Annotated in this window: 53 protein-coding genes and 1 tRNA gene (2 of these 54 running past the window's edge); 26 read left to right on the top strand and 28 right to left on the bottom strand. The window is 67.9% G+C overall.

What is annotated here, in order from left to right; all coding sequences use genetic code 11:
- From EL337_RS02165 to EL337_RS02135, 7 genes are all read right to left on the bottom strand, one after another.
- A protein-coding gene (locus EL337_RS02165) for a maleylpyruvate isomerase family mycothiol-dependent enzyme (RefSeq protein WP_048632436.1) crosses the window boundary here: on the bottom strand, positions 1–457 show its 5' portion. Its footprint begins 287 nt before the window's first position; 457 of the gene's 744 nt are visible here — the first part of the coding sequence; its start codon is at positions 455–457; the stop codon falls past the left edge of the window.
- Positions 458–459: 2 nt separating this feature from the next.
- Entirely contained in the window at positions 460–1,794 is a 1,335-nt protein-coding gene (locus EL337_RS02160; protein WP_048632437.1) for a cytochrome P450, read from the bottom strand.
- Between the two features lie 2 nt (positions 1,795–1,796).
- The gene (locus EL337_RS02155; protein ID WP_048632438.1) at positions 1,797–2,117 is read right to left on the bottom strand and encodes a DUF1330 domain-containing protein; all 321 of its coding nucleotides are present in this window, start codon (positions 2,115–2,117) and stop codon (positions 1,797–1,799) included.
- Positions 2,118–2,126: 9 nt separating this feature from the next.
- The gene (locus EL337_RS02150) at positions 2,127–3,467 is read right to left on the bottom strand and encodes a UDP-glucose dehydrogenase family protein (RefSeq protein ID WP_048632439.1); all 1,341 of its coding nucleotides are present in this window, start codon (positions 3,465–3,467) and stop codon (positions 2,127–2,129) included.
- A gap of 76 nt (positions 3,468–3,543) precedes the next feature.
- Positions 3,544–5,208: a DUF7159 family protein gene (locus tag EL337_RS02145; RefSeq protein ID WP_048632440.1), complete on the bottom strand. Its 1,665-nt coding sequence runs from the start codon at positions 5,206–5,208 to the stop codon at positions 3,544–3,546.
- Positions 5,209–5,435: 227 nt separating this feature from the next.
- The gene (dcd, locus tag EL337_RS02140) at positions 5,436–6,008 is read right to left on the bottom strand and encodes a dCTP deaminase (protein ID WP_048632606.1); all 573 of its coding nucleotides are present in this window, start codon (positions 6,006–6,008) and stop codon (positions 5,436–5,438) included.
- A gap of 71 nt (positions 6,009–6,079) precedes the next feature.
- Entirely contained in the window at positions 6,080–7,096 is a 1,017-nt protein-coding gene (locus EL337_RS02135; RefSeq protein ID WP_048632441.1) for a prolipoprotein diacylglyceryl transferase, read from the bottom strand.
- 277 nt (positions 7,097–7,373) lie between these two features.
- Here EL337_RS02135 and EL337_RS02130 point away from each other — a divergent pair.
- Together EL337_RS02130 and EL337_RS02125 are read left to right on the top strand one after the other, a co-directional pair.
- Positions 7,374–7,447: transfer RNA gene (locus EL337_RS02130), tRNA-Gly, on the top strand.
- A 108-nt stretch (positions 7,448–7,555) separates the two neighbouring features.
- The gene (locus EL337_RS02125) at positions 7,556–7,975 is read left to right on the top strand and encodes a hypothetical protein (RefSeq protein WP_048632607.1); all 420 of its coding nucleotides are present in this window, start codon (positions 7,556–7,558) and stop codon (positions 7,973–7,975) included.
- Between the two features lie 22 nt (positions 7,976–7,997).
- On the opposite strand, the gene EL337_RS02120 is transcribed toward EL337_RS02125, so the two are convergent.
- From EL337_RS02120 to EL337_RS02110, 3 genes are all read right to left on the bottom strand, one after another.
- Positions 7,998–9,359: a wax ester/triacylglycerol synthase domain-containing protein gene (locus EL337_RS02120; protein ID WP_048632442.1), complete on the bottom strand. Its 1,362-nt coding sequence runs from the start codon at positions 9,357–9,359 to the stop codon at positions 7,998–8,000.
- Between the two features lie 25 nt (positions 9,360–9,384).
- Complete coding sequence (locus EL337_RS02115) at positions 9,385–11,238, bottom strand: AMP-dependent synthetase/ligase (RefSeq protein WP_048632608.1); 1,854 nt, start codon at positions 11,236–11,238, stop codon at positions 9,385–9,387.
- A gap of 196 nt (positions 11,239–11,434) precedes the next feature.
- Positions 11,435–12,289, bottom strand: a complete 855-nt coding sequence (locus EL337_RS02110) for a glycoside hydrolase family 16 protein (protein ID WP_048632443.1) — start codon at positions 12,287–12,289, stop codon at positions 11,435–11,437.
- 507 nt (positions 12,290–12,796) lie between these two features.
- Here EL337_RS02110 and EL337_RS02100 point away from each other — a divergent pair.
- Entirely contained in the window at positions 12,797–15,589 is a 2,793-nt protein-coding gene (locus EL337_RS02100; protein WP_048632444.1) for an AAA family ATPase, read from the top strand.
- Here the strand turns inward: EL337_RS02100 and EL337_RS02095 are convergent.
- Positions 15,561–16,568, bottom strand: a complete 1,008-nt coding sequence (locus tag EL337_RS02095; protein WP_048632445.1) for a 1-aminocyclopropane-1-carboxylate deaminase — start codon at positions 16,566–16,568, stop codon at positions 15,561–15,563. The two genes, EL337_RS02100 and EL337_RS02095, sit on opposite strands and share 29 nt — an antisense overlap.
- A 95-nt stretch (positions 16,569–16,663) precedes the next feature.
- Here EL337_RS02095 and EL337_RS02090 point away from each other — a divergent pair, with 95 nt between their 5' ends.
- The 3 genes from EL337_RS02090 to EL337_RS02080 all read left to right on the top strand — a co-directional run bounded on the left by EL337_RS02090 (position 16,664) and on the right by EL337_RS02080 (position 19,217).
- A complete protein-coding gene (locus tag EL337_RS02090; protein ID WP_048632446.1) occupies positions 16,664–17,320 on the top strand; it encodes a GntR family transcriptional regulator in 657 nt (218 codons plus the stop codon).
- A 331-nt stretch (positions 17,321–17,651) separates the two neighbouring features.
- Positions 17,652–18,353 (top strand): alpha/beta fold hydrolase, encoded by a 702-nt coding sequence (locus EL337_RS02085; RefSeq protein ID WP_048632447.1) that lies wholly within the window; start codon positions 17,652–17,654, stop codon positions 18,351–18,353.
- A 36-nt stretch (positions 18,354–18,389) separates the two neighbouring features.
- Positions 18,390–19,217 (top strand): alpha/beta fold hydrolase, encoded by an 828-nt coding sequence (locus EL337_RS02080; protein ID WP_083443070.1) that lies wholly within the window; start codon positions 18,390–18,392, stop codon positions 19,215–19,217.
- Positions 19,218–19,369: 152 nt separating this feature from the next.
- Here EL337_RS02080 and EL337_RS29220 read toward each other — a convergent pair whose 3' ends face one another.
- Positions 19,370–19,465, bottom strand: coding sequence for a MerR family DNA-binding transcriptional regulator (locus EL337_RS29220; RefSeq protein ID WP_327405944.1), 96 nt, complete (start codon positions 19,463–19,465; stop codon positions 19,370–19,372).
- A 110-nt stretch (positions 19,466–19,575) separates the two neighbouring features.
- Between EL337_RS29220 and EL337_RS02070 the strand changes: the two genes are divergently transcribed.
- Both EL337_RS02070 and EL337_RS02065 read left to right on the top strand, forming a co-directional pair.
- Positions 19,576–20,442: a dioxygenase family protein gene (locus tag EL337_RS02070; protein WP_048632448.1), complete on the top strand. Its 867-nt coding sequence runs from the start codon at positions 19,576–19,578 to the stop codon at positions 20,440–20,442.
- A gap of 26 nt (positions 20,443–20,468) precedes the next feature.
- Complete coding sequence (locus EL337_RS02065; RefSeq protein WP_197724170.1) at positions 20,469–21,986, top strand: GMC family oxidoreductase; 1,518 nt, start codon at positions 20,469–20,471, stop codon at positions 21,984–21,986.
- Between the two features lie 21 nt (positions 21,987–22,007).
- On the opposite strand, the gene EL337_RS02060 is transcribed toward EL337_RS02065, so the two are convergent.
- Complete coding sequence (locus EL337_RS02060) at positions 22,008–23,480, bottom strand: MFS transporter (protein ID WP_048632449.1); 1,473 nt, start codon at positions 23,478–23,480, stop codon at positions 22,008–22,010.
- A gap of 115 nt (positions 23,481–23,595) precedes the next feature.
- On the opposite strand from EL337_RS02060, the gene EL337_RS02055 reads away from it, so the two are divergent.
- Both EL337_RS02055 and EL337_RS02050 read left to right on the top strand, forming a co-directional pair.
- Positions 23,596–25,554: a lipocalin family protein gene (locus EL337_RS02055; protein WP_048632450.1), complete on the top strand. Its 1,959-nt coding sequence runs from the start codon at positions 23,596–23,598 to the stop codon at positions 25,552–25,554.
- Between the two features lie 79 nt (positions 25,555–25,633).
- Complete coding sequence (locus tag EL337_RS02050; protein WP_048632451.1) at positions 25,634–26,866, top strand: esterase/lipase family protein; 1,233 nt, start codon at positions 25,634–25,636, stop codon at positions 26,864–26,866.
- Positions 26,867–26,878: 12 nt separating this feature from the next.
- Here the strand turns inward: EL337_RS02050 and EL337_RS02045 are convergent, their stop codons facing one another.
- The 8 genes from EL337_RS02045 to EL337_RS02010 form a co-directional block, all read right to left on the bottom strand.
- Complete coding sequence (locus EL337_RS02045) at positions 26,879–28,189, bottom strand: HNH endonuclease signature motif containing protein (RefSeq protein ID WP_126316476.1); 1,311 nt, start codon at positions 28,187–28,189, stop codon at positions 26,879–26,881.
- 40 nt (positions 28,190–28,229) lie between these two features.
- Positions 28,230–29,030 (bottom strand): ABC transporter permease, encoded by an 801-nt coding sequence (locus tag EL337_RS02040; RefSeq protein ID WP_048632452.1) that lies wholly within the window; start codon positions 29,028–29,030, stop codon positions 28,230–28,232.
- Positions 29,030–29,878, bottom strand: a complete 849-nt coding sequence (locus EL337_RS02035; RefSeq protein ID WP_048632453.1) for an ABC transporter permease — start codon at positions 29,876–29,878, stop codon at positions 29,030–29,032. Before EL337_RS02035 ends, EL337_RS02040 begins: the two co-directional genes overlap by 1 nt.
- The gene (locus EL337_RS02030) at positions 29,878–31,065 is read right to left on the bottom strand and encodes an ABC transporter substrate-binding protein (RefSeq protein WP_048632454.1); all 1,188 of its coding nucleotides are present in this window, start codon (positions 31,063–31,065) and stop codon (positions 29,878–29,880) included. The genes EL337_RS02035 and EL337_RS02030 overlap by 1 nt, the downstream gene beginning before the upstream one ends.
- A complete protein-coding gene (locus EL337_RS02025) occupies positions 31,062–32,177 on the bottom strand; it encodes an ABC transporter ATP-binding protein (RefSeq protein WP_048632455.1) in 1,116 nt (371 codons plus the stop codon). The genes EL337_RS02030 and EL337_RS02025 overlap by 4 nt, the downstream gene beginning before the upstream one ends.
- A gap of 92 nt (positions 32,178–32,269) precedes the next feature.
- Complete coding sequence (locus tag EL337_RS02020; protein WP_126316474.1) at positions 32,270–34,177, bottom strand: prolipoprotein diacylglyceryl transferase; 1,908 nt, start codon at positions 34,175–34,177, stop codon at positions 32,270–32,272.
- Between the two features lie 113 nt (positions 34,178–34,290).
- On the bottom strand, positions 34,291–34,818 hold the full coding sequence (locus EL337_RS02015; protein WP_232786794.1) for a hypothetical protein: 528 nt from the start codon (positions 34,816–34,818) through the stop codon (positions 34,291–34,293).
- A 32-nt stretch (positions 34,819–34,850) separates the two neighbouring features.
- Positions 34,851–35,093, bottom strand: coding sequence for a hypothetical protein (locus EL337_RS02010; protein WP_048632613.1), 243 nt, complete (start codon positions 35,091–35,093; stop codon positions 34,851–34,853).
- 116 nt (positions 35,094–35,209) lie between these two features.
- On the opposite strand from EL337_RS02010, the gene EL337_RS02005 reads away from it, so the two are divergent.
- The gene (locus EL337_RS02005; RefSeq protein WP_197724169.1) at positions 35,210–36,439 is read left to right on the top strand and encodes an FAD-dependent oxidoreductase; all 1,230 of its coding nucleotides are present in this window, start codon (positions 35,210–35,212) and stop codon (positions 36,437–36,439) included.
- Positions 36,440–36,458: 19 nt separating this feature from the next.
- Positions 36,459–37,229 carry an SDR family NAD(P)-dependent oxidoreductase gene (locus EL337_RS02000; RefSeq protein WP_370737157.1) on the top strand — a complete coding sequence of 257 codons (771 nt, stop codon included), beginning with the start codon at positions 36,459–36,461 and terminating at the stop codon, positions 37,227–37,229.
- Here EL337_RS02000 and EL337_RS01995 read toward each other — a convergent pair.
- A complete protein-coding gene (locus tag EL337_RS01995; protein ID WP_048632459.1) occupies positions 37,226–37,429 on the bottom strand; it encodes an excalibur calcium-binding domain-containing protein in 204 nt (67 codons plus the stop codon). The two genes, EL337_RS02000 and EL337_RS01995, sit on opposite strands and share 4 nt — an antisense overlap.
- Before the next feature lie 164 nt (positions 37,430–37,593).
- On the opposite strand from EL337_RS01995, the gene EL337_RS01990 reads away from it, so the two are divergent.
- Positions 37,594–38,319 carry a hypothetical protein gene (locus EL337_RS01990; RefSeq protein WP_048632614.1) on the top strand — a complete coding sequence of 242 codons (726 nt, stop codon included), beginning with the start codon at positions 37,594–37,596 and terminating at the stop codon, positions 38,317–38,319.
- Here EL337_RS01990 and EL337_RS01985 read toward each other — a convergent pair.
- The gene (locus tag EL337_RS01985) at positions 38,308–39,261 is read right to left on the bottom strand and encodes an L-lactate dehydrogenase (RefSeq protein WP_048632615.1); all 954 of its coding nucleotides are present in this window, start codon (positions 39,259–39,261) and stop codon (positions 38,308–38,310) included. The two genes, EL337_RS01990 and EL337_RS01985, sit on opposite strands and share 12 nt — an antisense overlap.
- 211 nt (positions 39,262–39,472) lie before the next feature.
- Between EL337_RS01985 and EL337_RS01980 the strand changes: the two genes are divergently transcribed.
- Genes EL337_RS01980 through EL337_RS01960 form a run of 5 tightly spaced genes read left to right on the top strand, consistent with a single transcriptional unit; the run spans position 39,473 to position 45,135 of the window.
- Positions 39,473–41,134, top strand: a complete 1,662-nt coding sequence (locus EL337_RS01980) for an ABC transporter substrate-binding protein (RefSeq protein ID WP_370737154.1) — start codon at positions 39,473–39,475, stop codon at positions 41,132–41,134.
- Between the two features lie 5 nt (positions 41,135–41,139).
- On the top strand, positions 41,140–42,171 hold the full coding sequence (locus EL337_RS01975) for an ABC transporter permease (RefSeq protein WP_048632460.1): 1,032 nt from the start codon (positions 41,140–41,142) through the stop codon (positions 42,169–42,171).
- On the top strand, positions 42,171–43,133 hold the full coding sequence (locus tag EL337_RS01970) for an ABC transporter permease (RefSeq protein WP_048632461.1): 963 nt from the start codon (positions 42,171–42,173) through the stop codon (positions 43,131–43,133). The genes EL337_RS01975 and EL337_RS01970 overlap by 1 nt, the downstream gene beginning before the upstream one ends.
- Entirely contained in the window at positions 43,130–44,125 is a 996-nt protein-coding gene (locus tag EL337_RS01965) for an ABC transporter ATP-binding protein (protein ID WP_048632462.1), read from the top strand. The genes EL337_RS01970 and EL337_RS01965 overlap by 4 nt, the downstream gene beginning before the upstream one ends.
- Positions 44,122–45,135 (top strand): ABC transporter ATP-binding protein, encoded by a 1,014-nt coding sequence (locus EL337_RS01960; RefSeq protein WP_048632463.1) that lies wholly within the window; start codon positions 44,122–44,124, stop codon positions 45,133–45,135. Before EL337_RS01965 ends, EL337_RS01960 begins: the two co-directional genes overlap by 4 nt.
- 141 nt (positions 45,136–45,276) lie before the next feature.
- On the opposite strand, the gene EL337_RS01955 is transcribed toward EL337_RS01960, so the two are convergent.
- On the bottom strand, positions 45,277–47,076 hold the full coding sequence (locus EL337_RS01955; protein WP_048632464.1) for an Hsp70 family protein: 1,800 nt from the start codon (positions 47,074–47,076) through the stop codon (positions 45,277–45,279).
- 159 nt (positions 47,077–47,235) lie between these two features.
- Here EL337_RS01955 and EL337_RS01950 point away from each other — a divergent pair, with 159 nt between their 5' ends.
- Entirely contained in the window at positions 47,236–47,694 is a 459-nt protein-coding gene (locus tag EL337_RS01950) for a nuclear transport factor 2 family protein (protein ID WP_048632465.1), read from the top strand.
- Between the two features lie 18 nt (positions 47,695–47,712).
- Here EL337_RS01950 and EL337_RS01945 read toward each other — a convergent pair whose 3' ends face one another.
- The 3 genes from EL337_RS01945 to EL337_RS01935 are packed head-to-tail and all read right to left on the bottom strand — an operon-like array spanning position 47,713 to position 49,827.
- Positions 47,713–48,372, bottom strand: a complete 660-nt coding sequence (locus tag EL337_RS01945; RefSeq protein WP_048632617.1) for a L,D-transpeptidase family protein — start codon at positions 48,370–48,372, stop codon at positions 47,713–47,715.
- A 49-nt stretch (positions 48,373–48,421) separates the two neighbouring features.
- Positions 48,422–49,237 carry an SRPBCC family protein gene (locus EL337_RS01940; RefSeq protein WP_197724168.1) on the bottom strand — a complete coding sequence of 272 codons (816 nt, stop codon included), beginning with the start codon at positions 49,235–49,237 and terminating at the stop codon, positions 48,422–48,424.
- Positions 49,237–49,827, bottom strand: coding sequence for a winged helix-turn-helix domain-containing protein (locus EL337_RS01935; RefSeq protein ID WP_048632619.1), 591 nt, complete (start codon positions 49,825–49,827; stop codon positions 49,237–49,239). The genes EL337_RS01940 and EL337_RS01935 overlap by 1 nt, the downstream gene beginning before the upstream one ends.
- Positions 49,828–49,888: 61 nt before the next feature.
- On the opposite strand from EL337_RS01935, the gene EL337_RS01930 reads away from it, so the two are divergent.
- Complete coding sequence (locus EL337_RS01930) at positions 49,889–51,382, top strand: bifunctional phosphatase PAP2/diacylglycerol kinase family protein (protein ID WP_048632466.1); 1,494 nt, start codon at positions 49,889–49,891, stop codon at positions 51,380–51,382.
- Here EL337_RS01930 and EL337_RS01925 read toward each other — a convergent pair.
- Complete coding sequence (locus tag EL337_RS01925) at positions 51,336–51,944, bottom strand: phosphatase PAP2 family protein (RefSeq protein WP_370737158.1); 609 nt, start codon at positions 51,942–51,944, stop codon at positions 51,336–51,338. The genes EL337_RS01930 and EL337_RS01925 overlap by 47 nt on opposite strands.
- 123 nt (positions 51,945–52,067) lie before the next feature.
- Here EL337_RS01925 and EL337_RS01920 point away from each other — a divergent pair, with 123 nt between their 5' ends.
- The 6 genes from EL337_RS01920 to cysC all read left to right on the top strand — a co-directional run.
- On the top strand, positions 52,068–52,550 hold the full coding sequence (locus EL337_RS01920; RefSeq protein ID WP_048632467.1) for a hypothetical protein: 483 nt from the start codon (positions 52,068–52,070) through the stop codon (positions 52,548–52,550).
- A 14-nt stretch (positions 52,551–52,564) separates the two neighbouring features.
- Complete coding sequence (locus tag EL337_RS01915; RefSeq protein WP_048632468.1) at positions 52,565–53,047, top strand: hypothetical protein; 483 nt, start codon at positions 52,565–52,567, stop codon at positions 53,045–53,047.
- A gap of 47 nt (positions 53,048–53,094) precedes the next feature.
- Positions 53,095–54,465 (top strand): sulfatase family protein, encoded by a 1,371-nt coding sequence (locus EL337_RS01910; protein ID WP_048632469.1) that lies wholly within the window; start codon positions 53,095–53,097, stop codon positions 54,463–54,465.
- A gap of 66 nt (positions 54,466–54,531) precedes the next feature.
- Positions 54,532–55,335 (top strand): trehalose 2-sulfotransferase, encoded by an 804-nt coding sequence (stf0, locus tag EL337_RS01905; RefSeq protein ID WP_048632470.1) that lies wholly within the window; start codon positions 54,532–54,534, stop codon positions 55,333–55,335.
- The gene (gene cysD, locus EL337_RS01900) at positions 55,332–56,252 is read left to right on the top strand and encodes a sulfate adenylyltransferase subunit CysD (RefSeq protein WP_048632471.1); all 921 of its coding nucleotides are present in this window, start codon (positions 55,332–55,334) and stop codon (positions 56,250–56,252) included. The genes stf0 and cysD overlap by 4 nt, the downstream gene beginning before the upstream one ends.
- A gap of 63 nt (positions 56,253–56,315) precedes the next feature.
- On the top strand, positions 56,316–57,671 hold the 5' portion of the coding sequence (gene cysC / locus EL337_RS01895; protein ID WP_048632472.1) for a sulfate adenylyltransferase subunit CysN. 510 nt of this gene lie beyond the right edge of the window; only the first 1,356 of its 1,866 coding nucleotides appear in the window; the start codon lies at positions 56,316–56,318; the stop codon falls past the right edge of the window.

Below are 57,671 nucleotides of genomic sequence, written 5' to 3'. Positions count from 1 at the left end.
TCTCGATCCACTCGCTGAGGCTGTCCCCGGCGAGTTCGACGGGCAGTTCCAGATCCTGACCGAGCGCCAGCGCCGCGTCGACGCGGTGCACGGCGGTTTCGTGCACACGTCGGCGCAGCCACCACCCGGCCGGCCTGGGCCCGACGAAGGTCCACACGCGTTCCGAACCGACCCGGTCGACCCCGTTGATGACCAGCTGGGCACCCCCGATCAGCCAGTCGATCGCGGCGTCGGGATCCTCGGGGGGCCGGCCGTCGCGGACGTCGCGCGGATCCAGCGGCTGGCTCCGATGCTCGCTGATGATCTGTGCCGCCCAACGGTTTCCGCGCCCGACGTGGCGGAACAACTGTTTGAGCGTCCAGTCTCCGCACGTGGGTACCGGCGTCGCCGGGTCTGCCGACCGGATCAGGTCACCGAAGGCTCGAGTCTGCTCGAGCAAAGTTGCTCGGAAGTCCACCCCTACGAACCTAGCGCGGCGCGCGCCTTTCCAAGGGTGATCGGCAAGGTTGACCATCCCCGCAACACCCTGGTGTCGCGGCGGCTGCCACCACCTGCCAGCCGAGCCGCCGGGAAGCGCTCGAAGAACGTCCGCAGCCCCACCTCGCCCTCGGCGCGAGCCAGCGCGGCGCCCAGGCAGAAGTGCCTGCCGCCCGAGAAGGACAGGTGCCTGCCTGCGTTGTCCCGCTCGATGTCGAAGCGGTGCGGATCGGTGAACACCTTGGGGTCACGGTTGGCGCCCGCCAGGTGGATGATCACCAGCTCGCCCCGCTGGACCGGGGTTCCGGCGATCTCGACGTCGTTGCGTGCGAAGCGGGCACTCATCTGCACCGGTGAATCCAGCCGCAGGATCTCCTCGACCGTGGTGGGCCACAACTCGGGCCGGGCGGCCAACGTGTCCAGGTGTTCGGGGGTGTCCAGCAGCATCCGGATGCCGTTGCCCAGCAGGTTCACCGTGGTCTCGAAGCCCGCCGCCAGTACCAGCCCGGCCGTGGCCTGCAGCTCGCGGTCCGTCAGCCGGGCGTCTTCGTCGGAGGCCTGGCTGGCGAGGATGAGCTGGCTCATCAGGTCGTCACCCGGGTTGCGCCGCAGTTCGTCGAGGTGCCCGCCCAGCCAGCGGTTGAAGCCGACGAGGCCCTGGTGCACCTGCAGGTACTGCTTCCAGGACAGGCCGATGTCCAGGCTGGGTGCGCCGAGTTCGCCGAAGTGCAGGATGTGCTGGCGGTCGCGCTCGGGCACCCCGAGGATGTCGCTGATGACGGCGACCGGCAGCTGGGAGCAGTACCGCTCGACGACGTCGACGACGCCGGACTCCCCTTCGAGATCGTCGAGGAGCTGGTCAGCGGTCTGCTGCACGCGATCGCGCAGCGCGGCGACGGCGCGCGCGGTGAACACCGAGGACACCAGCTTGCGGCAGCGGGTGTGGTCGGGCGGCTCGATCGACAGCAGCGACGGCGGTTCGATCGGATGCAACAGGCCGGGATGGGTTTTGCGGTTGATCCACTGCAACGGTGCGGGCAGCCCGCCCCCCAGCGAGGTCACCCGGAAATCGTCGGAGCGCAGGATCTCGCCGGCCGCCTGGTGGTCGACGGTCAGCAGCACCGCGCGGCACCGGATCACGGGGTCGCCACCACGCATCTCGTCGGCGAAGCGCGCGGGGTCGTCGCGCACGCTGGGATCGGCGATCAGGCGGGCCTGAGGGTCTTTCCCCCGTCTTGCACCGATCGTGGACAGCGCGCGAATCACTCCGTGCAGCGCGAGCCACCGGATCCGTTGTCGCAGAATCTCAGCCGCCATACCTACACCTTAAGCAGCGGCCGGAGGTCGTCCAGCCGATCGAAGAGGTGCCAGATGTAGGACGACGAGCCGTTCTCCCGATGGGCGTGCAGTTCGGCCAGCTCAGGGTCGTTGCGGTAGCTGTTGAAGGCGTCCTCGGACTCCCACTCGACCACGATCAGCACCGAGCGCGGTGTGACGTCACCGGTGACCGCTTCGCGGAACTGGCCGAGCGCGACGACGCGGCCGCCGTGCTTGGCCACCTCCGCCGGTGAGCGCTTCGAGTAGGCCAGGTACTCCTCGCGGTCGGCGATGTCGAACAGGTTCAGCGCGTAGACACCCATGCTGCGACGTTACGCGGCCGGCGGCGCTCCACTGGCGCGGCCCAGCGCGAAGACCCGCCAGCCGGCCCGCTGCCAGCGGCTGCTGTCGAGGCAATTGCGGCCGTCGACAACTACTTTCGCGCGCACAGTGGCGGCCAGCACCGTGGGATCCAGCTCGACGAACTCACTCCATTCCGTGAGCACCAGCACCGCGTCGGCCCGGTCACACGCCTCCGCGACCGACGTCGAGTAGTTCAGGGTGGGAAACAGGCGCCGCGAGTTCTCCATGGCCTTCGGGTCGTACACGTTGACCGTCGCTCCGTTGAGTTGCAGCAGGCCCGCGACGTTGAGCGCAGGCGAGTCCCGCACGTCATCGGACTCGGGCTTGAACGCCGCCCCCAGGACGGCCACGTTGGCGCCCAGCAGCGATCCACCGCACGCCCTGGTGGCCAGTTCCACCATCCGGGTGCGGCGGCGCATGTTGATGCTGTCGACCTCGCGCAGGAACGTCAGCGCATGGTTGGCGCCGAGCTCGCCGGCGCGCGCCATGAACGCGCGGATGTCCTTGGGGAGGCAGCCGCCGCCGAAACCGAGACCGGCGTTGAGGAATCGCCGGCCGATCCGGGCGTCGTGACCCAGCGCGTCGGCCAGCATGGTGACGTCGGCGTCGGCGGCTTCACACACTTCCGAGATCGCGTTGATGAACGAGATCTTGGTCGCCAGGAACGCGTTCGCCGAGACTTTCACCAGCTCGGCGGTCTGCAGATCGGTCAGCAGGAACTGCACCCCGGCGGCCAGCAGCGGTGCGTACAGCGCGCGGACAGCCTCCTCGGCCAGGGTCGAATCCCGTTGCACGCCAAGGACGATGCGGTCCGGATGCAGGGTGTCCTGGATGGCCAATCCTTCGCGCAGAAACTCCGGGTTCCAGGCGATCTCGACGGTGACGCCGTCGGGGGCCAGGGCGGCGGCGCGGGTGCCGAGTTCGGCGGCGGTGCCCACCGGCACCGTGGACTTGCCGACGATCACCGCGGGACGGCGCAGCTTCGGCACCAGCGTGTCGATCACGGCGTAGACGTGGCGCAGGTCGGCGCCGTATTCACCCTTCTTCTGCGGTGTCCCGACGCCGAGGAAGTGCACATCGGCGAACTCGGCGGCCTCGGCGTAGTCGGTGGTGAAGCGCAGTCGGCCCGCATCGATGTTGCGCTGCAGCATCTCTCGGAGTCCCGGCTCGTAGAACGGGACCTCGCCGCCGGACAGTTTCGCGATCTTGCCTGCGTCGATGTCGACGCCGACGACGTCGTGGCCGAGCTCGGCCATGCCCGCGGCGTGTGTCGCGCCGAGGTAGCCCGTCCCGAATACTGTGCATCGCATACCGCCTCTATAGGCAGCCGCGATGAGCTAACCGCTACGCGACACCAAGCGCCAGACCAACAGCAGGTGACGAGCGTTATCCGCGGCCTGCGCCGGGGGCGCAGAAGACCAGGAAACAACCGTCGCCGTTGATGTCGCCAGGCACTCGGCTGCCCGAGCCACCCCGCGAGGATCCGCTGTCACCCCGGCTGCTGCCCGACCCCGAACCCGAGCCCGATCCTGATCCGGAGCTGCCCGACCCGATGCTGGGCCACTGCGGCTGCTGCGGCACCTGCGGAACCTGAGGCACTTGCGGAACCTGGGGCACCTGCGGCCGGGTGGGTTGCACGGTCTGCGTCGGCAGGGTCGGCGTCGACGAGTCGTCGTCGTCCCAGGGCGGCTGCCACGGGTTCTGCGGCGTGCTGGGCTCGTCGGGCTCGTCCGGCTCAGGCCGCTGGTTGGGCCACGTCCAGGCGGGCCGAGGCGGCGTCCACTGCGGCCGCGGCAACACGATCACCGGCGGCGGCACGACGACCGGCGCGACCACCGGTGGTGGCGCCACCGGGGCCGGGGCGGGCGCCGGAGCGGCGGGAGGCGGGGCCGGAGCGGGTGCCGCGGGTGCCGGCGCGGGCTGCTCGACGAAGACCGTGCGCGGCGCCTGCTGCGGCGCCTGCTGGACGACGGGCACGGGCGGCTTGATGGTGTCGGCCGTCGGCGGGTCCGACGGTATGACGGCGGCTTCCTGGCGTGCCGGAGCCGGGTCGGGCGCCGGCACCTGGACGCTGGGCACGATCGCGCTCTGCGCCGGACTCGGCCGCTGATCGGCGGTGGGCCGGATGCTGATCGCGAGCGAGATGACGAGCGCAACTACTCCGACGACGAACAACGACGTCAACGCACTGCCCACGAGCAGGAACGGCTTGCGCTCCTCGTCGACCGGACGCATCTCGGTCGGCGCGAACTCGTCGACGACGTCGTCGGCGGAGGCCGGCGCCAGCTGCGTGTCCACGCCGGCCAGGCCTGCGTAGACCGAGCCGGCCGTGGTGCCGTCGGGGTCCTGCGAGTAGGCCAGCCCGACGGTGGTGGCCTCGAAGGTGGGGGCGGCGGCGGACGCCAACGCGGCACCCCTGGCCAGTGCCAGGGCGGCGTCGTCAGGTGCGTTGACCGGAAGCGACACCAGATGTTCGAGGTGGTCCTTCACCGAGCTGATGTCGACCCCGGCGCCGACGACGAAGATGCCCTGCGGCGGCGCATCCTGCGCCGCGACCGCCTCGGCCATCTCGGTGAGCACCGCCATCGCGTCGCTGCTGTGCAGCGTGCGGCTGAGCACCTTGACCACCGAACCGTCGTCGGTACGCACGACCGAGAGCGTCGCGGTGTCCCGGTCGACGAACAGCAGGGCGGTGGTGTCGTAGCCGACTGCACGCCCCACGGCCTGGGCCAGCGACGCCGCGGCGTGTCCTTCCGAGACGAGCATGACGTCATCGATTCCGTGGGCGGCCAGCGCGTCCCGCAGCGCGGTGGCCTCCGCGTGATCACTCCACGTGACACCGATCGACTTGAGGTGGTGCCCTCCGGTCTCGGCGCTCTCCTTGGTGCCCTGCACCGCGGCGACAACGTGGTCTGCGACGTTTGCTGAACCCTCGGCGGCGGTGACGTCGAAAACGTCGTGGTCGACGGTTACCCCGTCGGCCTTCACGCCTTCGACCAGCACCATGCGCACCGTCGTAGGTGTCATAGACACACCTAGTACGATGTCCACTGACCCCTCCAATAACGTTTGCTGCAGCTTTGCGGTCGGCACTGGTCAAATGCGCTCGGCGAGCCGACAACTAGTACTTCATCGGCACTGACAGCTCTGGCGTTACATCCGAGGCTGTTAGCTACGGCGACTGAAGACCTGGCCGGAACGCGCGGCACGAAGACCGGTGGCGCCGGTCGTTATGACATTACTCGGGCATGCTGGGTCGCGGCTGTGACGTTTCTCGGTCAGATGGACTTGAGGAAGTTCTGGTAGGACTTCGACGGCGTCGGACCGCGCTGGCCCTGATACTTCGAGCCGACCTCGGAGCTGCCGTAGGGATGCTCGGCGGGGCTGGTCAGACGCAGCAGGCATAGCTGCCCGATCTTCATCCCCGGCCACAGAGTGATGGGCAGGTTCGCGACGTTGGACAGCTCCAGCGTGATGTGCCCGGTGAAGCCGGGGTCGATGAAGCCGGCCGTGGAATGGGTGAGCAGGCCGAGCCTGCCCAGCGATGACTTGCCCTCGAGCCGGCCGGCCAGGTCGTCGGGCAGGGTGCACCGCTCCAGCGTCGCCCCGAGCACGAATTCACCCGGGTGCAGCACGAACGGTTCGCCCTCCTTGGGCTCCACGAGGGAGGTCAGGTCGTCCTGCCGTTCCGACGGGTCGATGTGCGTGTAGCGGGTGTTGTTGAACACCCGGAACAGGTTGTCGAGGCGGACGTCGACGCTCGACGGCTGGATCAGACTGTCGTCGAACGGGTCGACGCCGAGCCTGCCCGAGTTGATCTCGGCCCTGATGTCGCGATCGGAGAGCAGCACGGCACGAGAGTATCCGCCGACACCGTGCACGGGGCAGGTGGCGGGTGCCAGGCCCCGCCGGTCCCCGACCGCTACTCGCCGGAGTCGCTGCCGTCGGACTTGTCGGCCTTCGCTGATGCGTCCGACTTATCCGCCTTCTCCGACTTCTCCGCCGCCTCCTGCTTGTCAGCCTTCTCTTGCTTGTCGGCTTTCGTGGCGCTCGCGCCACGGACCTTCGTCCCGCTCTCGGCCTTCTCCGCCTCAGCAGACGTGTCGGCGTCCTTCGGAGCCTCGGCCTCAGCGGTGCCGTCGGCTGTGTCGGTCACCTCGTCGGACACCGGCGTCACCTCGGCGGTGGCCTCCTCGGCCGTGGATTCGGCGCTCTCGTCGCCGGCGTCGACGACGTCGGGCACGTCCGCCACCTCGTCAGCCGCCAGCGTTGCCGCGGTGTCGGTCTCACTCTGCAGCGCGGTCTCGCCGGCTTCGGGCTCCGTCTCCTCGGTAACACTGCGGTCCAACGGGTACTGCCCCCACGGGGTGAGCAGGCCGGGAGCGGCGATGCGCTCCCCGCCGGCCTCGCCGGTCAGCAGCGTGCTGATGTCGCCGTAGCCGCCGTTGAGGAATCCGTCGATGACGGTGAACGGTGAGCGCAGGATGGCCAGCCACTGCCCCGGCGAGTCGCCCGCCATGCCCGCGTTGTAGATCTCCTGGTGCACTGCTCCGGTCGCACCGATCGCGCTGATGATCGGGCCGATCAGCCGCGCGAACGCGTATTCGACTGCCTGCGGCAGGTTTTCCCGGATCTCGTCGCCGCGCGACGGGAACGTCTGAGCGAGGACCTCGGCGACGGCATCCGTGAACGGACCGACCACAAGGGGTGCGATCGGTGTGAACACCGCGGCGGCGATCAGGGAGTGGTTCAGCGGCAGCAGATCGGGATCGGCCCACTGGGCGCCGACCTGGCGGAACAGTGCCGGCATCTGGTTACTGAACGCACCGAAGCTCTCCCCGAGGGCGGCCGTCGCCCCTGCCACCAGGATCTCCAGGGAGTTGACCAGCGCGACGTACTCCACCTCGGTGGTCATGACCCGCGGAGCGATAGGTTCCACGTAGGTAACCGCCGCGCGGGGGGTGGCGTGGTCGCTGGGAAGAACCGGGAGGGTCGAGAAAGCGATGGCGCCGGCGCCGGCGAAGGCAATCCCTGCCGTGACGGATCGACGAAACACTGTGTGCGCCATGACTACTCGACTCCTGTGAAGTTGCTGGGAAGCGGACCTCAGCGCAGCGTAGTTGACCACAAAGTTAAAATGGGGCCTACGTCCGGGCGTGGGTAGTTGCCCCGATCGGGCGCTGGTCACAGGTGCTGCTAGTCTCACTAGCCACACCGCCGATGTAGTTCAATGGCAGAACATCAGCTTCCCAAGCTGAATACGCGGGTTCGATTCCCGTCATCGGCTCCACGTTGACCACCCGCTGATGTCGATTCGGCGACATGATGGCCACAACCTGGCGTCGCGCCGTCTGACCTGCCTGTTTCGTGACAATCGGGCATTAGGTTGCTGATCACCATGTCTAGCATTCTGCGCACCCTGGCCATCGCCGTCGCCGCGCCCGCGATCGCGGGCGTCGCGCTCGCCGGCATCGCGCACGCGGACCCACCGCTTCTCAACGGCTCCTACATCGAGGCCGACGGCGACCCCCTCAACGTCTGGACGATCTCGACCAGTTGCGCCCCGGCCGGGTGTACCGGCACGGTCTCCAGCAACACGGGGTGGACCAGTCCCACCACGTTCACCGGCGGTCGCTGGGTCTTCACGGTCTCGAAGCCGGGCGGCCTCACCTGCGACAACGGGACCTATGCTCCCGCGGTCACGTCGATGTCGGTCGACCCGGTGACCCTCGCAGGCGTGCTGTCCTCGGACTCCAACTTCGGCTGCGATGGCGGAACTGTCACCACTGCCCCGTTCCAGCTGCGCCAGGTCGGCTGACTCGCCCCACCGGGCGCCCCGGCTACCGGGATGCGAGAGCCAGCACCTCGTCGAAACCCGCTACCAGACAGTCGAAGAACACCTCGTAGTCGGGGATGGCACCGGTGTCCACGTCGATCCCCAACGTGCACACGTCCACATAGGTGAACAACGTGACGTTGACCGCCGCACCGACCGTCGGGCCGAAGGCATACTGCGTCTTCACCCGGGCACCGCCCAGACACACCGGGACGGGAAGGCCCGGCACGTCGCTGCACAGGAAATCGACGTGGCGCAGGATCGAGCCGATGTACCACCGCGGCATCATGTTCAGGGCGCCGGCGATCCACTGCGTGTAGGGCAGTGATTTCTCGCCCCGCACGCTGTGGGTCCTGTCGTGGATCTCGCCGATCCGCTGCCCGGGGTCGGCAATCCCCACCGGAATGTCGAACCGCATCAGCGTGATTCGGTTTCCCCCCAGCTCGTCGTGGTCGGTTCGCAAACTGATCGGCATCGTCAGGTGTAAATCTCCCACCGCTGCGCCGTGGTATTCGTGGTAGCGCCGCAGGCCCCCCGCCACACCCGCCACGAACGCGTCGTTCAACGCCCCGCCGCCTTTGTGCGCGGCGGCCCGAAGCGCCGCGAACGGAACCTCGTGAACGCCGAGACGACGGATCAGGCTGCGCTTGGCCATCAGCGTCGAGCCGGCGCGGTTGACCGGACGCACGGTCCGGTAGACCGACGCGGCCGTCTCCGCGGCCGACGACAGGGTGTCCACCGGCCGCAGAATCGCGTTGGAGACCACCTTGGGTACGAACTTCACCGCGCCCGAGACCGCGCCGCCGATCACGCCCGCGTCGTATTTCGCGGTGTCCCGGTAGCCACTCATCCACCGGGGCAGTGAAATCCCCTGTACCGCAGCGTTATCCAGATCGGGAGGTTCTGACAGTTCGAAGAGGATCATCCCGATTTGCACGCCCCCGACACCGTCGGTCAGCGCGTGATGGAACTTGAGCACCATCGCGGCGCCGCCGTCGTCGAGACCCTCGATCAACGTCGCCGTCCACAGAGGCCGGGCCCGGTCGAAATCCTCCATCGCCGCGACACGCGCCATCTCGAGCACCGTGTCGACGGTGCCCGGCTGCGGCGCGGTGACCCTGCGCATGTGAAAGTCGAGATCGAAATCCGGGGCCTCCTCCCACCGCGGCGGGGCGGGTGGCGGGGACGAGACCACCCTCTGCCGAATCATGGGCACGGCGCGCGAGAGGACATCGAACCGCTCCCGCACCTGAGCCCAGTCCGGTGCCCGGTCCAGCAGGATCACCGTCACCACCGTGGAGCGCAGGCGCGGGTCGCTTTCCATGCTCCAGGTGAAAGCGTCACTGTTGCTGAGGAACTTGGTCATCGCCCTCTACCTTCTCAGCGCCACGTCATGTGTAGAGGTGCTCGATGACATCGGCGGACTTCGCCATGATCACGTTGCGCTTTGCCTTGAGGCTGGGCGTGAGATCACCTGTTGCGATGGATAATTCGCGATCGATGATAGCGAACTTCCTGATCCGCTCCCAGCGATTCAACTGCTCGTTGAGCGTGTCGACGTATCCGTCGATCAGTTTGCGGGTGGAGTCGTGCCGGGCCACCTCGACGAAAGATCGCCCCGCAAGGCCATTCTCGGCTGCCCAGTGCATGATGGCGTCGCCATCCAGGCCCACCAGTGCCACGCAGTAGGGGCGCGCCGCACCCACCACGATCATCTCACTGGCGTATGGACAGATCGCCTTGAAGGACGCCGAGATCGCCGTCGGCGCCACGTACTTTCCCTGCGAGGTCTTGAACAAGTCCTTCTTGCGGTCGGTGATGCGCAGGAATCCGTCATCGTCGATCGAACCGATGTCACCGGTCCGGAGCCAGCCGTCCTTGTCGAGCGCCTCGGCGGTCGCTTCGGGCAGATCGTGATAGCCGGTCATCACTCCCGGGCTCCGCACCAAGATCTCGCCGTCGTCGGCGATCATGACCTCGGTACCGAGGAAGGGCAGCCCGACCGTCCCGAAGCGGTACGCGTCGGGGCGGTTGATGAACGACGCCGCCGCCGTCTCGGTGAGGCCGTAACCCTCGAGCATGGGAATGCCGATGGCGTCGAACCACCGCGCGATGTCGCGATCCAGCGGTGCGGCGGCCGAGACGAAGAACCGCAGCCGACCGCCGAAGCGATTCCGGATCGACTGGAACACCAGCCGGTCGGCGATCGCGTGCTGGACCGACAGCAGCGGCGACAGACGTCTGCCGGCTTCCCTGGCCTCCGACGCCCTGATCCCCACGCCGATCGCCCAGTCGAAAACGGTCTTCTTCAGCCCACCTTCTTCCGCCACGGTGGCCTGGATGCGGGCGTGCGCCTTCTCGAAGATGCGCGGCGCGGCCGCCATGAACGTCGGGTGCACCACCGCCAGGTTGGCGACGATCCGGTCGACGTGACCGTCGATCGCCGTCGGATAGCCGACGATCAGCGGCAGTGCCAGCATGACCTTGCCGAAGGCATGCGCCAACGGCAGCCACAGGTAGTTCAGATCGTCGGGCCCGAGGATGTGGAGTGCGTCGATGGCCGACGCGGTGTACGTCCACGCTCGGTGGGTAAGCCGGACACCCTTCGGACGGCCGGTGGTCCCGGAGGTGTAGATGATGCTCGCGAGGCTGTCCGGCCGGATCGCGGCGACGCGCTTGTCGATGACGTCGGGAGTCTCGCTCAGCAGCTGCTGACCCCGGATCTCCAGCTGTGCCAACGTGATCACGAAGTCGCCGTCGCCCACCCCGTCGATGATCACGACGTGTTCCACTTCGGGCAGATCGGCCCGGTGCGCGAGCACCTTGTCCACCTGTGCCTGGTCCTCGGCGAAGACCACCCGGCTCCCGGAGTTGGCGATGATGAACGCGATGTCCGTGGCATTCGTCGTCGGGTACAGCGTGGTGGTGGCGGCCCCGGCGCACAATATCGCGAAGTCGACCAGGACCCACTCGTAGCGGGTCGACGACGCCAGCGCGACCCGCTCCTCGGGTTCGATGCCCAGCGCGACCAGCCCGGCCGATAGGCGGACGGCGCGGTCGCCGGTCTGCTGCCACGTGACGCTCTGCCAGCCGCCGTCGCCGGGGAATCGGAACGCCTCGGCGCGCGGCGTGGCGGCGACCCTGTCGAGGAACAAGCGTGCGACCGAGGGCACCCGCTCGGCGACCCAGGCCACATCGTCGAAAGGTCTACCGCGGGTGTCGGGCGCGGTCCCCCGGCCGCCCATCACGGTTCCCGTGGTTGCGCCGGTGTTGTGCCCCATGGCGGCCTCCTCCGTGGGCTGCCGCCATCACGGTCGATCCACGGCGACGACCCGACTCCCATCGTGCGGGGTTTCACCGTCGACGGGAACGGCCACTGGGCCCTTCCACCAGGGCCGAACGGCCCTGTCCACCGCGCGGTGTCGCCCGCGCAGGGGAGTGCTAGCTGGCGAAGACGCGGATCCAGTCGACGCGCATCTCGGCGGGATACGTGCCTGCGGCCGGTTCACGGCCGCCGGACCCGCCGACGGCGATGTTGAACACCGGGACCATCGTGAATCCCGGATCGTTGAACGGCCAGTCCTGCAGCGAGTTGGCGGGCACGGTGAAGAACGGCTCCATCCCCGGCTGGTAGTCCTTCCAGAAGTACAAGCCGGTGGGCAGCCAGGTCATGCGCCAGGTGTGCCACGCGCTGTCGACGGGGTGGCGGTCGGTCGCGAAGGACGTGCCGTCCAACCGCGCGTGCACCGTCGTTCCCGACGGCCAGTCGTTGTTGCCGTACCACTCCACCAGGTCGACTTCGCCGCCACGGACCGGATTGTCGTTGACCAGCCAGAACGCCGGCCATGCCCCGTCGGTCAGGCAGTCCAGCTTGACTCGGGCCTCCCACGTCGTGCCCATCCCGCCACGCCACAGGCCCATGATCTTCGCGCCGGCGTACTTCTCCTGGATGTTGGCGCCCTCGCCCCGGGTGGCGCGGATGACCAGGTTGCCGCTGCCGTCCTGGAACACGTGCTCCTGGTCGGTGACGTAGCGGCCCATGTTGAAGGGCTTGTCCCACTCGTTGGGGTTCCGAATCGTCTCGCGGGCAGGCACGATGAACCATCGGCCGGGGTCGGGCGGCGAACCCGCCGGACCGTTGAACTCGTCCTGGAACAGCATCAGCGGGCCGGTCTCCGCGGCCACCGGCGGCGGTTCGACGGGCGCCGGGGGCGGCTGGGCATGAGCGGTGCCGAGCGGGGTCGCGACCGCGGCCACCCCCAGCCCCATCATGAACATGGCACTACGGCGATCCATCTCAGGCACAGCAGCACCATAATCGACGGCGCGACGCCTCACCGGTAAATCACCGTCCCACCCCGGCGCCGTGTCCTGCGCGCCAAAGATCGACGGGTGGACCATCTTCAGTGCCGAAGATTGCGAATTACTTTGCACTGCAATCACATTGACTCACATGCGGAGATCTGCCGGCTCACCCCGGGCTACGCAGTCCGTCCGTTGCTTGACCCTCCCCCTGGGGGAAACCTCACTGTGGCGGTATGACAACGCACAACACCGACAGCACCACCACGTCGACGTGCTCCAGCGCCTGGCCGGGAACTTCCCCGTCGCAGTGGCCGACCTGCATTACAGGTTTACCCTGGACAGCGACCTGATCAGGCGACTCGTGATCGAGCCCTGACCAATGACGACGACAAAGAAGACGACGAAGAACCGGTTCATCGCCGGTGGCACAGCCGGACTGTTGACAAATCCGCCGTACCGATATGCAATATATCGCAAGCTGTGAGGGGTGCGGGAGGCATGGCGGAACTGTTCGGTCGGCGCATCGAGCTCGAGCGGATCGCGCGCTTCCTCGCCAGGGCGCAACTCACCGGGGACACCCGGCTGGTCCGCGGCGAACCCGGCGTCGGCAAATCCGCCCTGCTCGCCGCGGCGGCAGACCAGGCCCAGGCGGCCGGCATGCAGGTGCTGCGTGCGTCGGGATCGGAGTTCGAGGCCGACGTCACCTACTCCGGGCTCAACCAGCTGCTGCTCCCGCTGCGCGACGAGCTGAGCCGTCTTCCACCCGGCATGCAGGGCGCCCTGTCGGTTGCGCTCGGATTCGGCCCCGGCCCGCCGCCCGGTGAACTGCTCGTCTGCAATGCCGCCCTGTCCCTCGTCGTCGCGGCCGCCGAGCAGAACCCTCTGTTGATACTGATCGACGATCTCCAGTGGCTCGACCGCGCCAGCACGGTCGTGTTCGGATTCATCGCCCGACGGGTGGCGGGTCATCGGATCGGGCTTGTCATGTCGTGCCGGACCGGCGCCGACTGCTTCATCGACCGGCGGGGCTTGACCGAGCAGCTCGTCGGGCCGATCGACCAGGGGGCGGCAGAGCAACTGGTCGACGAGCACTACCCTCACCTGTCGCCGGGGACGCGCCAACGGGTGCTCGACCTGGCCCGGGGAAACCCGCTGGCGCTGGTGGAGCTTCCTGACACGTTGACCGGACCGGCGACGCTGACCGTCGACCAGCCCGACGTCGTACCGCTCAGCGATCGGCTGCACGAGATGTTCGCCGCCCGCATCGCGGCCCTACCCGAGCCCACCCGTCAACTGCTGCTGGTCACCGCGTTCGACAGCGGCGGCGACGTTCGCGTCCTGCGTAACGTGGCCGGTGAGCAGCCCGGCCTGAGCGACCTCGCTCCGGCCGAGCGGGCGCAACTGGTGCACGTCGACGACGGCGCCTCCCGAATCACGTTCCGGCACCCGCTGATTCGATCGACCATCGTCGCCATGTCCACTCATGAGGAACGGCGCCACGCCCACCTGGTGCTGGCCGATTCACTGCACGGCGACCCGGAACGGCAAGCGTGGCATCTTGCTTCTGCCGCGGTCGGACCGGACGAGGCGGCGGCCGTGCTGCTCGACCGAGTGGCGCGCCGGACCATGCTCCGCGGCGACGGTCTCGGCGCTGTGTCGGCGCTCGTCCGCGCAGCCGAACTGAGCACGACCACCGCGGGCCGGGGACGCAGGCTCGCCGAGGCCGCCTACATCGGGGCCGAATCCGGCGGCAACCTCAGCGAGATCGTCGACCCGGAAAGCCTTCTGGCACAGGCCAGACGAGCAGGCACGGACTCCAGCGGATCGCTACATGCGGCGAATGCCGCGACGTTCCTGATGCTCAACGCCAACGGGGACGTCGATACCGCACACCGACTCCTCGTGGGCGCCATCGAAACCACCGACCACGGCTACCGAGCCGACGACACCGCGTTGATCGAAGCGATGCATACGCTGCTGCTCCTGTCCTGGTACGCCTGCACCCCTGCCCACTGGGAACCGTTCTACCGCGCGTTGCGGAAGCTGACCCCCGAGCCGCCAGACATCCTGGCGCTGGCCAGCAAGACCTTCGTCGACCCGGTGCGCACCGGTGCCGCAGCAGCACCCGAGCTGGAGCGCATCCTCGCCACACTTGCGGGTGAGGACGACCCGTCGAGAATCATCCGCGTCGGCGCGGCGTCGGTGTACCTGGACCGTCTGGCAGACACGCGCGAAGCACACTGGCGGGTGGTGCATCGAAGCCGAGACGGCGGTGCCGCCCGCAGGCATATCGGCGCGCTGATGCACCTGTGCCTGGACGGCTACCTCAGCGGACGATGGGATGAGTCCGAAGAACTCGCCCACGAAGGACAGCAACTCGGTGGGACAACCGGTTTCACCTTCTTCTCGTGGTACTTCCTGTACAACCGGGCGTTGATCGCGGCCGGCCGCGGACGCGCCGACGAGGCGTTCTCGCTGGCCGACGAGATGACCTACTGGGCCAAACCCCGCGGTGTCGCCAGTGTTGTCCTCTACGCCCACCATCCCCGCGCGCTCGCCGCGTCGGCCACGGGTGACTTCGACGCCGCATTCCGCCACGCCTCTGCGTTGAGCCCGGCCGGCGTCCTGACTCCCTATGTCCCGCTGTGCACCTGGGTGATGTTCGACCTCGTGGAGGCAGCGCTGCGCACCGGACGCGACGAGGATGCCCGAGCGCATCTGCACGCCATGCGGGAGGCCGATGTCGCCGCGCTGTCGCCGCGGATGGAGTTGATCCAGCGCGCGGTGGAGGCACTGGTCCTCGGCGAGGGGGAAGCGGATGCCCGGCTGGAAAGCCTGCTCGCCTCCCCCACCTCCGACCGATGGTTGTTCGAGGCGTGCCGCATCCGCCTTGCCTTCGCCGAAGCGCTTCGGCGCCGCAAGACCCCGCTTTCGGCGCAGCGGCACCTCATCGACGCCCGTGAGGGCTTCGCCGCGATCGGCGCCCAACCGTGGCTGGCGCGTACGGATCAGGAGTTGCGAGCCAAGGGATTCCGGCCGGCGAGCGAGCCGCCGGGCGCCACCCCACCGTTGACGGCACAGGAGCTGCAGATCGCGCACCTGGCCGCCAGCGGGATGACCAACCGGCAGATCGGCGAGCGGCTGTACCTGTCACACCGCACCGTGGGCGCGCACCTGTACCGCGTCTTCCCCAAGCTGGGTGTGACGTCGCGCGCCGGGCTCCGGGACGCGCTGTCGGCGCACCCGGGCCTGGACGTCCCGGTCAGCCGAACGCCCCCGCATACGCGTTGAGTGCCGGCTGCCCGCCCAGGTGGGCGTAGAGCACCGTCGACTGCGGTCCGATCTCACCACTGCGGACCAGGTCGATGAGCCCGGCCATCGACTTCCCCTCGTACACAGGGTCGATGATCATCCCCTCCAGGCCGGCGGTCAGCCGGATCGCATCGATGGTGGACTGCACCGGAATGCCGTACAGGTCGCCGGCCCAGCCCTCCAGAACGGTGATCTCGTCATCGCCTAGTGCCCGTCCGAGACCGATGAGCTCGGCGGTGTGCGCGGCGATGCGGGCCACCTGCTCCCGCGTCTTGTCGATGGTCGCGGAGGCGTCGATGCCGAGGACGCGACGCGGCCGCTCCTGGCCGGCGAACCCGGCGATCATCCCGGCGTGCGTCGAGCCGGTGACCGTGCAGACGACGATGGTGTCGAAGAAGATGTCGAGCTCCTGCTCCTGGCGCTGCACCTCATAGGCCCAGTTGGCGAATCCCAGTCCGCCGAGCGGGTGTTCGGACGCGCCCGCCGGGATCCCGTAGGGCACGCCCCCGGCCGCGCGGACGTCCTCGAGCGCGGTCTCCCAGGAGTCCTTGATGCCGATTCCGAATCCGGCGGGGTCCAGCCGCACGTCCGCGCCCATGATCCGGGACAACAGGATGTTGCCGACCTTGTCGTTGACGACGTCAGGCCAATCCACCCACCGCTCCTGCACGAGACGGGCCTTCATCCCGAGCCGGGCCGCCACCGCCGCCACCTGGCGGGTGTGGTTGGACTGATAGCCACCGATCGAGACCAGGGTGTCGGCACCCTTGGCCAGTGCATCGGGCACGATGTACTCCAGTTTGCGCATCTTGTTGCCGCCGTAGGCGAGCCCCGAGTTGCAGTCCTCGCGCTTGGCCCAGATCTGGGCGCCGCCCAGGTGGTCGCTCAGGCGCTGCAGCGGGTGGACGGGGCTGGGCCCGAACAGCAACGGGTACCGCTCGAAGTCGGCAAGGTGCATGATCTTCCTTCCATGGGTGGTCCACAGCGGCCGGGTCGGCAAGGTTGACGACGGGTCGAGGCCCGCCGCACGGGCTCGACGGTGCATGATGAGGTATGCCGGTTCCCGTTGCCAGTACCGCCGAGGGGCGGCAGTTGCTGCGCGACAGCGTGTTTGTGCGGATCCGCGATGCCATCATCGACGGGACGCTGGAACCGGGTGAGCGCCTGGTCGACGGCGAGCTCAGCGGCTGGCTCGGGGTGAGCCGAACCCCGATCAGGGAGGCCTTGGCCCGCCTCGACGCGGCCGGTCTGGTCGAGACCAAGCCCGGCCGTTACACGATCGTCAGCCCGATCGATCCTCGCACCCTGGCCGACGCGCAGCAGGTGACGGCGGCGATGAACGAGCTTGCCGTGCGCACGGCGGTTCCGCTGCTCACCGAGGACGATCTGACCGGGATGCGCACCGCCAACCAGACTTTCGCAGAGGCGTTGCGTGCAGGAGATGTCGCCGCCGCCGTGGCGGCAGACGACGCATTCCACCGAATTCCTGTCGACCGGGCGGGGAACGCGGCAATCCGGACGGTGCTCGACCAGTACACACCGGTACTTAGGCGGGTCGAGCGCATCCGGTTCGCCTCGCTGCGTGGCCGCGACTCGGTCGCCCAGCACGCCCGCATCATCGCGTTCGCCGAGGCCGGTGACGCGGAGGCCGCCGCGGCCGAAACCCGGAAGAACTGGCTGACCCTGGACGCGTACGCCACCGAAGGCTGACCGGCTGATCGTGACTCGGTCTGCGGCACAACGACTTCGAACAATACTGTGCCCCATGCCGACCCTTCCGTCATCGACGCGTCCCGCGACGGGAGACGAGCCATCCAGGCCTGCTGCCGATAAGCGATATGCAATATATCGCAAGCAGTCGTCGTAGGGCAAGCCGAACCGGGGTAATTACGTCGAACGACTGCACCGGCCCCCTCCAGTACCGGTCGTATTCGTAGTCGGATGACTGATTCCCCGCGGCGTCGCGCAGGCCAGAGTGGACTGTGCGGACCGATGACGGCGTCCGCGCCACCGTCCCGGCACCGAAACACGAGGCAGTCCAGTGAAACCCACCATCGTGCTCGTCCACGGCGCCTTCGCCGAGTCCGCGAGCTGGAACGGTGTCATCCGCTGCCTGCACACCACCGGCCACCGCGTCATCGCCGCGGCCAACCCGCTGCGCACCCTGACCACCGACGCCGCCACTGTCGCAGACCTGCTGGCCGGCATCCAGGGGCCGATCGTGCTGGTGGGTCACTCCTACGGCGGCGCCGTCATCACCAACGCGGCCCGCGGCAACACCGGTGTCAAAGCACTGGTCTATGTCGCCGCCATTGCACCCGACAAAGGCGAGAGTGCCCCCGATCTGCTGGGTAAGTACCCCGGCGCCACGCTGGGCGAGCACGTCTACCAGGTGCCGCTCGCCGACGGTACCGCTGACGCCTACGTGCATCAGAACGCCTACCACCAGCACGTCTGTGCCGACCTGAGCGCCGAGCAGGCCGCACTGGACGCCGCAACGCAGCGCCCTTTCAACACCGCGGCGTTCAACGAGGGTTCGGGCGAACCCGCATGGAAGACGGTTCCGTCCTGGTTCATCTATCCCGAACTCGACCTCGCCATCCCGGCGCAGACCTTCCGCTTCATGGCCGAGCGTGCCGAGGCCCGTGCCACGGTGGAGGTTCCCGGCGCCTCGCACGCACTCCCGGCCTCGCAGCCCGAGGTCGTTGCTGAGTTCATCCTCCAGGCCGCGGCCGACGTCTGAAGCCCTGCTGTACCCCATTAAAAGCTAAGGAAAACAATGAGATTCACCTCTGTACTCTTCACCATCACGGTCGGCGCCACACTGGCCACCCTCTCCGGCTGCGGCGGCGCGGCCGCCGAGCAGGCCCCGTCGGAACAGCCCACTCCGGAGGGCAGGCCCACCGTTGTCCTGGTTCACGGGGCGTTCGCCGACTCCTCCAGCTGGAACGGGGTGATCGAGAGCCTCACGCGCGACGGCTACCCGGTGATCGCCGCGGCGAACCCGCTGCGCGGACTGCACAGCGACGCCGAGTACGTCGAGAGCGTCATCAGCAGCGTGCCTGGCCCAGTCGTGCTGGCGGGCCACTCGTACGGCGGTCCGGTGATGAGTGAGGCCGCGGTCGGGCACCCGAATGTCAAGGCGCTGGTGTACATCGCCAGCTTCATCCTGGAGCCGGGTGAGACCACCTCAGAGCTGGCTGGCAAGTTCCCCGGCGGTGAGCTGGGCCCGGCGCTGAACACCGTGCCGTTCCCACTTCCCAACGGTGACACGGGAAATGACCTGTACATCAAGCAGGACGAGTTCCGCAGGGTCTTCGCCGCCGACGTGGCGCCGGAGGTCACCGAGCTGATGGCAGCGACCCAGCGACCCATCACCGAGGCCGCCCTGAACGAACCGGCCACCGAGTCCGCGTGGAAGAGCATCCCCTCCTGGAACATGGTGACCACCGCAGACCTCGCGGTCCCCGCCGAGTCCATGCGCTTCATGGGGGAACGGGCGAAATCGACGACGGTGGAGATCGACGCCTCGCACGCCGTCACCGTCTCTCACCCCGACGCCGTCGCCGATCTGATCGGCGAAGCGGCGCGCGCCACCGTCGCATGAGCATCGCCGCTGCGGGTCGTCGGTGGCGAGGATCGACCGGACCTCGGCCAGCGGTACGTCGAGTTGCCGGTGCTGGTGCGTGGACCTGCGCGGTCAGGATCTGCTCGGGTCCGTGATACCGGTGGCCCGAGAACGGGTCGACGGCGGAGGGCTCACGAAGCCCGGGCCTCGTGGTAGCGCCGCAACGTCCGCACGCTGAGGTGCGTCACCGTGGCGAACTCCCCGATGGTCGGCTTCGGCGAACGCATGCCTCCACCTCCTGCTCCCGCGGGAGAGCAGCCACTTCCACTACGCAACAGATAGCGCCGCGCTGTGTCGACAGCCTCTGCGCTGTCGCTTATTCCGAGGAGAAATCCCAGTGCAGTCGCCCGTCGATCAGGACATCACCGCCGTCGCCACGGCGCGGTGGGCCACCGCTCACGATGCGCGGTTGTCGGAGATCATGCAGGCGTTGGTGCGACACCTGCATGGCTTCGCCCGCGAGGTCCGGCTCACCGAGCCCGAGTGGGCCGCCGCGATGACGTGGCTCGCCCGCACCGGACAGATCAGCGACGCCAAGCGTGCGGAGTTCATCCTCGCTTCCGACGTGCTGGGACTGTCCATGCTCGTCGTCGAGATGAACCACGACCGTGACCCGGGAGCCACCCCGGCCACGGTCCTGGGGCCGTTCCACATCGAGGGCTCACCCGCGCTGCCCTACGGCGCCGACATGGCCGACGGGATCGGCGGGATACCGCTGTACATCACCGGTGTGGTTCGCGACATCTCCGGCAGGTCCGTCGACGGGGCGGTGCTCGACGTGTGGCAGGCCGACGCGCACGGCATCTACGAGGGTCAACTCGACGCGGAGGAGACCCGGCTGCGCGCGAAGTACACCTCGCAGCCCGGTGGGGCCTACTGCGTGCGGACGATCGCACCGCTGGGCTACTCGATTCCGATGGACGGCCCTGTCGGCGAGCTGATCTCGCGCACCGACATCAGCCACTACCGCCCGGCGCACATTCATTTCCTCATCACGGCTCCCGGCTGCCAGCCGCTGGTCACCCATCTGTTCGAGGAGGGCGCACCGTACCTCGACTCAGACGTGGTGTTCAGCACCAAGTCCGACCTGGTGGTCGAGTTCGAACGGCACCCACCAGGTCCCACCCCCGACGGGGGGTCCTCCGACGCGCCCTGGCTGCGGGCGCACTACGACTTCGTGCTGCAGCAGGCAGCCACACATTGATCCGAGCAACGAAAGAGATTCAGAAGATGATGCGTTTCAGCGAGTACGACTACGTGGTGATCGGCGCCGGATCGGCGGGGAGCGTGATCGCCGCACGGCTGTCCGAGGACCCGAGCGTCCAGGTGCTGCTGCTCGAGTCCGGACCACCCGACACCAGACCCGAGATCTCCGCACCACCGGCATGGCCGGCGTTGTGGGGCACCGAGGTCGACTACTCCTACGACACCGTGCCACAGCCGGGCACCGCGGGCTTCGCCCACAACTGGCCGCGCGGGCACACACTCGGAGGCAGCGGCAGCATCAACGCGATGGTGCACCTGCGGGGGCACCAGAGCGATTTCGATGGCTGGGCCAAGTCCGGTTGTGTCGGTTGGGATTACGAGTCGGTTCTGCCCTACTTCCGGCGCATGGAGACGGTCCGGGGCGGGGATCCGCGCTACCGTGGCACCGACGGCCCGATGTCTCCCGCGCCCGCTGCGCCCGAAGTGGCCAATCCACTATCCCAGGTGTTCATCGACGCCGCCGTCGCCGCGGGTTTCCCGCAGACCGACGACTTCAACGGCGCCGAGACCGAGGGCGTCGGCTGGCACGATCTCGCGATCACGGGAGGGACCCGGCAGAGCACTGCCGCTGCCTATCTGCACCCCGCGCGCGACAGGGCGAATCTGACCGTCATGACGGACTCCCGCGCGCACAGACTGCGATTTGTGGGGAACCACTGTGTCGGAGTTGATTTCGTACAGGGCGGGCGTGACCTGACGGCCTATGCCGAAGCCGAGGTGGTGATCAGTGCCGGCGCGGTGGACTCACCACGTCTGCTGCTGCTGTCGGGCATCGGCCCCGCCGCAGAACTGCACGCCGCGGGTGTCGGTGTCATCCACGACCTGCCCGGAGTGGGCCGTAACCTGCACGACCATCCGCTGTGCGGGGTCGTCTACGAGGCGACGCACCCCATTCCGGCCGCGCAGACCAACCACGCCGAATCGTCGCTGCTGTGGCGCAGCGACGCCGCACTGGCCGGCCCGGACATGCAGTTGATGTTCATCCACGTGCCGTTTCACCCGCCGCACCTGACCGCTCCGCCGAACAGCTACACGCTGGCGGTGGCCATGGTTCCGGATGCGCGCGGTTCGATCCGGCTGGCCGGGCCGAATCCGTCCACACCGCCACTGATCGATCCGAACTATCTCGGCGTGGAGTCGGACATACGCCGAATGATCCACGGAGTCAGAGTGGCTCGCGAGATCGCCGCCACCGAGGCGTTCGCGCCCTGGCGCGGTCGCGAAGTGCTCCCCGGACCCGATGCCAGCGACGAGGCGGCGCTGCGCGACTTCGTCGCTCGCGGTACCGGCACCTACTACCACCCCGTCGGCACGTGTGCGATGGGCACCGGAGAGGACGCAGTGGTGGGACCGGATCTGCGGGTGCACGGACTGACCGGCCTGCGAGTGGCCGACGCATCGGTGATGCCCAGGATCATGCCGGTGAACACCAATGCCGCAACGATCATGATCGGAGAGAAGGCGGCCGACCTGATCCGCTGATCACCCCCGCCCACGCTCCTGTCAACTGCTCTCGTGGGCAGGATGCGCGGGCGGCCCGGTGATGGCGCAGTGGGTGCAGTTCTCCACCGCGATCCTGCCCTCACCGCGCGCCGGCTCCCGGCGGCGAAGGCCGACAGCCGCCAATACCGCAGCGCCGCACATCAACACCGACGAGATGATGACGGCGGTGTGGAACCCCGCATCGAAGGCGGCGGGATCGGCGTAGTCGGCGCCGCTGATGCCGGCCAACCCCGGCAGGACGGCCACCGCCAACAAGCCACCTGCCCGCGCCACCGCGTTGTTCACCCCCGACGCGGAACCGGCCATGTTCTCCGGCGCGGAGTCCAGCATCGTCGAGGTCAGCGGAGCCACGACCAGGACCATGCCTGCGCCGAACACGAGCGCCGCGGGGGCGACGTCGAGGATCCACGATGCGTCCGGGCCGATCCGCAACATCAGGAGCAGCCCCGCCGCCGCGATCAACGGACCGACCGTCATCGGCACCCGCGGTCCGATCCGGCTCGACAACGCTCCGGCGCGCGAGGAGAACACCAGCATGACGGCCGTGAAGGGCAGCAGTGCCGTGCCGGCCGCCACCGGGCTGAACCCGGACACGGTCTGCAGCTGCAGGACCAACAGCAGGAACACCGCGCCCAGCGCACCGTAGATCAACAGTGTGATGACGTTGGACACTCGGAAGTTGTTGTTGGAAAACAGCTTCGGAGCCACCAGGGGATGCGTGGAGCGGCGTTCCACCAGAACGAAGATCGCCAGTGTGAGCACACCGACACCGACGGACACCAGGGCAGCCGGGGCGGGTCCATGATTGCCCAGCTCCGTGAGGCCGTAGGTCAGCAATCCCAGACCGGCCGCGGCCAGCGCGGCGCCCGCGAGGTCGAGCCGCCGTGGCGAGGCCAGATCGCGGCTTTCGGGCACCCGCAGCATGGCCACCACCACCACGACCGCAGCCAGCGGGACATTGATGAGAAACACAGCGCGCCAATTCCATTCGACCAGAAAACCGCCGAGGAACGGTCCGATGGCGGCGGCGATGCCACCGAGACCCGACCATGCACCCACCGCTGCTGCCCGGTCGGTGCCGTGGAATGACGCCGATATCAGTGCCAGACTGCCCGGGGTCAACAGCGCACCGCCGACACCCTGCAGGGCGCGCGCCGCGATCAGGACCTCGACGTTGGGCGCGAATCCGCATGCGATCGATGCGAGCGCGAACCAGATGACACCGATGAGGAACACCCGACGCCGCCCGAACTGATCGCCCAGAGACCCGCCGAGCAGGATCAGCGACGCCAAGGTGAGGGTGTAGGCGTTGACCACCCACTGCAGGCCGCCGAATCCCGCGCCGAGATCAGCACCAATGTGCGGCAACGCCACGTTGACCACCGTGCCGTCGATCATCACCAGGCCAGACCCCAGCACCGTGGCCAGCAGGACCCAGCGCCCGGCGGCCGTGCCCATCTCCACCCCGGTCACCCAGTCACCCTAGTCGGCGCACCTGCGGGTACCCGCCCGCGCGCACTCGTGACAACTCACTGACGTCCGGGACAATTTGCTTCCCGGAGCCGTTACCCGCGGTTACATTGCGCCGGTGACGTCAACTCGTTGGGCAATCTGGTTGGGCACCATGGGTACCGGGGCATGCCTTGCCCTCGGGGTCGGGCACGGCGTCGCCGCGGCCGACACGGACACCTCCAGTGGCGGTGATTCGTCCAATACGGCATCGAAGTCCGGTACGCCATCGGCCGGCGAATCGGCGTCCCAGAGCGCCGCCGACCAGCAAGAAACGAGCACGTCGGCCGATTCAGCGGACGATCCGGCGACGGTTCCCGGCTCGACGAAGCGCCGGGGTGCGGCCAGCTCCGTGACCGCCGACGCGGAATCCGAGTCAGAGACAGCGGCCGGCGCGGAGGTCGAGACCGAGGCCGAGGTCGTGGCCGGCGCGGAGACTGAGGCGGACGATCCTGAGGCGACCGGCGACGAGCCGACCGGAACGGACACGCCGTCGGGGACAGCCCTGGCCGATGTGGTGGTCGAGGATGTGCCGACTACCGGATCCACCGGGTCCACTGCCACCTCCGCAACGTCCGGCAACTCCGCGCCCGCGGCGCCCACGGCACCCGAGCCGGCGACACCGCAGACCGACGCACGCACCCAGGCAATCCCTGCGGCCCAAGCGGCGCTCCCCGCCACGGTCACCGGCGTCCAGACCGGCCACGCGAAGCTGACCATCCCCGTCGGCACCCGGGGGTACACCACCCGCGCGGACTGGTACCTGCCCACCCAGGCAGACGGTTCCGTGGCCGCGACCGGGGTGATCTGGCTGCAGCACGGCTTCCTCGGCAACAAGGCGTCCATGTCGAAGTTGGCGCAGACGCTGTCGCAGCAGACCAACAGCGTCATCGTGGTACCCAACATCTCGTCGTTCCCGCTGGCCTGCTCCGCCTGCTGGATCAACGGCGCACCGCTGCAAGAGGCCGTCGCGACCATGTTTCTCGGCGACCGCGCGTCGCTGACCGCCAGCGCCACCACCGCAGGCCTTGTGGGCGCGCTGCCGGAGGATTTCGTGATGTCCGGGCACTCCGCAGGCGGTGGCTTCGCCACCTCCGTGGGCGGCTACTACACCACCGACGTCGCCGGCGCCGGCAGCCTGCGCGGCGTCGTCATGTTCGACGGCTTCGCTTTCTACGGCGTGCTGACCAGCGCCCTGGCGAAGCTGGACGACCCCTTCGTCCCGGTCTACCAAGTCGCTGCGCCGCCTCAGCCGTTCAATTCCAACGGGGCCTCCACCAAGGAGCTGGTGGCGGCCCGTCCGGGCCAGTTCGTCGGCGCGACGCTCGCGTTCGGCTCCCACGCAGACGCGATCATCGGCGGGAACGCGATCTTCGACTTCCTCGCGCAGCTGGCCACCGGCGTCTCCCCGGCCGGCAACACCCAAGCGGCGTACACCCTGGCCACGGGCTGGATCAACGACATGTACCAGGGCCTGACCCCGCTGACGGGCAACGGTATCTACGGAGTCCCTGACCAGTACATCGTCATGGGCGACACAGCCGCGATCGTGCTCGCGGCGCCGCCGGTGGTGGATCTCGGCAGGTACCTCGGCACCTGGTACGAGGTGGGCAGCGTCAAGCAGTTCTTCTCGATCGGCCTGGTCAACACCACGGCCGTGTACGGCCTCAACCCCGACGGCTCGATCAAGGTCGAGAACTCCGGCAACTACTTCGTCAACAACGGACCGAAGGCGACCATCGTCGGGTCCGCGCTTCCGGTCGATGCCGACAACAACAAGCTCAACGTCCGCTTCTTCGGGGCGGCATCGGCCAGGCCGCCCGGCAACTACTGGATCGTCGACCTCGACCCCGACTACCAGTGGGCCGTCGTCACCGACCCCACCGGCTTCAGCGGGTTCCTGCTCACCCGGGACCCGATCGTCTCCGCGGACTTCTACCAGGAACTGTTGGACCGGGCCTCGGTCAACGGCGTGAAGGGGCGCATCACCCCGACCCGCCAGCCGGCGGCGGCGCCGGCCACCGCCATCTCGGTCTGAGGTCGACGCACGATTCGATTCGGCTCTCACGGGTTATTCTCGGAGAACACTTGTTCACTGAGAATCACTCGGAGCAGACATGCGCACAGCCGACATGCACGCCCTCGGCGATGTCGCCGCGGAGGGCCTCACAGTCCTCAACACCCTGGTGCGCGGCATGCACAAAGGCATCGCGGGACGGGTGTTCGCCGCGATCGGACCCGCGGCCAGACCCGTCGAAATGGTGCATGACGCGATCGCCGGCACGGTGTACGACGCGCTCGGCATCGCCGGTCAGCGCCTGCCGCCCGCGCTGAGTTCGGTAGCCGCCGCGGGTCTCGCCTTCGACGACGACCCTGCCCTGGACGAACGTCCGGGGATCGCGGACGCGATCGCGGCGCTCAACGGGATCTACGGCGATGAACTCGCCGAGCGTGGGAGCCCCCTGGCCGCGCCGATGTCGGTGCGCGTATCCGGGCGCCCGGTGCCACTGACACCTGACGCCATCGCCGGGGCCTACCCCTGCCCGACCGAGTCGCTCGCTGTGTTCGTGCACGGACTCTGTCAGACGGAGTCGTCCTGGCGGCGGCCACCGCGGCCCGTCACCACGGAGCCGGACCCGAGGTCCTACGGGGACCGCCTGCACGACGACCTGGGGTTCACGCCGATCGAGATCCGGTACAACACCGGGCTGCACATCTCGACCAACGGCCACCAGCTCGACGAGATTCTCACCCGGCTGGTCGAGATCTGGCCGGTGCCCGTACGGCGCATCGCGCTGGTCGGTCACTCGATGGGTGGCCTGGTGGCGCGCAGCGCATGCCACTACGGCCACGACCAGAATCGCCGGTGGACCCGCAGCACCCGTCAGGTCGTGTGCCTCGGCTCCCCCCACCTGGGCGCGGACCTGGAGAAGGGTGTCAACGCCGCGACCTGGGCCATGGCGAAGCTGGGCGAGACCAGAGCAGTCGCCGAGCTGCTCAATCTGCGAAGTGACGGCATCAAGGATCTCCGCTTCGGGGCTCTGCTCGACGACGACTGGGCTGAGGCCGACCCCGACGAGTTCCTACGTGACCGGTGCCGCGAAGTGCCGTTCTTACCCTCTGCCACATACCATTTCGTGGCAACCTCAGCAGGCCCGGCCGCCGTCGGCCTGCTGTTCGGCGACCATCTGGTGCGCCCGTCGAGCGCCTCGGGTCGAGGCCGTACCCGGCGGCTCCCGTTCGCCGACGATGCAGGCCTGACGCTGACAGGGCTGCACCACTTCGACCTGCTCAACCACCCCGACATCTACGCCAAATTGCAGCAGTGGCTGGGTGCGTCGTCGTCCTGAGCACCGGCCACACTAGTTGGTCGTCGGTGGTGGTCTGCGGTAGGGGTGGTACCACTTCCATTGGGCGCGTTCGCCGGTCGGTCCGCGGTACGGCGGGACCTGTGGTGGTGGCGTGGTGGGTGGCCTAGCCAGGGAGGCCCCGCTGAGTGGACGACCTCGGGCGTCGGCGACCACCAGGGTATGCGCCGGGCCGGTGAGCGTGATGACGCCGCGGTGATGCGCCCGATGATGGAACGGACACACCAGCACCAGGTTGTCCAGCTCGGTCAGACCGCCGTCTTCCCAATGGACCAGATGATGCGCGTGCAGGCCGCGGGTCGCCCCGCACCCGGGGACCACACAACAACGGTCGCGGAGCTCCAACGCCCGACGTAGCCGCCGGCTGACGGTGCGGGCGGCCCGCCCCGCCCCGACGACCTGACCGTGGCGTTCGAACCACACCTCACAGGTGGCATCACAGCCCAGGTAGCGGCGCTGCTCATCGGTGAGCACCGGACCCAGATGCAACGCCCCGACCTTCGTCTCCACATCGACGTGCACCACCACGGTGGTGTGCTGGCCGTGCGGACGCCGGGCTGCTTCGGCATCCCAACTGGATTCGACCAGCCGGGTGAACGCATCGAGGGTGCTCGGAAACGGCGCCACGCCCGCCCCGTCGCGGCCCTCGATCCGGCGGTCGTCTTTCCACTCGGCGATCAGGGCATCACGGTGCGCCGACAGGGCCGCATCGAACGCGGCGGCTTCCAGGTTCGACAGCCGGATCCGCCACGTCGTGAACCCCGCCTCGGTGACCTTGGTGATGGACTGCCCGGACGCACCGGGATCCGGACCAGGCCCGTCGTCGGTGCCCTCGTCGTCGTCCTCGTCCCCGTCCTCGTCGTCAGTGTCGCCTTGGTCAGGGTCGGGTTCGGGTGGGAGTTCCTGGGCGACCGCGGTGCGCAGCTGGGTGACCGTCGCATACCGCGCCAACCCCACATAATGGTCATCGGAGCCGTCACCGGCGCGTTCAGCGATCACCCCCACCTGATCCAGCGACAACCAGCCCTTGCGCAGGCCGGTAGTACAGCGCGGGAACTGCTCGGCCCGATCAGCCACCGCGACGATGGTTTCGGCGTTACGCGGGGAGACCCCCAGCTTCCACGCCACCGACGAGGCGATCGACTTCGCCCCCGTCATCCCCCACAACCGCTCACCATCGAGCTCGGCCACGATATCGACGATGCGCCCATCGATCGCATTACGCTGACCCGCCAACTCCGACAACTCCTCGAACAACACCTCAAGACGCTCCTTAGGTCCCAAAGATGTTGCCGCCAACGACATAACACCATCACACCACAAGGGTCCGACAACTTTCGGATCGCTAGATGCGAGTTCCTGCGGGATCACCACCGATGCGTTGGGTCAGCCAGACCGGCACGATCGCCAGGATCGTCAACGCCGCCGCGACGACATTGATCACCGGGGCCTGATTGGGGCGGAACATGTTCCCGAAGATCCAGATCGGCAGTGTCTGCACCGACGGGCCCGCGGTGAAAGTCGTCACGACGATCTCGTCGAAGCTCAGTGCGAACGCCAGGATCGCGCCGGCCACGAGCGCGCCGCGCATCATCGGCAGTGTCACGAACCGGAACGTCTGCCACGTCGACGCTCCGAGATCGGCAGACGCCTCCTCCAAGCTGGTGCCCAGCCGCCGTAGGCGCGCCTGGGTGTTGTTGAAGACGATGACGATGCAGAACGTCGCGTGACCCACGATGACCGTCGCCATTCCGAGCGTGATCCCCAGCACCGATGTGAACGTGGCGTTGAGCGCGATGCCGGTGACGATGCCGGGCAACGTGATCGGCAGCACCACAAGCAGATTGACGGTCTGCTTGCCGAAGAAGTTGTAGCGCTGAACCGCGAAGGCGACCATGGTGCCCAGCACCAGCGCAATCGCCGTGGCCGCCAGCCCGACGACCACCGAATTGCCCAGCGACGTCCACATCCCCTCGCTGTGCCAGGCGGTTCGCCACCACTGCAGCGTGAATCCCTGCGGCGGGAACGCGAACGACTTCGACGTGTTGAATGCATTGACGATCACCAACGCCAGTGGTGCGTAGATGAACACAAGGACGAGGACGGTCCACGCCCGCGTGGAGGCCTGCAGCCGACGTGACAACATCAGACGTTCTCCAATGCGCCGGTGCGCCGCATCGCGACCAGATACAGGATGATCGCCAGGAACGGGATCAACGACAGCGCCGCCGCCATCGGTTGATTGTTGGCCGTCACCAACTGGCCGTAGATCACGTTGCCCAGCAATTGGGTCTTTCCGCCGACGATCGTCACCGCGATGTAGTCACCGAGCGACAGTGAGAACGTGAAGATCGATCCGGCTGCGATCCCCGGGAACACCATGGGTGCCGCGACCAGACGCAGTGTGGTGACATCCGAGGCTCCCAGATCAGAGCTGGCATCCAGAAGCGCGTCGGGCACCCGCTGGAACGCGGCGAACACCGGAATCACCATGTAGGGCAACCACAGATAGGTCAACGTGATCACGGTCGCGACCAACCCGTACCCCGGGGACCACCCGGTGGCCCATGCCAGCGGCCCGCCCTCGGGCGAGAGCAGCATCCGCCATGCATAGGCCTTCACCAGGTAGCTCGCCCACAGTGGTGTGGTGACAGCGACCACCAGCGCCACCCGCATCGCCGGCGATGCGACCTTCGCCATGAAGAGTGCCAGCGGGACGGCCAGAACCGCGCACAACACCGTGACGGCCAGCGCCACCCCGACGGTCCGCACGGTCACAGCCCGGAACACGTCGTCGGTCACCACCCGCACCAGGTTGTCGGTGGTGAACTTGTGCACCACCGCGCCGGTGAAGCTGTTGGTGGTCCAGAACGCCGAGACCATCAGCACGGCAAGTGATCCCAGGTAGGCGATCACCAGCCACGCCAGCGGCGGAACCAACAAGACCGCCAGCGCCGCCTTCTCCCGCGTCCGCGGCGCCGGCGGGGAGGGCATCAGCCCTTGATCTCCTGCCACTTGTTGACCCACTCGTCGTAACTCGTGCAGTTGTCGCCGCTACCGTCCACGCACTTGGTCTGCGGCGTTGTCCAGTAATGGATCTGGGCAGCGTAGTCCGCATCATCGGCGTGGTAGGTGGCGCAGTGCGCCTTGTCAGAGGTCAACGCGCAGGACTTGGTCTGCGACGGCGCCTCACCGAAGTACTCGGCCACCTGAGCATTGGCCTCCGGCGAGATGATGTAGTCCATCCACTTGTACATGCAGTTGGGGTGGGCAGCCTTGGCTGCGAGCATCCACGTGTCCGACCACCCGGTCGAGCCTTCTTTGGGCAGGACCGTGCCGATCTTGACCTTGCCGTCGGCCTCGATCGTGTTGGCGATCACCTGCCAGCTGGTGCCGATCACCGTCGTGCCGGACTCGAACGCCTGCACCTCTTTGGTGTAGTCCGACCAGTACTCGCCGATGTTCTCCTTCTGCTGCTTGAGCAGTTCGGTTGCGGCATCGAGCTGCTCGGCGGTCAACGAGTACGGATCCTTTATGCCAAGCTCAGGCTTCGTCTTCGACAGGTACAGCGCCGCGTCGGCGATGTAGATCGGCGAATCGTAGGCGGTCACCTTGCCCTTGAATTCGGGGGCGCCCGGGAACACCGCACCCCATGAATCCGGGGGTGGGGTGACCGTATCGGCGTTGTACATCAGGAGATTCGCACCCCAGCCGTGCGGGACGCCGTACATCTGACCGTCGACGGAGTTCCACGGCTTGTCCTTCAGGAACGGCACCACGGTCGCATAGTTGGGCGTCAGCTCGGTGTTGACCGGAGCCACATCGCCGGCATAGATCAACCGCAGAGTGGCGTCACCGGAGGCCGACACCCCGTCGTACTGGCCGGTCCGCATCAACTGCACCATCTCGTCGGACGTGTTGCCGATCTTGACGTTGACCTTGCATCCGGTCTCCTGCTCGAACGGCGTGACCCAGTCGACCGCAGGGTCGTTGGAGCCGTTCTCCGCGTAGCCGGCCCACGCGACAAGATTCAGCTCACCCTCCCCGTCGCCGACGGCGGTCGCCTGCTCCAGTTCTGGTGGCGCTCCGGAGGTTCCGGCGTCTTCCGAACTCGAACAGCCTGCGAGCAGCAGCGTGCCCACCGCCACCGCGATGCCGAGACGGCGAATCGGATATCTCATGGGCCTACTCCTTCTGATCTTTCATCGGTGAGGTCGAGAACCGCGGCGTCGGGCCACGCGAGGACTATCGGGGTGCCGTGCGCGATGGCGGTGGAGGCCTCCGCGGACAGCAGGGTCGCGGTGAGACGCACCGGGGAGCTCAGGCCCGCGGCCCCGGTGACGGTGGCTGCGATCCGGGTGGTGGGACCGGCATAGACCACCTCGGCGACCTCGGCGTCGACGGCGCGGTGCGCTGCCGGCACTGCAGCGCCCCGGTCGAGGACCTCGATGCGCTCCGGGCGGATCGCGAAGGTCCCGCGAGTGCCCAGCACCGCAGCGGCCGCCTCGCCGTCGAGCACGTTCGAGGTACCGACGAAGTCGGCGACGAACCTGTTGGCGGGGTTCTCGTACACGTCGCGGGCGGCACCGATCTGCTCGATGCGACCGTCGTTGAGGACGACGAGACGGTCGCACAGCGTCAGCGCTTCGTCCTGGTCATGGGTCACGATGACGAAGGTGATCCCGACCTCGCGCTGAATCGCCTTGAGCTCGACCTGCATCTGTTCGCGCAGCTTCAGGTCCAGCGCGCCGAGTGGCTCGTCGAGCAGCAGGACGCGGGGCCGACCGACCAGTGCGCGGGCCAGTGCGACGCGCTGCTGCTGACCGCCGGACAACTCGCCCGGCTTGCGCGCCACCTGGCCGGAAAGGCGGACCATCTCCAGCGCTTCGGCGGCGCGGCGCCGCCGTTCCGCCTTGCCGACCCCGCGGACACGCAGGCCGTACTCCACGTTCTGCGCGACGGACATGTGCGGGAACAGCGCGTACTGCTGGAACACGGTGTTGGTGTCCCGCCGGGCCGGCGGCAGTGCGGTGACGTCCTGGCCGCCGAGCTTGATGGTGCCTGCGGTCGGTGCCTCGAATCCCGCGATCAACCGCAGCAGGGTCGTCTTGCCGGAGCCGGACGGCCCCAGGATCGCGAACAGCTCACCGTCGCCGATGGACAGGTCGGCGCCCTCGACCGCGACGACGCCGCCGCCGAACTCCTTGCGGACGCCGATCAGCTCGATCTGCGGCACCGCCGCGTCACCCTCGGGTTCCGCACCGCGGGCTGAGGCGACAGTTCCGGATGACATTCAGGCATCCTACGAATACCGTTGCCATACCGCAGTTCAAGCGCGGATTCCGTCGTGACGCTCCGGCGAAGCAGGTCGATGGACGCGATCGGTCAGGTGGTCGTGGATCGACGCGGCCGCTCCGACGCCTCGATGCCGTTCGCGAGCAGTCCGAGCGTGCCGCCGCCGCGCCTGTTTCCGAGCGAGTAGATCACGTCGTATTCGTCGAACAACGAGATGCCCGTGTTGAGGTAGTACTTGTCGGTCGCCCCCGGATCCGAGGCATCGGAGTTCTGGACGTCCACCCGGCCGCCGTCGATCGAGCTGTCGGTGGTGAACGAGAAGAACGTCACCGACTGCCCCGAAGTGGTTGTGCCGGTGAGGAAGAAGGGGAGCCGATCGACGAGCTTGCCCTTGGTGTACTCCTCTTTCCAGTCGACCAGCTGGTCCTTGTACTCCTTCTCGCTCGGGTGCCCGCTCAGTTGGGTGTTGTGGATCGTGGTGCTGGCGCCGGTGTCGGGCAGGATCGGGGTGCCCTCGTCCTCGATGACGAGCTTGCCGTCGCGGTCGATGATGTTGATCGTGGCGTCGAAGGGCTGGAGCGCGTAATACTGCAACCCGCTGTGCGGCACTCGGGCCTTCTTCGGCGCGAGCGGATCACCCACCATGTCGAAGTACATCGCATCGGGCGCGCGCAGGTCGCGCCTCGTCAGCCCGATCTGCACCCACGCCTGCTTGGCGACGGGATCGAGGTGCACCCGGAAACCGGGGCGCACGCCCCACCCGTAGGTCAACTGCGTGATGACATTGAGGATGTCGTCGCTCTTGTAGTTCAACGACATCCCGAAGTCGCCGTAGAACGCGCCCTCGATCGGCGGCGGGCCGCCAACGGGCTCGCCGCGCGGGTTCCAGTACACGTCGGGTGCGGTCGTTGTGCCGATCTGGTCCATCTGCCCGACGTACACCCGTCCGGAATTCAGCAGCGCCGCACAGCTGTCGTCCGACGCGAACAGCGACACCGGAGCCTTGGCGGTGAGGCCCTGGTAGACCAGGCCGCTGTCGAAGACGACAGTCGCCTTCGTCGTCGTGGTCCTCGAATTGTCACCCCACCACGGCGAGTTGTCCGGCACGGCGCTGGCGTAGGCCGCATACAGACCCGATGAGCCGGTATCGAACTCGAAAAGTACCGGTCGGGTGGAACCGCCGATCGCGACGTAGATACCGAGTTTGTCCTCGCCGGAGTTGGAGGTCGTCGGTGTGAAGTGCAGTGGCACCGTGATCGGTGAGGTGATCACCCCGACGCTCGCCGGAAAGAGGGTGCGGCGAACGAGATACACCGCGCCTTCGAGAAAAGGCCCGAATGGAACACGCGGGTGAGTTGCGAGCCAGTACGCAGCGCTGGTGAGGTTGCGGTCGAGGTCGACGCTGATCCGCTCGATGACCGACGTCGGCTCGTCACACCCGCAGGGCGGAGCGAGGGCGGGAACGGACGCCGGCGCGGCAAGGCCGGTGGACAGCACCCCATCCTCGGGCGTCTCGGCCGCAACGGGTTCGGCCGCGGTGTCGCCGCTCGGCGGTTCGTCCGCCTCCGGCGGAGGAACATCGCGGTTCGCACCGCTGGTGTCGCCGGTGACGACCGCGGTCGATACGTCGGCGGCGTCGGAGTCCGACGATGCGGTCCCGTCGGGCTGGACGTCGTCCGGGGTCGCCGGCTCCTCGGCGGGCTCGTCGTCCTCGGTCGAGTCCGCCGACAGTCCCTCGTCGTCGTCCTCGGCAGGCTCGGACTCGCTGGTGTCCTGCTCGCCGGAGTCTTCGTCGGCGTGGTCGGTGTCGGACGGCCCCGCGGCGGCGGGCCCCACGGATCCGCTCACCGACGAGTCCGCCGCAGATCCGGCGCCACCCTCGTCGGCGTTCGCGGTCCCCGGCGCGGCGGCCAACCCGATTCCGATGCCGGCGGCGACCGCACCGACCTGGAGCCACCGAAGTACTGGCAGATTCCGTCTCTTTGCTGAACCGGACAACGCTTTCCCCTGACCTCACGGGCACAGCGCCTACTCGTGTGCCCGGCGAAGAACTTCCAGACAATATTCAGTTCGGCGGCACGTGTTCGCCGTTGGGTGTGGCGGAGCGTCGATCAGGCGGACAGCGCGTCCGCGATCGCGCCGGCCTGCACTTTGCCGTAATCGATCACGAGGTCGGGCGGCACCGGATCGGTGACAGCGCCCTCGAACTCGATCGTCGTGAAGGTGTTGCCCTCGGTGAACGTGAGCACGGCGATGGACCGGCTGTTGTCCGGCGAGGTACCGGTGGTGATCTCGCCTCCCACCCCGACCGGGGCCGGCTGCGTTGCGGCGTTGGCGATCTGGCCGGCCAGCGTTCCGCGGCCCTGGGTCATCGCCGAGTTGGCGGCCGCCGGATCGTCGAGCACCAGGATGGTGTCCGTCACCGTCCGGCTGCCGTCGCGATGGGTGAAGACGGTCTGGACACCCGGCTGCCCCTGCGGATCGAGCACCGGGGCCACGGCCACCCACGCCGACGAGTCGGTGACCACGTTCGGATTGACCGGAAGCGTCCCGTAGTCGACGGGCTGCGCTGCGGCGGAGGGCAATCCGCCCAGGGAGACACCGACCATCACTGCCGCGGCGCCCACCGCTGCGGTCACGCTTCTCTTCATCGTGGTGTCGACCTTCACTCTCAGCACGGGTAGCACGCCCAGCCGCGCCAGCCGTCCCGCCAGAACCAGCCGGGACCGCAGCCCATGTTGCCGGTGGTGCCGTAGCAGTCGAGCAGCTGTGCCGCCGGATCCTTCGGCAGCGTCTGGACCACCGGATCCGGAAGCGTCGGTAGTGTCGCCTGCCCCGCATTCGCGAGTCCGGCGTTCCCCACGGCACCGAGCAGCATCGCTGCTGCCGCGCCCGAGATGACGAGTGTGCGCATCGAATTCCTCCTGACGCAGGCGACAATATGGCCGACACGGTACGCCGGTGCGGTGATCTTCGCGGCGAGTCCGCAGATCACGCGCACACCCCGGGCCGGTGCGTCACGATGTCCGGGTGAGCGCGAAGACCACCTGCGCGATCGTCGGTGGCGGGCCGGCGGGCATGGTTGCAGGTCTGCTGCTGGCCCGTGCGGGCATCGACGTGACGGTGCTGGAGAAGCATGGCGACTTCCTGCGCGACTTCCGGGGCGACACCGTCCATCCGACGACGCTGCGGCTGATCGACGAGCTCGGGCTGTGGCCCCAGTTCGCGGCGCTGCCCCACAGCCGACTCGCGCAGGCCACCATCGACGTCTCCCCCGGCCACCGGGTGACGATGGTCGACTTCGGCCGGCTGCGGCAGCCACACCCCTACATCGCGATGGTTCCGCAGTGGGACCTGCTCAACCTGCTCGCCGAGGCCGGCAGGGCCGAACCCACGTTCACGCTGAGGATGAGCACCGAGGCAACCGGCCTGGTGCGCGACGCCGGACGGGTCGCGGGCGTGCGCTACCGGGACGCAGATGGCGAGGGCGAACTGCGCGCCGACCTGACCATCGCATGCGACGGTCGCGGGTCGCTGATCCGGCGCGACGCGCGTCTGCCACTCCGCGAGTTCCCGGTGAGCTTCGACGTGTGGTGGTTCCGGCTGCCCCGGCCCGCCGACGACTCCATCTACACGCTGGTTCCCCGGATCAGCCCCGGCAAGGCGATGATCGTCATTCCCCGGGAGGGCTACCTGCAGATCGCGCTGCTCATCCCCAAAGGCAGTGACGCACAACAGCGGGCCCGAGGCCTCGACGCGTTCCGCGCCGACGTCCTGGCCTTGCTGCCCGAGGCCGGTGACACTGTCGAGGCCATCATCAGCCTCGACGACGTGAAGACACTCGACGTGAAACTGAATCGATTGCGCCGCTGGCACATCGACGGCCTGCTGTGTATCGGAGACGCGGCCCACGCGATGTCACCCGCAGGAGGGGTGGGGATCAACGTGGCCATCCAGGACGGGGTGGCCGCAGCACGACTGCTGGCCGCACCGCTACGGCGCGGCGCCGTGTCCGGCCGGGAGCTGGCCGCAGTACGGCGGCGCCGCATCGTGCCCACGGCCGTGACGCAGGCGCTGCAGGTTCAGGTCGACAAGCGGCTGCTCGGCCCGATCCTGCGCGGCGGCACGGGCGGCGTCCCACCGGCCGCGGTCTGGGCGGTCGAACACGCGTCGTGGCTCACGGTCATCCCCGCCTACCTCGTCGGCGTCGGGATCCGGCCCGAACGCGCACCTGCGTTCGCACGGAGGCCACCCAAGTAAGGTCACGGCTGTGACCAGAATTGACGTCAATCCGTTCGACCTCACCGGCCACGTGGCCGTCGTCACCGGAGGCGGATCCGGCCTCGGATTGGGCATGGCCGATGGACTGGCCCGGGCGGGCGCGTCCGTCGTGATCGTGGGGCGCAACGCCGAACGACTGGACGCGGCGGCGGTGTCCCTTCGTGGCCATGGCAACCCCGTGCTGCCGCTGGCGTGCGACGTCACCGACGAAGATGCCGTCACCGCCACCATGGCCCGCGTCCGAGACGAATTCGGCTGGCTCGATTCGTGTTTCGCCAACGCGGGAGTACGGGGCCGCTTCACGCCGGTGCTCGACACCTCACTGGAGGAGTTCCGCTCGGTGACCCGTGTTGACCTCGACGGGGTGTTCCTGACGCTACGGGAAGCCGCCAGGCAGATGGTGGCGGCGGGCCGCGGCGGCAGCCTGGTCGGGGTGTCGAGCCTGGGCGCGCTGCAGGGCATGCCACGCCAGCCCGCGTACGCGGCATCCAAGGCCGGGGTGACGTCCATGATGGACAGCCTTGCCGTCGAACTGGCCAGACACGGCATCCGCGCCAACACGATTCAGCCCGGCTGGTTCGACACCGAGATGACGGCGGAGGGCCTTGCCGACGAGCGCTTCAGCTCCCGCGTCCTGCCCCGCGTTCCGGTGCGCCGGTGGGGTGCGGCCGAGGACGTCGCCGGCGTCGCGGTGTACCTGGCCAGCCCCGCCAGCACCTACCACACCGGCGACGTGTTGCGGATCGACGGCGGCTACCTCAAGTTCTAGCTTTCGCAGCCGACGCCGTCGGAGTCCCTGTCCAGCCAGGTGCCGTAATACGGCGAGCTGGACGGAATGTCGGAGTAGCCCGCGGCACGCGCCGCCGAGCAGTTGGGGAAGGGCGCCGCGGGCTGCGCGGTGGCAACTCCGACGGAGACGACGGCGGCGGACAGGGCGAGCAACGCGGCGGGGAGAAGCCTGCGGGACATGGGACTCCGTAGCGGTATGAGCTGGTGGTATGACGTTCATGACCGTACGGAGAAATTGACGCACGGGGAATCGGGGATTCCCCTCGTCGTCACCCATGGGAGCTCAGCAAACGGCTCGGCAACGTCGACGTTTGGCGGGCGACCTCGCAGGACATCATGTGGTGGTGAGCCTGCTGCCAGACGTACTGCCGACACCCGATGTGCACATCACCGACGCCGGCGTCGAGGCCGCCCTGACCGCGGCAGTGCGGATCATCAACCCGCTGCTCGACGTCCTGTGGGACAGCGACCCGTTCGGCGTGAAACTCAGCGACGACGGTATCGGCCGGGTGCTCAACGCTGTGGGCATACCGGGCACCAAGACCTGGGCCGAGATGGACATCGACGCCCGGATCCACTGGTGGGTGTGGCGGGTGGGCGCGCTGAACACGGTCGCGGTGGCCGCCCCCGGCGTCCTGGGCGTCCTAGGACGCCGCCTCCCGATCCAGGACCTCATCGGTTTCGTCAGCCAGGCCGCCGTGCTGTGCGCGGTGGCGCGCGAGCTCGGTGCAACGGACCAGCGCACCCAGGTGCGGATGCTGGCCTCGGTGCTCTGCGATCGGGACCTGTCGGTCGTCGTGTACGACGCGGCCGGCGAGCGGCGACTGGCCGTGATCCCGAACAGCCCCGTGGGCGTCGCCAAAGCGGTGTGGAACCTGATCGGCCTGTTCGACGCCATCGGCGACGAGCTGGCCAAGCGGCCGCACTCGCGGGCGCCGTTCAGATACCTGAGCATGCTGCCCGCCGTCGGCGCGATCGCGGCGTACTTCGGTGAATGCGGCGCGCTGGCCCGCGCCGCGAAGGAGGGCCGGCGCTGGGTGGAGCGCCAGGCCCGGCCGTCACAGGCCTAGGGAGTCCTCGACTGCCCGCAGCGTGGTCGCCGACGCCTGCAGCCCCACCAATTCGGTTTCTGACAACGACACCTCGAGGACTCGTCCGGCACCGCCCGCCGACACGACGGTCGGCAGCGACAGCGCCACCCCGAAGATGCCGTAGGCACCCGCCTGCACCGTCGACACCGGCAGGACCCGATGCTGGTTGCCGAGGATCGCTTCGATGATCCGCGCGCTCGACAGCCCGATCGCCAGGTTGGTCGCCCCCTTGCCCGCGATGATCTCGTAGGCGGCGTTGACCACGTCCGCGGAGATGCGTCGCCGGGAGTCCTCGTCGAACAGGAACACGCCGTCGCGGCGGAACTTCGCGGCGGGAACTCCCCCGATCGACACGCTCGACCACAGGGAGATCTCCGAATCTCCGTGCTCGCCAACGATGAAACCGTGGACGTTACCGACGGCGAGATCGGCCCGCTCGGCGATCAGGTAGCGAAACCGGCTGGAGTCCAACACAGTTCCCGATCCGAACACCTGCCCCGGCGCCGCGTCGACGGACTGGACGGCGGCGAAGGTGACGACGTCGACGGGATTGGTGACGAAGACGATGACGGCCTCGGGCGAATGCGCGAGCAACTTCGGCGTCAGCGACTGTGCCATCGCCACGTTGGCCGCGGCCAGTTCCAGGCGACTCTGACCGGGGTTCTGCTTGGCTCCCGCGGTCACCACGACAACCGCTGAGCGTGCCGTCACGGCGATGTCGTCGGAGCCGGTGATCCGGCAGTGCGGAACGAACTGGCTGCCGTGATTGAGGTCGAGCACTTCGGCGCGCACCTTGCCGGCGTTGACGTCGTAGAGCGCCAAGGATCCCGCCGACCCCCGGATCAGGCAGGCGTAGGCGATCGCCGTGCCCACGCTTCCCATTCCGACGACCGAGACCTTGGCGTTCTGTTCCACGGGCATGGCCACATTGTTATGCACGTTCCACCCATGGTGTTGACGCGCGCGAAAAGAACGGCGCTGCCTGCGTTTTCACAGCCGACGTGGGCGCTGTGCAGGTGAACAGTCTGGAAGAACGCTGTGAAACTCGAGTTGCCAATCGGAAAATTTCCTCAAAAATGCGTAGCGGGCCGAACAAAGGCGTAGATCTGTTGAGGTCAACGCTCCGACAAGCATGGGATTCACAATGCACACACTGCGCGCGGCGCGGAAATCACTGGCCATCGCGTGCGTCGTTGCACTCACCGCCTTCGGGGCGGCCGCCTGCGGCAGCGACGACAGCACCGAAAGCGCCGGCGGGGAGATCACGATCAACGCGACATCGTTCCCCGACTACATCGATCCGCAGCTGTCCTACACGCTGGAGGGCTGGGAGGTGCTGTGGAACGTCTACACGCCCCTGCTCACCTATAAGCACGCCAAGGGCAAAGAGGGCACCGAGGTGGTGCCCGGGCTGGCCGAGGCCATGCCCGAGATCTCGCCTGACGGCCTGACCTACAAGCTCAAGCTGCGACCTGACATGTCCTACTCCGACGGAACACCGATCAAGGCGTCGGACTTCACCTACGCCATCCAGCGGCTGTTCAAAGCGGATTCGGGCGGCTCGGTCTTCTACGACGTGATCGCCGGCGCCAAGGAATACGCCGACGGCGCCGCCGACACCATCACCGGTATCACCACCGACGACGCGACGGGCGACATCACCATCCAGTTGACCGAGCCCAACGGCACTTTCGACAATCTGCTCGGCCTGATGTTCGCGGCGCCCGTACCGCCGACGACGCCGCTGGATGCCGATGCCACCAACAGCCCACCGCCTTCGAGTGGACCGTTCATGATCACCGCTGTCGACGCACCGCGCAGCCTCACGCTGGAACGCAACCCGCAATTCCAGACGGTCAAGGACGCGGGCGCAGACAATGTCGCCGACGCCGGCGTCGACAAGATCACCCTGCTCGAGAACAAGAACCAGAGCGCGCAGGTCACCGACATCATCCAGAACAAGGTCGATTTCATGATCGACCCACCCCCGTCGGACCGGTTGCAGGAGATCAGGTCTCGCTATTCGGACCGATTCCGCATGGAGGATTCGATCAACACCTACTACATGTTCATGAACACCGAGCGGGCGCCGTTCAACGACGTCAAGGTGCGCCAGGCGATCAACTACGCGATCGACCCGGAGGCGCTGAACCGGATCTTCGGCGGCAGGCTGCACCCCACCCAGCAGGTACTGCCCCCGGGCATGCCTGGCTACCAGGAGTACAAGCTGTATCCCGGACCTGACCTGAACAAAGCGAAACAACTTATCGCCGAGGCGAATCCGGCAGATCGCGACATCACCGTCTGGACCGATGACGAGCCGGATCGCAAGCGGATCGGCGAGTACTACCACGACCTGCTGACCCAGCTGGGCTTCAACGCGACGCTGAAAGTGATCGCCGGTGACGTCTACTGGACCACCGTCGGCAATCAGTCCACCCCGGACGTGGACACCGGATTCGCGGACTGGTTCCAGGATTTCCCCCACCCGGATGACTTCTTCCGGCCGCTGCTGCACGGTGACAGCATCCTGCCCACCAACGGGAACAACCTGTCGCGAGCCAACATCGGGCCCAACAACGCCAAGATGGACGAGCTGCTGACCAAGCAGATCACCGACGAGGGCGTCGAGCAGCAGTACGCCGATCTGGACCGGGCATACATGGAACAGGCCGTCTGGGCCCCGTACGGCAACGAGCAGTTCACCACGTTCCTGTCCGAGCGGATGGACTTCGACAAGTCCTATCACCACCTACTGTTCAACCAGGACTACTCGTCGTTCGCGCTGAAGTAGCGCGCGTGACCACTCCCCTCACCGAGGTTCCCGGCGAGCCACCGCTACCCACCGGCGTTCCCGCAGCACAGATACAGGGCCGCAACCCGTGGTATCTGGCGTGGCTCCGGCTGCGCCGCAACAAAGTGGCGATCGGCTGCGGTGTGCTGTTCGTGCTGTTGGTGGTGTTCACATTGTGTGCGCCTCTGTGGGCCGAGTACGTGGCCCAGACCGGGCCGAACGACAACCACATCACCGACACCGTGCTGGTCGACGGGACGGAGACCGACATCGTCGCCCCCGACGGCACGCCGTTGGGTCCCGGGCTGCGTGGCCGCTATCTGCTCGGGGCAGACCAGAACGGGCGGGATGTCATGGTGCGGTTGATGTACGGCGGCCGGACCTCGATCTACATCGGGGTTGCCGCGGCCGCCGTCACCACGGTGCTGGCGGTGCTCGTCGCGCTGTTCGCCGGCTACTACCGCGGCTGGATCGACGCGCTGCTGTCGCGGGTGCTCGACGTGGTCTGGGCGTTCCCGGTGCTGTTGCTCGGCATCGCGCTGGGCACCACGCTGGCGATCGGCGGTCTCAAGCTCGGCCCGGTCGCCATCGCCGGGGACTCTATCTGGATACCGATCCTCATCATCGGTCTGGTCTATGTCCCCTACATGGCCCGGCCGTTGCGGGGTGAGATCCTGGCGCTACGGGAAAAGGAGTTCGTCGAGGCCGCCGTCGCCCAGGGAATGGGCCCGCTGCGCATCATGTTCGGCGAACTGCTGCCCAACATCGTCTCGACCGTCATCGTGTTCTTCACGCTGAACATCGCCAACAACATGCTGCTGGAGTCCGCGTTGTCATTCCTCGGTGCCGGCGTCCGGCCCCCGAACGCGTCCTGGGGGACGATGATCGCCGACGGTTTCCAGATGATCTACACCGCGCCGCACCTGACCGTCGTCCCCGGGCTGATGATCGTCATCACGGTGTTGTCGCTCAACGTGTTCGGGGACGGCCTGCGTGATGCGATGGATCCCAAAGCCAAGATCAGGCTGGAGCACTAGTGGGACGGTTCATCGCCAAACGGCTGATCGGGATGGTCGCCGTGCTGTTCGCGATCTCGGTCATCGTGTTCCTCATCTTCAACGTGATCCCGAATTCCGACCCCGCAGCCCGGATCGCGGGTAAGAACGCCGATCCTGACCTCATCGCCCGGGTGAACGCGGATCTCGGTCTCGATCAACCGCTACCCGTGCAGTACCTGACGATGATGAAGCAGATCTTCACCGGCCAGCTGACCTCCTATGCGAGCAATCGCAATGTGCTGGAGCAGATCTGGGAGGGGCTGCCGGCGACGTTCTCACTGTGCATCGGGGCGGCGGTGGTGTGGATGTCGCTGGCCGTACTGTTCGGCTATCTGAGCGCCGTGCACTCGGGCCGGTTCGCCGACCGGGCGCTGACGGTGTTGTCCCTGGTGGGCATCTCGATGCCGGTGTTCTGGCTGGCGGCGATCCTGCTGTACTTCCTCAGCTACAAGATCCAACTGTTCCCCACGGGCAGCTATGTTCCGCTGACCGACGATCCCCTGGATTGGGCGTATCACCTTGTGCTGCCGTGGTTCACGCTGGCCGTACTGTTCGTCGGCTTCTACAGCCGGGTGCTGCGCTCGAACATGCTGGACGCCATGAACGAGGACTATGTCCGGACCGCTCGGTCGAAGGGGCTCAGTGAGCGTCAGGTCCGGATCCGACATGTGCTGCGCAACTCCATGATTCCCATCGTGACGCTGTTCGGTCTGGATTTCGGGATGGTGGTCGGTGGCGGCGCCATCCTCACCGAGACCGTCTACAACCTCGACGGTGTCGGGCTCTACGCTGGCGAGGCGATCCGCAGTCTGGATCTGCCGCCGCTGATGGCCGTGGTGATGTTCGGCGCGTTCTTCATCGTCCTGTTCAACACGCTCGTCGACCTGGCCTATGCGGCACTGGATCCGCGGATCCGGCTGGGAGAGGCGGCGCCGGCATGAGTGACGCTCCACTCCTGCGGGTCGACGACCTCCGGGTCAGCTTCGCCACGGAGGACGGCATCGTCCGGGCGGTCGACGGGGTGTCGTTCGACCTCGCCCCGGGCGAGATCCTGGCCATCGTCGGCGAATCCGGCTGCGGCAAGAGCGTCACCGCCCAGACCCTGACCGGGTTGACGCGGGCCCCCAACGCAAAGATCACGGGATCGGTCACCTACCGCGGCAGGGAGATGACCGGTCTCGACGACGACGGCCTGCGCGACATCCGCGGCGAGGAGATCGCCATGGTGTTCCAGGATCCGATGTCCTCGCTGAACCCGGTCTACCGGGTCGGCGATCAGATCGCCGAGATGGTGCGGGCACATCGTGACGTCTCGAAGAAGGAGGCTCTGGCTAGGGCCGTCGAGTTGTTGACATCGGTGGGCATCCCGAATCCTGCGACGCGGGTGCGCAGTTACCCGCACGAGTTCTCCGGCGGCATGCGCCAGCGGGTGATGATCGCGATGGCGCTGGCGTTGGAGCCGGCGGTGCTGATCGCCGACGAGCCGACCACGGCGCTGGACGTCACGGTGCAGGCCCAGATCCTGCGACTGATCGCCGATCTGAACCGCGAGCGCGATCTGGCCGTCGTGCTGATCACCCACGACCTGGGTGTCGTCGCCGAGGTCGCCGACCGGGTGGTGGTGATGTACGCCGGCCAGATCGTCGAGGACGGCAGCCTGGACGACATCTTCTACTCGCCGCAGCACCCCTATACGTGGGGGCTGCTCGGATCGCTGGCCCGGCTGGACCGGCCCCGCACCGCGCGGCTCGCCCAGATCAGCGGGCAGCCGCCGTCACTGCTGGACCCACCTCCGGGGTGCCGCTTCGCCCCGCGCTGCGCGTTCGAGTTCGACCGATGCGGTGAACCGCCGGCGCTGGACTCGGACCGCAGCCCGACCCACCTGGATCGGTGCTGGCTGGACGAGGACGTCAAGAAGCGGGTGCGGTCATGACGGGATCCTCCGCCGAGCCCTTGCTCGAGGTCACCGACCTGGTCAAGCATTTCCCGATCAAGTCCGGCGTCATCGTCGAGCGGGAGGTGGGCCGCGTCCGCGCCGTGGACGGCGTCAGCCTGACCCTCAACGCCGGCGAGACACTGGGACTGGTCGGCGAATCCGGCTGCGGCAAGTCGACACTGTGCCGGGCCATCCTGCAGCTGACGCCGCCGACGTCGGGCTCGGTGCGTTTCCTGGGGCAGGAGCTGGTCGGGATGTCCCGCCGGGATCTGCGGCCGTTGCGCAGGCAGATGCAGATGATCTTCCAGGATCCGTACGCATCGCTGAACCCGCGGAAGCGGATCGGGCAGATCGTCGGCGACCCGATGGATCTGCACGGCCTGGCCAGCGGCGCCGACCTCAAGCGCCGCGTGCAGGAGCTGCTCGACCGCGTCGGCCTCCGCCCCGAGCACTACAACCGCTATCCCCATGAGTTCTCCGGCGGTCAACGGCAGCGCATCGGTATCGCTCGCGCGTTGGCGCTGAGGCCGAAGCTGATCGTCGCCGACGAGCCGGTGTCGGCGCTGGATGTCTCGGTGCAGGCGCAGATCGTGAACCTGTTGAAGGACCTGCAGGACGAACTGGGTCTCTCGTATCTGTTCGTCGCGCACGATCTCGGCGTGGTCCGGCATGTGTCCGACCGCGTCGCCGTCATGTATCTGGGCAAGGCGGTGGAGGACTCGGGCACCGACGCGCTCTATGAGCGGCCGATCCACCCGTACTCGAATGCGCTTCTGTCTGCGGTGCCCATTCCGGACCCGCGCCGCAACGAGGCGCGCGATCGGTTGGTCCTCGAGGGGGATGTGCCCAGCCCCAGCAATCCGCCCGACGGGTGTCGATTCCACACCCGGTGTCCGTGGAGCACCGATGTCTGCTCTGTCGACGAGCCGGCGATGACCGCGTACGAGGCGGGACACGCCGCGGCGTGTCATCATCCGCGCAACGTCGTCGAGAACCGGGTCGGATAACGAGAATCGGCTCGATCGGCTGTCCCCTCCGCAGCCGATCGAACCGACGTTGCAAACATAGGCGCGGGGGACCCTCGGAAGGAATCGGGGAAAACCCTATTTCTTGCGCGGGAAATGACCGGGGCGGACGATACCGGCTGGTCAGGGGCCGTCGGGCACCAGAATCGGGATGGGCACCGGGACGAACGGGATGTCGAGATAGGTGGTCGTTATCGCTGTCGTCGGGGGCGCAGTGGTCGGCCGGGTGGTCGTCGGCGCGGTCGTGGGCGGCGTCGTCGTGGTCGGCGGGGTCGTTGTCGTCGTCGGCGGCGTCGTGGTGGTCGTCGTGGTCGTGGTCGTCGTGGTGGTCGTCGTGGTCGTGGTGGTCGTCGTCGTGGTGGTGGTCGGCGACGTCGTGGTCGTGGTGGGGGCCGGGGGCGGCGTGGTGGTGACGACAGGCGGAGGCGCCTCGCTGGCCGGCGGGGGCGGCGCGGTCTCCGGGTTCTGCTGCGGGACGGTGACCGTCTCCGGCGGTGGTGCGCTGGTGGGGACGAGCGCGCTGCTCAGCGGGACGTTGCCCGGGGTCGGCGGCGTACGGTCGGAGCTGTCGAAGCTGGTCAACGCGATGGCGGCGCCGCCAACGGCCAGCAGTGCGACCGCGGCGATCACTCCCACCAGCGTCACCGGGAATCGGGGACCGGGTGGGCTCTGCGTGGCACCGGCGTCCCAGTCGTCTCGTCCGACATCGTCTCGTGCCGAGGAGTCGGCGAGTACGTACGGGTTGGCCCGCTCGGGAATGTCTTCTCCGGTGTACGGAACGACATCGTCGCCGCCCGCGTCGTCCTGAGACCACGCCAGCGCGTACGTGCTGTCGGCGGCGGCGGGCGCGGCCACGGTGGAGAAGTCCGCGACGGCTGCCGCGGTGGCGGTGTCGGCACTGCGGCCGTACGCGGCGAACAGCGCGGCGCCGGCGGCCGCGTCGAGCGCCGGGCGCGGCGTCGTCACCACGGGCACGCGAAATCGCTGCGAAACCTGCTCAGCGATAAGGGGTATCGCCGATCCGCCGCCGACGAGCACCACCGACGACACGTCGCTCCAGCCGATACTGTTGCGCGCCAACAGGTCCTCGAGTGCACCGAACACGCCGTCGAGCGGACGTGCGATCAGCTCCTCCAATTCGGCTCGCGTCACCCGGACTTCGCCGGTGTGGCCCGGTATGTCCACGGTCAGCCCGGTGGCGGTCTGGGCCGACAGCCGCTCCTTCGCCGAGCGGCACTCCTCGCGCAGTCTGCCGAGCGACCCGACCGCGGCGGTCTGGGCGGGATCGATGCCGCTGCCCCCGGCGACGCCCTCCAGCACGTGGCTCAGCAGTGCCTGATCCACTTGGTCACCCGCGAACTCGGCGAATCTCTCCGTGCCACCGATGACGGCGAATGCCGACGCCGCGTCGACGGCGGTGATGCTGGTGCCTCCGCCGCCGAAGTCCAGCAGCACCGCCACTCCGCGCCGGTCCAGCCCCGGGGTGACGTTGATCGCGGTTAGTGCGGCCTCGGCGTCAGAGATGAGCCGGGGCCGCCCGCCGCCCGGTGTCAGCACCGCGCTGGCCCCCAGCGCACCCGCCAGGGCGTCTGTGATGTCCCGGTTCCAGTACGACGGCACGGAGATCGCCACATCGGACAGGGTCTGCCGGGTGGCCAGGCCCGCCATCGCCTCCAGCGCCTCGACCACCAGCTGTTCGGCGGGGTAAGTGGCGCCGTCCGCCGCCACCAGCGGCACCGGGTCGCCGACGCGTTCGACGAAACCGGACAGCACCACCCCGCCCGGCTGCGCGGACGCCTCCCCGACCTCGGGGGCGGCGTGGCCATAGATGGTCAGCATCGATCGGCGGATCACCGGCTGGCGGCCGACCGTTGCCGCGGCGAGGTTGGTGGTTCCGATGGACAACCCCAACGCTTCGCTCATGATTCACGCACCTTAAACCGCGACGACGGGTCGGCGCATCTGACACCCCGCGCCCGGCCCGGGCGAACCCCTCTGCGCCACCAGGTGTTTCGACGCGCCCGTCAATCAATTTCGGGACACTCGATCCGTCGGACACCCCTGGTGTGCTGCAATGTCGCCATGAGTGACATCGACGAGATCAAACAGGTCAAATATCGCTACCTCCGCGCGCTCGACACCAAGAACTGGGACGATTTCGCCGACACTCTGACCGAGGACGTCGAAGGCCGGTACGGCGAGTCGATCGGCGAGGAACACCACTTCACCAACCGTGACGATCTGGTCGGCTTCATGCGCAACTCGTTGGGACCCGAGATTCTCACCGAGCACCGGGTCAACCATCCGGAGATCACCGTCGACGGCGACGAGGCCACCGCGACGTGGTACCTGCAGGATCGGGTGATCGCGCCCGACTTCAACTTCATGCTGATCGGTGCGGGTTTCTACCACGACAGGTATCGGCGCACCCCCGACGGCTGGAAGATCTCCGAGACCGGTTATGACCGCACCTACGACGCGTCGATGAAGCTGGACGCGTTGGAGTTCAAGGTCAAGGCCGGGCGCGCGCTGAACATCTGAGCGGTTTGGACCGGTAGGTCACTCGGTGATGGCGATCATCGCGCCGGGCCGCAGCCAGCGCATGATCGTCACCAGCGTGGCGTCGTCGATGGCCACACATCCCGCGGTGGGTCCGCCGTCGGTGCTGTGCACGAAGAATGCGCCGCCCTTGCCGGGGATCCGCTCCTTGTTGACGCCCATCACCACCGCGTGCGCGTACTGCGGGATGTCGAGGTTCTCGGTGCCCGCGCTCAGCGACGTGTTGAACGGGCAGTTCTCCTTGTCGCACACCTGCATGGTGTTGTAGGTCGGGCTCTTCATGTCGCCGTCCCACCAGTGGTTGGACCCCACCTGGACATACTTCAGGCCGCTACCCGGATCAGGTTGGGTGCCGAACGCGAAGTCGAGTGTGTAGATCCCCTTCGGCGTCATCATCGACCCGTCGAAATGGTTGGGCGACATGCCTTTCTCGCCGATCTTGGCCGGGACGCCGACACCACCGGTGACGGGTCGCCACCCCGCCGCTGTCCGCTCCCACACGTCGAGCTTGGCGTCGGACCCCCCGGTTCCGGTGACGGCGAGCACCTGGGTGGCCGAGCCGACCGAGTTCGCGAACCAGGGCGAGAACTCGGCGCCGGCATGCGGTGCGCTCAGGAAGCCCAGGGCCGCCGCACACAGCAGGATCACCAGGCGGCGCACGACGCGGACACCGTCGGCCCGTCGCTTCGCGCGCCCCGACAGGACACGGTCAGGTCGAGGCGCGATCGGCATGCACCAACTGTGCCATCCAGGTCCGCCATTTCGGCGCTTCTGCCTCGGCAGTGTCGGCGGCGGATTCCCCGTACAGATAGAGGCTGACCATGACCCTGGTCTGGCCGTCTGCGACGCAGCCGCCCACGACGGCGATGCCGGGACCGGGTGCGTCCAGTCGCACCATCACGTCGCGGAAATCCCGCTTCTGCGCGATGCGTTCCACCACCCCGGCCAGTTGCGGTGCGGCGAAACGGGATTCGCATCGCTGGCCGACGTCGACCCCGGCGACTCCCACCGCGGCCGCCAGGGAGGACCACGCGGACGCCATGTCGCCCGGATGTGTGGCGGCAGCGAGGACACCGGCGACGGGCTGACCGGGGAAGTCACGCAGGTACAGCCGCAACACCTCGAAGAATCCGGGCCAGCCGGTCTCGAAGCTCTCCAACTCGTCGTCCCAGTCGTCTTGATCGGTGAACAGGCTGTGCACCATGCGGACCACGCACCGGTCACCCGAGCGGCTGGTGACCGTGACCTCGGTCGCCACCGGTGGCGCGTCGCCGCTCCATTCATGCTCCTCGTATCCCAGCCGCACCGGCGGTTCCCACTCGGTGACCACCCCGGAACTGACCGCACCGTCGCCGAAGTCGAAAGCGATGGCTCCGCCGACGCGTTCGTCGACCGAGGTGGGCGTGAACCAGGCGCTCATCCCGGGACCCGTGGCGATCGCGTCCCACACCTGCTCCGGCGTTCCGGGAACCAGGAACTCCACCTCGACCCAGCGGCGCCCGTCGTCGTCCTTCTTCAGAGGCATTACCGGTCCTTTCGCGTCGGCATCGGATAGGCGGCGAGTAGCACGCGGTGCGGGCGGCCGCCGGGATCGCTTTCGTCGTGGTAGCGCGCCACCAGGCCGGTCACGGCGGCGGCCAGTTCGTCGGTGAATGCCGCACGCTCGGCGGCGGACCGGAAGGTGACCGACGTGTCGATCGTCAGCGTCGCCAACCGCTTGCGTGTGTCGCGCGCGGCGCGCCACAGGTCGCCGACCTCACGGACCGCGCGCGCGGCCACCGCGATCAGGTAGCCGGCCGACAGCCGATCGCGGGCGGCGTCTGGGTTTGCCGCAACAGGACCCAGTGCCGCGGGCGACACGACGTAGGACGACGCGGTCGCGACGAGCAGACGCTCGGTCAATCCGCCCCACCGGCGCTCACCTGCAGCTTCGACCAGTCGGTGCTGCTCCAACGCCCGCAGGTGGTAGTTGACCTTCTGCCTGGTGATCCCGACCCGGGCGGCCAGGGTGGCGGCGGAGGCGGGTTCGCCCAGCTCGGCGAGCAGCCTGCCGCGGATCGGATCGAGCGCGCTGACCGCCGCGGCGGGGTCGGCGATGACCTCGATGTCGAGCACAAAACCCATCGTCGCCTTGACAGAAAAATCTGTCAAGGGATGCGGCAGATAGGTTGGCGGTATGAATCTTGGGACCTTGCGACGTCGCGGCCGCGGTATCCGTCAGATCGGCGAAGGCCTGGGCACGCTGGATCGCGAGGTCTTCGAGGCGGTCGCGGAATCGCCGAGCCCGCTCCTGGACGCGGTCATGCCCCGGCTGACGAGCGCCGCCGACCACTCCAAGCTGTGGTTCGCGATCGCGGCGGGGTTGACCGCGTTCGGCACGCCGTCGATGAAGCGCGGCGCCACCCGCGGCGTGCTGACGCTGGGGGTGACGAGCCTGCTCACCAATCAGGTGGCCAAGCGGGTGTGGCGACGCGAACGTCCGAGCCGCCTGCTCGTGCCGCTGGCCCGGCAGGGCCGCCGGTTCCCGACGTCCAACTCATTACCGTCGGGACACTCGGCCAGCGCAGCGGCGTTCGCCGTCGGAGTCGGGCTGGAGACGGCGCCGCTGGGCCTCGGACTGGCTCTGCTGGCCGGCCTTGTCGGCATGTCACGGGTGGCGACCGGGGCGCACTACCCGGGCGACGTCCTCGCCGGGTTCGGCCTCGGCGCGGGGATCGCGGTGCTGGGAGCGCGAGTGGTGCCGCCCGTCATCGAGACGCGGCTGCCCAACGTCGAGCCGCTACGGGTGGACGCCCCGGCGCGCCCGCAGGGCAAGGGCGTCACCATCGTCATCAACCCCGCTTCCGGAAGCGGTACCGGCGCGCGCGTGCTCGACGAGGTGCGCGAGGCACTCCCGCAGGCCGAGATCGTCGAGCTTGGCGAGGACGACGACGTGGTGCAGGTGCTGCAGTCGGCCGCGGAGCGCGCGGAGGTGCTCGGCATCGGTGGCGGCGACGGCACCGTGGCCACCGCGGCGGCGATCGCACTCGAAGCGGGAATGCCGCTGGCGGTGTTCCCCGCGGGTACGTTCAACCACTTCGCCAAGGACATCGGGTGCGACACCACCGCCAAGACCGTCGCGGCGATCCAGGACGGCTCGGTGTACTGCGTCGACATGGTCTGCCTGAACGAGAAGCAGATGGTGATCAACACCGCCAGCATCGGCGCCTACCCGCGGTTCGTGCAGACCCGGGAGAAGCTGGAGCACAAGATCGGCAAGCCGCTGGCCGGTATCTACGCGATGTTCCACACGCTGCGGCGGTACGAGCCCGTGCGCATCGAGTACGACAACAAATCGCTGCTGACGTCGCTGTTCTTCCTGGGCAACTCCACGTACCTGCCGTCGGGCTTCGCGCCGTCGCGCCGGACCCGGATGGACGACGGGCTGATCGACATCCGGATCCTGGAAACCGGACGCCGGCTGAGCCGGCTCCGGATCCTGACGGCGGTGGCGCTGGGGCGGCTCGAGCGCAGCCCGCTCTATCACGAGCTGCGCGTGCCGGAGTTCGCGTTCCGGTCCCCCGACGGCCCGACGGTGCTGGCGCTCGACGGCGAGGTCGGCACCGAGCTCGACGAGGCGAGCTTCAGCGTGCGTTATCGAGCGCTTCAGGTATTTCGTCCCGTGTGGTGACGGGTGCCGTCGGCGGCACCAGAAGCAGGCACACGACGAAGTACGCGTAGCCGAGGGCCCATCCGGCCACCACGTCCGAGGGGTGGTGCACGTTGAGCACCACCCGGCCGATGCCGATCGTCACGACGATCACGGCGCCGAGCGCGATGAGACCGGCCCGCCGTCCCGGCCGCACCCGCGGTAGAGCGACGGCGAGCAGCGCGGCGACGCACACCATGACACCTAGGGCATGACCCGACGGGAACGATGACGACAGCGCCGACACCATCGCGGTGTCCGGTCGCGAGCGGTCGGCGAAGTGTTTGGCGGTCTCGGTGACGATGCCGCTGAATTCGACGCTGACGATGAGGAAGATCGCCACGCGGATGTGGCGTCGGACGAAGGCCATGACGATGACCACGACCGTCGCGATCCGGAACGCCCCGGGCCCCAGCACCGTGCAGTAGATGTCCCACGCGGTCACCCAGCCGGGGCGGGCTTCACCGAAGCGGTACGCCGCGTCGAGCGCGGCGGTATCGACACGCGCGAGCCACGACCAATCCTGGGCAAACCCCACCCACATGAGCGCGTAGATGCCGACGGCCCCGATGGCGGCGCCGATCAGCCATCGGCTGGTCACATTCACGAGACAAGCTGTACCACCAATTCGTGTGGCAAATATTACGGGACCCATTACGCTGCACCTGTGGCCGGACTGCTGCGCAGGCTGTTCCGTATCGGCAAACTTCCCGCCGACATGCGTGCCCAGGTCGAGGCCGAGGGCGTCATCCATCTGTCCGAATGCGTGGGGGTGGCGGCGCGGTTCACCGGTCACATCCCCGGCCGCAGGTCGGTCGGTCTGGTGCGCGGCTACGGCGGAGCGCTGGTCCTGACGAACCGGCGACTGCTGGCGACCATGTCGGCACTGCCGGGTAGGTCGGGACGGGCCGTCGATCAGCCCTGGACTACGCCGAAGACGGGCGCGGTGAGCGGCACGCTGTCGGCGACCGGTTTGACGCTGCAGGTCGCCGACCTGTCGTCGGTCGACCCGCAGTTCTCCGGGACCCTGTCGGTGACGTACACGACGGGGTTATCGGCCGACGTGCTGGCCCGGGTGCCCGCGCGCACGCTCGCCTTCGACGTTCCGCCCACGTTCGTCTACAGCGTGCTCGGTGTGCCGCGTGGCTGAGCTACCGTTCGTGCATGGCCGTATTTCTTCGGAAGCTGTTCCGAATCGGCAGGCTTCCCAGCGCCCTGCGCGCTGAGGTCGATGCCGAGGGAGTGCTGTTCCTCGCCGAGTACGTCCCCGTCACCCGCCGCTTCCGGGGCACCGTGCCGGGTCTGCGCTCCGGGGGCAGCATCGCGAGCTACGTCGGCTCGCTGGTCATCACCAACGAGCGGGTGCTCGCGACGCTGTCGTCGGTGCCCAAGCTCGCCGGCCGGACTATGGACCACCGCTTCGACGCCCCGCAGACCGGCGCTGTCAAAGCCGAACTGTCGCGCACCGGCCTGACCCTGGAGGTCGACGTCGCCGCCGTCGACTCTCGCTGCTCGGGCGAGCTGTCCCTGCACTACAAGGACGAGATCCCGCAGGATGTGCTGGCGCAGGTGCCCCGCACGTCGCTGGCCTTCGACGCACCCCCGGAATTCGTCTTCCGTGCCGTCGGGGTGCCCTACCACCCGTAATCCTTCGCGCTTTCCCCGCACACGGTGTCGACACAGGAAAGGAACCCGTGACCACACCACGCCGAGACAACGTTCTGCTCGTGCACTGGCACGACCTCGGCCGCTATCTCGGTGCGTACGGGCACGCCGACGTCGACAGCCCGAGACTGGACCAACTGGCCGCCGAAGGCACACTGTTCACCTCCGCGCATGCCACCGCGCCACTGTGCTCACCGTCGCGCGGCTCGTTGTTCACCGGGCGCTACCCACAGAGCAACGGCCTGGTGGGCCTGGCCCATCACGGCTGGGAGTACCGGCCCGAGGTCCGCACACTCCCCCAGTTGCTGTCCGAACATGGCTGGTACACAGCACTTTTCGGTATGCAACACGAAACCTCGTACCCGGCCAGGCTGGGATTCGACGAGTTCGACGTGTCCAACTCGTACTGCGAATATGTCGTCGAGCAGGCGACACGATGGCTCGGCGACGCGCCGAAAGAGCCGTTCCTGCTGACCACCGGCTTCTTCGAAACGCACCGGCCCTATCCGCACGACCGCTATGAACCCGCCGAGGCCGAGGCGGTCACGCTGCCCGACTACCTGCCCGACACCGCCGACATCCGGCAGGATCTCGCCGACTTCTACGGAGCGATCACCGTCGCCGATGCCGCGGTGGGTCAGCTCCTCGACAGGCTGGAGCAGACCGGGCTCGACCGCACCACGTGGGTCGTCTTCGTCACCGACCACGGGCCCGCCCTCCCCCGTGCGAAGTCCACGTTGTACGACGCGGGTACGGGTATCGCGCTGATCGTGCGGCCGCCGCGCGGCGGTGCCGCGACACCGAGGATCTACGACGAACTCTTCAGTGGCGTCGACCTGGTGCCCACGCTGCTCGAACTGCTCGGTCTCGACATCCCGCCGGATGTGGAGGGGCTCTCCCACGCAACACAATTGACCGACGGAGCCGACCCTGCGCGCACCGAGGTCTACACCATGAAGACCTACCACGATTCGTTCGATCCGATCCGCGCGATCCGCACCAAGGACTACAGCTACATCGAGAACTACGCGGTACGGCCGTTGCTCGATCTGCCGTGGGACATCGCCGACAGCGCACCGGGGCGCGTCGTCGAACCGCTGGCCTGCACTCCACGGCCGGAACGCGAGCTCTACGACCTGAAGGCCGACCCCACCGAGACAACCAATTTGCTGGGCCCCGAGGCCACCGAGAGGGCCGAGGCTGTCGGCACCGAGCTGGCCCTGCTGCTCAACGAATGGCGTCAGAAGACCAGGGACGTCATCCCGTCGGACTTCGCGGGCAGCCGCATCGCCGACCGCTATACGCAGACCTACGCCCACATCAACAAACTCGAGATCCCAAGTCGCTCAGCCACTGCCGTCGAGCGCGGCCTCGATCAAGATCGCGGCGCCGCACAATAGTTTCACTCAGCACGATCGCAAATCCCGGTGGTGCTGCCTCAGGCGATTGGGGTTAAGCTCTCGCGCATGTCAGCCAGCCCGACGGCGTACCTGGTGCTCGCCTCTCAGCGCAGCGGCAGCACGTTGCTGGTGGAATCGCTGCGGGCGACCGGGGTGGCCGGCGAGCCCGGCGAGTTCTTCCAGTATCTGCCGACCACCAGTCAGTCGCCGCAGCCGCGCCAATGGTTCGAGGGCGTCGAGGACGAATCGATCCTGCGGCTGCTGGACCCGCTCGACGAGGGCAAGCCCGATCTGGCCCCACCGGAGATCTGGCGGGACTACATCCGCACCGTCGGGCGGACCCCGAACGGCATCTGGGGCGGCAAGCTGATGTGGAACCAGACGCCGCTACTGTTGCAGCGCGCCGCAGGCTTGCCCGACCGTTCCGGGACCGGGCTGCTCTCCGCCATCCGCGACGTCGTCGGCAGCGACCCCGTTCTCATCCATGTCTATCGACCGGACGTTGTCTCGCAGGCGGTTTCGTTCTGGCGGGCGGTCCAGACCCGGGTCTGGCGCGGCAGGCCCGACCCGGTGCGCGATGCACGTGCCGAGTATCACGCCGGGGCGATTGCACACGTGGTGACGATGCTGCGGGCCCAGGATGCCGGCTGGCGCAACTGGTTCGCCGAGGAGAACGTCCAGCCCATCGATGTGCCCTACCCGGTGCTGTGGCGCAATCTCACCCAGGTGGTCGCCGAGGTGTTGGAGAGGATCGGGCAGGATCCGCGCCTGGCGCCCGCACCGGCGCTGGAGCGCCAGGCCGATCAGCGGTCCGACGAATGGGTGGACCGCTATCGCGCCGACGCAGAGAGGGAGGGTCTTCCCACATGACGACAGACACCGACGACGCCGTCCGCGTGGACGAGCTCCGGCTGCTCGAAGCCGAGGCCGTGCACATCATCCGCGAGGTGGTGGCCGAGCTGGAGCGGCCCGTGCTGCTGTTCTCGGCAGGAAAGGACTCGATCGTCCTTCTCCGTCTGGCGGAGAAGGCTTTTCGGCCCGGACCGCTGCCGTTCCCCGTCATGCACGTCGACACCGGGCACAACTTCGACGAGGTGATCGAATTTCGCGACCGGCGGGTGACGTGGGAAGGGCACAAGCTGATCGTCGCGTCGGTGCAGGAGACCATCGACTCCGGCCGGGTGGCCGACCCCGGACCACTGGGCTCACGCAACCGGCAGCAGACCCGCACGCTGCTCGACGCGTTGGAGGCCGGCCGCTTCGACGCGGCGTTCGGCGGAGCGCGTCGCGACGAAGAGCGGGCCCGCGCCAAGGAACGCATCCTCAGCTTCCGCGACGAGTTCGGTCAATGGGACCCGCGCGCTCAGCGTCCCGAGCCGTGGTCGCTCTACAACGGCCGGATCCGCCGCGGGGAACAGGTTCGGGTGTTCCCGCTGAGCAACTGGACCGAGCTCGACATCTGGCGCTACATCGAGTTGGAGAAGCTCGAGTTGCCGTCCATCTACTTCGCCCACGAGCGTGAGGTGTTCGAGCGGGACGGGATCCTGCTCGCCGTCTCCGAGTACGCCCGGCCGAACGACGGCGAGACCTCGTCGGTCGAATGGGTCCGCTACCGCACGGTGGGTGACCTGACCATCACCGGCGCGGTGCGCTCCCGGGCGACGACCATCGACAAGGTGATCTCCGAGATCTCCGCTGCCACGGTCTCCGAGCGCGGCGAGACCCGGGCCGACGACAGGACGTCGGCGGCGGCGATGGAAGACCGCAAGCGCGAGGGGTATTTCTGATGAGCGCTCGCGCGAAGAAGCGGGGATACTGATGAGCGCTCGCGCGAAGAAGCGAGGATACTGATGAGCGCCACCACACGACAGCTGCTGCGGATCACCACCGCGGGATCGGTCGACGACGGCAAGAGCACGCTGATCGGACGGCTGCTGCACGATACCGACAGCCTGCCGCTGGATCATCTGGAGGCGGTGACCGACGAGGAGGGGGTGGCCGACCTCGCCGCGCTGTCCGACGGTCTGCGCGCCGAACGCGAACAGGGCATCACCATCGATGTCGCCTACCGGTTCTTCTCGACCGAGAACCGCAGTTACATCCTGACCGACACCCCCGGACACGAGCGCTACACCAGGAACATGTTCACCGGAGCCTCCAACGCGCATGTCGCCGTGCTCCTGGTGGATGCCCGCGCCGGCGTGCTGCGCCAGACCAACCGCCATGCTCGAATCGCGAAGCTGTTGGGTATCAAGCACTTTGTCGCAGCGGTCAACAAGATCGACCTGGTCGATTTCGACGAGGGTCGATTCCGCGAGGTGGAGGTGGAGCTGCAGCGGGTGGCTGCGCGGCTCGGCGACGCCGAGATCACCGTCATCCCCGTCGCGGCGAAGCTCGGCGACAACGTCGTGCACCGGTCGGACAACACGCCGTGGTACCAGGGACCAGCCCTGCTGGAGTACCTCGAGTCGGTGGAACTGACCGCACCGCATGCGGAGTCGCGCAGCCTGCGCCTTCCGGTGCAGTGGGTGTCCCGACCGAGCCCACACCAGCGCCGCCGCTACACGGGCCGATTGGCCGCCGGCACGCTGAGCGTCGGGGATTCCGTCATCAGCCTTCCTGCCGGCACCCGATCGACCGTCACGGCAGTCGACACCCTCGACGACGAGCGCCCGACAGCCGTTGCACCCCTGTCGGTCTCGATCGAGCTCGCCGATGACATCGACGTCGGTCGGGGTGATGTGTTCGTCAGCGGGGCCGACGATGCGACGCTGCCGGTGCTGGCCCGCGAGCTCGACGCCACCGTGTGCTGGTTCCGCGACGCTCCGCTGCGCGCGGGCGATCGACTGGCTCTCAAGCAGGGCACCCGCACGGTCCGTGCCACCGTGCAGACGCTGCACTCCAGGCTCGACCCCGAGACGCTCGACGAGCTCGACAACCCGGTGGAATTGGTCCTCAACGACATCGGGGTGGTGACGCTGCGCACCAGCTCGATCGTGGTCGCCGACCCGTATACCGAGAATCGCGACAGCGGCGCGTTCATCCTCATCGACGAGACGTCCAACGACACCGTGGGTGCGGGGACCATCGTCGAGCCCCGTGAGGTGAAACCCGGTGAGCAGACACGCAATGACATCCGTTGGCATCCCTCGTCTCTGGAACGGGACTACCGAAGGGCGGCCACCGGGCAGCGCGGCGCGACCATC

This window comes from Mycolicibacterium aurum, from assembly GCF_900637195.1.
Taxonomy (GTDB): Bacteria; Actinomycetota; Actinomycetes; order Mycobacteriales; family Mycobacteriaceae; genus Mycobacterium; species Mycobacterium aurum.
Note: the sequence above shows the minus strand (reverse complement) of the source record. Positions and strands in the feature narration are given on the sequence as shown.

Bases quoted from the DNA above. Each gene is read 5' to 3' on its own strand.
- EL337_RS02110 (WP_048632443.1), bottom strand. From the start codon at position 12,289: ATGGATCGCCGTAGTGCCATGTTCATGATGGGGCTGGGGGTGGCCGCG.
- EL337_RS01925 (WP_370737158.1), bottom strand. From the start codon at position 51,944: ATGTGGGTGGGGTTTGCCCAGGATTGGTCGTGGCTCGCGCGTGTCGAT.
- EL337_RS01995 (WP_048632459.1), bottom strand. From the start codon at position 37,429: ATGTCCCGCAGGCTTCTCCCCGCCGCGTTGCTCGCCCTGTCCGCCGCC.
- EL337_RS01985 (WP_048632615.1), bottom strand. From the start codon at position 39,261: ATGCCCGTGGAACAGAACGCCAAGGTCTCGGTCGTCGGAATGGGAAGC.
- EL337_RS02065 (WP_197724170.1), top strand. From the start codon at position 20,469: ATGATGCGTTTCAGCGAGTACGACTACGTGGTGATCGGCGCCGGATCG.
- EL337_RS01980 (WP_370737154.1), top strand. From the start codon at position 39,473: ATGGGATTCACAATGCACACACTGCGCGCGGCGCGGAAATCACTGGCC.
- EL337_RS29220 (WP_327405944.1), bottom strand. From the start codon at position 19,465: ATGCGTTCGCCGAAGCCGACCATCGGGGAGTTCGCCACGGTGACGCAC.
- EL337_RS02050 (WP_048632451.1), top strand. From the start codon at position 25,634: ATGCGCACAGCCGACATGCACGCCCTCGGCGATGTCGCCGCGGAGGGC.
- EL337_RS02120 (WP_048632442.1), bottom strand. From the start codon at position 9,359: ATGACCAAGTTCCTCAGCAACAGTGACGCTTTCACCTGGAGCATGGAA.
- EL337_RS02025 (WP_048632455.1), bottom strand. From the start codon at position 32,177: ATGTCATCCGGAACTGTCGCCTCAGCCCGCGGTGCGGAACCCGAGGGT.
- EL337_RS02095 (WP_048632445.1), bottom strand. From the start codon at position 16,568: ATGCACCTTGCCGACTTCGAGCGGTACCCGTTGCTGTTCGGGCCCAGC.
- EL337_RS02125 (WP_048632607.1), top strand. From the start codon at position 7,556: ATGTCTAGCATTCTGCGCACCCTGGCCATCGCCGTCGCCGCGCCCGCG.
- EL337_RS02090 (WP_048632446.1), top strand. From the start codon at position 16,664: ATGCCGGTTCCCGTTGCCAGTACCGCCGAGGGGCGGCAGTTGCTGCGC.
- EL337_RS02045 (WP_126316476.1), bottom strand. From the start codon at position 28,189: ATGTCGTTGGCGGCAACATCTTTGGGACCTAAGGAGCGTCTTGAGGTG.
- EL337_RS02040 (WP_048632452.1), bottom strand. From the start codon at position 29,030: ATGTTGTCACGTCGGCTGCAGGCCTCCACGCGGGCGTGGACCGTCCTC.
- EL337_RS02155 (WP_048632438.1), bottom strand. From the start codon at position 2,117: ATGGGTGTCTACGCGCTGAACCTGTTCGACATCGCCGACCGCGAGGAG.
- EL337_RS02080 (WP_083443070.1), top strand. From the start codon at position 18,390: ATGAGATTCACCTCTGTACTCTTCACCATCACGGTCGGCGCCACACTG.
- EL337_RS02100 (WP_048632444.1), top strand. From the start codon at position 12,797: ATGGCGGAACTGTTCGGTCGGCGCATCGAGCTCGAGCGGATCGCGCGC.
- EL337_RS02010 (WP_048632613.1), bottom strand. From the start codon at position 35,093: ATGCGCACACTCGTCATCTCGGGCGCGGCAGCAGCGATGCTGCTCGGT.
- cysD (WP_048632471.1), top strand. From the start codon at position 55,332: ATGACGACAGACACCGACGACGCCGTCCGCGTGGACGAGCTCCGGCTG.
- stf0 (WP_048632470.1), top strand. From the start codon at position 54,532: ATGTCAGCCAGCCCGACGGCGTACCTGGTGCTCGCCTCTCAGCGCAGC.
- EL337_RS02115 (WP_048632608.1), bottom strand. From the start codon at position 11,238: ATGGGCGGCCGGGGGACCGCGCCCGACACCCGCGGTAGACCTTTCGAC.
- EL337_RS02030 (WP_048632454.1), bottom strand. From the start codon at position 31,065: ATGAGATATCCGATTCGCCGTCTCGGCATCGCGGTGGCGGTGGGCACG.
- EL337_RS02160 (WP_048632437.1), bottom strand. From the start codon at position 1,794: ATGGCGGCTGAGATTCTGCGACAACGGATCCGGTGGCTCGCGCTGCAC.
- EL337_RS01940 (WP_197724168.1), bottom strand. From the start codon at position 49,237: ATGCCTCTGAAGAAGGACGACGACGGGCGCCGCTGGGTCGAGGTGGAG.
- EL337_RS01955 (WP_048632464.1), bottom strand. From the start codon at position 47,076: ATGAGCGAAGCGTTGGGGTTGTCCATCGGAACCACCAACCTCGCCGCG.
- EL337_RS01950 (WP_048632465.1), top strand. From the start codon at position 47,236: ATGAGTGACATCGACGAGATCAAACAGGTCAAATATCGCTACCTCCGC.
- EL337_RS01960 (WP_048632463.1), top strand. From the start codon at position 44,122: ATGACGGGATCCTCCGCCGAGCCCTTGCTCGAGGTCACCGACCTGGTC.
- EL337_RS02035 (WP_048632453.1), bottom strand. From the start codon at position 29,878: ATGCCCTCCCCGCCGGCGCCGCGGACGCGGGAGAAGGCGGCGCTGGCG.
- EL337_RS01930 (WP_048632466.1), top strand. From the start codon at position 49,889: ATGAATCTTGGGACCTTGCGACGTCGCGGCCGCGGTATCCGTCAGATC.
- EL337_RS01965 (WP_048632462.1), top strand. From the start codon at position 43,130: ATGAGTGACGCTCCACTCCTGCGGGTCGACGACCTCCGGGTCAGCTTC.
- EL337_RS02150 (WP_048632439.1), bottom strand. From the start codon at position 3,467: ATGCGATGCACAGTATTCGGGACGGGCTACCTCGGCGCGACACACGCC.
- EL337_RS01915 (WP_048632468.1), top strand. From the start codon at position 52,565: ATGGCCGTATTTCTTCGGAAGCTGTTCCGAATCGGCAGGCTTCCCAGC.